The 57,109-nt window shown below is 42.2% G+C and carries 58 protein-coding genes (2 of these 58 only partly in view); 29 read left to right on the top strand and 29 right to left on the bottom strand.

Annotation, left to right across the window (positions count from 1 at the left end; all coding sequences use genetic code 11):
* Positions 1–646, top strand: partial view of a phytanoyl-CoA dioxygenase family protein gene (locus tag BLS59_RS07405; protein ID WP_091146980.1) — the 3' portion only. The gene continues 77 nt to the left of window position 1, outside the view; the window shows 646 of its 723 coding nt (coding positions 78–723); the start codon falls outside the window, past its left edge; its stop codon occupies positions 644–646.
* 400 nt (positions 647–1,046) lie between these two features.
* Here the strand turns inward: BLS59_RS07405 and BLS59_RS07410 are convergent, their stop codons facing one another.
* Positions 1,047–1,790, bottom strand: a complete 744-nt coding sequence (locus tag BLS59_RS07410; RefSeq protein WP_091146982.1) for a hypothetical protein — start codon at positions 1,788–1,790, stop codon at positions 1,047–1,049.
* Between the two features lie 20 nt (positions 1,791–1,810).
* A complete protein-coding gene (locus BLS59_RS07415) occupies positions 1,811–2,734 on the bottom strand; it encodes an alpha/beta fold hydrolase (protein WP_091146984.1) in 924 nt (307 codons plus the stop codon).
* An 81-nt stretch (positions 2,735–2,815) separates the two neighbouring features.
* On the opposite strand from BLS59_RS07415, the gene BLS59_RS07420 reads away from it, so the two are divergent.
* The 6 genes from BLS59_RS07420 (at position 2,816) to BLS59_RS07445 (ending at position 6,328) form a co-directional block, all read left to right on the top strand.
* Positions 2,816–3,598: a Rossmann-like and DUF2520 domain-containing protein gene (locus tag BLS59_RS07420; RefSeq protein WP_091146986.1), complete on the top strand. Its 783-nt coding sequence runs from the start codon at positions 2,816–2,818 to the stop codon at positions 3,596–3,598.
* 19 nt (positions 3,599–3,617) lie between these two features.
* Positions 3,618–3,950 (top strand): 2Fe-2S iron-sulfur cluster-binding protein, encoded by a 333-nt coding sequence (locus BLS59_RS07425; RefSeq protein WP_091146987.1) that lies wholly within the window; start codon positions 3,618–3,620, stop codon positions 3,948–3,950.
* Positions 3,951–4,054: 104 nt separating this feature from the next.
* Positions 4,055–4,297 carry a Fe-S cluster assembly protein IscX gene (gene iscX / locus BLS59_RS07430; protein WP_091146989.1) on the top strand — a complete coding sequence of 81 codons (243 nt, stop codon included), beginning with the start codon at positions 4,055–4,057 and terminating at the stop codon, positions 4,295–4,297.
* Positions 4,298–4,399: 102 nt separating this feature from the next.
* Positions 4,400–4,921 (top strand): KdsC family phosphatase, encoded by a 522-nt coding sequence (locus BLS59_RS07435; protein WP_205411206.1) that lies wholly within the window; start codon positions 4,400–4,402, stop codon positions 4,919–4,921.
* Between the two features lie 121 nt (positions 4,922–5,042).
* The gene (locus tag BLS59_RS07440; protein ID WP_091146993.1) at positions 5,043–5,609 is read left to right on the top strand and encodes a Maf family nucleotide pyrophosphatase; all 567 of its coding nucleotides are present in this window, start codon (positions 5,043–5,045) and stop codon (positions 5,607–5,609) included.
* A 68-nt stretch (positions 5,610–5,677) separates the two neighbouring features.
* Positions 5,678–6,328, top strand: a complete 651-nt coding sequence (locus BLS59_RS07445) for a DUF4136 domain-containing protein (RefSeq protein ID WP_091146995.1) — start codon at positions 5,678–5,680, stop codon at positions 6,326–6,328.
* Between the two features lie 163 nt (positions 6,329–6,491).
* Here BLS59_RS07445 and BLS59_RS07450 read toward each other — a convergent pair whose 3' ends face one another.
* From BLS59_RS07450 to BLS59_RS07460, 3 genes are all read right to left on the bottom strand, one after another.
* Positions 6,492–6,707, bottom strand: a complete 216-nt coding sequence (locus BLS59_RS07450) for a hypothetical protein (RefSeq protein ID WP_143014062.1) — start codon at positions 6,705–6,707, stop codon at positions 6,492–6,494.
* A gap of 27 nt (positions 6,708–6,734) precedes the next feature.
* Positions 6,735–11,192 carry a beta strand repeat-containing protein gene (locus BLS59_RS07455; RefSeq protein WP_143014063.1) on the bottom strand — a complete coding sequence of 1,486 codons (4,458 nt, stop codon included), beginning with the start codon at positions 11,190–11,192 and terminating at the stop codon, positions 6,735–6,737.
* Between the two features lie 608 nt (positions 11,193–11,800).
* Positions 11,801–13,303, bottom strand: a complete 1,503-nt coding sequence (locus BLS59_RS07460; protein ID WP_091147001.1) for an ATP-binding cassette domain-containing protein — start codon at positions 13,301–13,303, stop codon at positions 11,801–11,803.
* A 254-nt stretch (positions 13,304–13,557) separates the two neighbouring features.
* Between BLS59_RS07460 and BLS59_RS07465 the strand changes: the two genes are divergently transcribed.
* Together BLS59_RS07465 and BLS59_RS07470 are read left to right on the top strand one after the other, a co-directional pair.
* Positions 13,558–13,725, top strand: a complete 168-nt coding sequence (locus BLS59_RS07465) for a phosphatidate cytidylyltransferase (protein ID WP_091147498.1) — start codon at positions 13,558–13,560, stop codon at positions 13,723–13,725.
* Positions 13,726–13,818: 93 nt separating this feature from the next.
* On the top strand, positions 13,819–14,280 hold the full coding sequence (locus BLS59_RS07470) for a PA2169 family four-helix-bundle protein (RefSeq protein ID WP_091147004.1): 462 nt from the start codon (positions 13,819–13,821) through the stop codon (positions 14,278–14,280).
* A 70-nt stretch (positions 14,281–14,350) separates the two neighbouring features.
* Here BLS59_RS07470 and BLS59_RS07475 read toward each other — a convergent pair whose 3' ends face one another.
* The 3 genes from BLS59_RS07475 to BLS59_RS07485 all read right to left on the bottom strand — a co-directional run bounded on the left by BLS59_RS07475 (position 14,351) and on the right by BLS59_RS07485 (position 15,530).
* A complete protein-coding gene (locus BLS59_RS07475) occupies positions 14,351–14,797 on the bottom strand; it encodes a hypothetical protein (RefSeq protein ID WP_091147009.1) in 447 nt (148 codons plus the stop codon).
* Between the two features lie 119 nt (positions 14,798–14,916).
* Complete coding sequence (locus BLS59_RS07480; RefSeq protein WP_143014064.1) at positions 14,917–15,135, bottom strand: hypothetical protein; 219 nt, start codon at positions 15,133–15,135, stop codon at positions 14,917–14,919.
* A 176-nt stretch (positions 15,136–15,311) separates the two neighbouring features.
* Complete coding sequence (locus BLS59_RS07485; RefSeq protein ID WP_091147016.1) at positions 15,312–15,530, bottom strand: hypothetical protein; 219 nt, start codon at positions 15,528–15,530, stop codon at positions 15,312–15,314.
* Positions 15,531–15,874: 344 nt separating this feature from the next.
* Between BLS59_RS07485 and BLS59_RS07490 the strand changes: the two genes are divergently transcribed.
* Both BLS59_RS07490 and BLS59_RS07495 read left to right on the top strand, forming a co-directional pair.
* A complete protein-coding gene (locus BLS59_RS07490; protein ID WP_091147020.1) occupies positions 15,875–16,444 on the top strand; it encodes an RNA polymerase sigma factor in 570 nt (189 codons plus the stop codon).
* A gap of 11 nt (positions 16,445–16,455) precedes the next feature.
* A complete protein-coding gene (locus BLS59_RS07495; RefSeq protein ID WP_091147502.1) occupies positions 16,456–17,556 on the top strand; it encodes a S1C family serine protease in 1,101 nt (366 codons plus the stop codon).
* Between the two features lie 331 nt (positions 17,557–17,887).
* On the opposite strand, the gene BLS59_RS07500 is transcribed toward BLS59_RS07495, so the two are convergent.
* From BLS59_RS07500 to pdxH, 4 genes are all read right to left on the bottom strand, one after another.
* Positions 17,888–19,084, bottom strand: a complete 1,197-nt coding sequence (locus BLS59_RS07500) for an NADH-quinone oxidoreductase subunit D (protein WP_091147505.1) — start codon at positions 19,082–19,084, stop codon at positions 17,888–17,890.
* 123 nt (positions 19,085–19,207) lie between these two features.
* A complete protein-coding gene (locus BLS59_RS07505) occupies positions 19,208–20,056 on the bottom strand; it encodes a cupin-like domain-containing protein (protein ID WP_091147024.1) in 849 nt (282 codons plus the stop codon).
* A 160-nt stretch (positions 20,057–20,216) separates the two neighbouring features.
* Positions 20,217–20,714 carry an NADH-quinone oxidoreductase subunit C gene (locus BLS59_RS07510; protein WP_091147027.1) on the bottom strand — a complete coding sequence of 166 codons (498 nt, stop codon included), beginning with the start codon at positions 20,712–20,714 and terminating at the stop codon, positions 20,217–20,219.
* Entirely contained in the window at positions 20,711–21,358 is a 648-nt protein-coding gene (gene pdxH / locus BLS59_RS07515; RefSeq protein WP_091147031.1) for a pyridoxamine 5'-phosphate oxidase, read from the bottom strand. The genes BLS59_RS07510 and pdxH overlap by 4 nt, the downstream gene beginning before the upstream one ends.
* Before the next feature lie 106 nt (positions 21,359–21,464).
* On the opposite strand from pdxH, the gene BLS59_RS07520 reads away from it, so the two are divergent.
* Complete coding sequence (locus BLS59_RS07520; protein ID WP_091147034.1) at positions 21,465–22,028, top strand: YqgE/AlgH family protein; 564 nt, start codon at positions 21,465–21,467, stop codon at positions 22,026–22,028.
* Between the two features lie 90 nt (positions 22,029–22,118).
* On the opposite strand, the gene purE is transcribed toward BLS59_RS07520, so the two are convergent.
* From purE to BLS59_RS07540, 4 genes are all read right to left on the bottom strand, one after another.
* The gene (purE, locus tag BLS59_RS07525) at positions 22,119–22,619 is read right to left on the bottom strand and encodes a 5-(carboxyamino)imidazole ribonucleotide mutase (RefSeq protein ID WP_091147038.1); all 501 of its coding nucleotides are present in this window, start codon (positions 22,617–22,619) and stop codon (positions 22,119–22,121) included.
* The gene (locus BLS59_RS07530) at positions 22,616–23,191 is read right to left on the bottom strand and encodes an STM3941 family protein (RefSeq protein ID WP_091147041.1); all 576 of its coding nucleotides are present in this window, start codon (positions 23,189–23,191) and stop codon (positions 22,616–22,618) included. Before BLS59_RS07530 ends, purE begins: the two co-directional genes overlap by 4 nt.
* 30 nt (positions 23,192–23,221) lie before the next feature.
* Complete coding sequence (locus tag BLS59_RS07535) at positions 23,222–24,361, bottom strand: 5-(carboxyamino)imidazole ribonucleotide synthase (RefSeq protein ID WP_091147044.1); 1,140 nt, start codon at positions 24,359–24,361, stop codon at positions 23,222–23,224.
* 63 nt (positions 24,362–24,424) lie between these two features.
* A complete protein-coding gene (locus BLS59_RS07540) occupies positions 24,425–24,808 on the bottom strand; it encodes a hypothetical protein (RefSeq protein ID WP_091147047.1) in 384 nt (127 codons plus the stop codon).
* A 183-nt stretch (positions 24,809–24,991) separates the two neighbouring features.
* Between BLS59_RS07540 and BLS59_RS07545 the strand changes: the two genes are divergently transcribed.
* Positions 24,992–26,446 carry an NADP-dependent isocitrate dehydrogenase gene (locus BLS59_RS07545; protein WP_091147051.1) on the top strand — a complete coding sequence of 485 codons (1,455 nt, stop codon included), beginning with the start codon at positions 24,992–24,994 and terminating at the stop codon, positions 26,444–26,446.
* A gap of 173 nt (positions 26,447–26,619) precedes the next feature.
* On the opposite strand, the gene BLS59_RS07550 is transcribed toward BLS59_RS07545, so the two are convergent.
* The gene (locus BLS59_RS07550) at positions 26,620–27,453 is read right to left on the bottom strand and encodes an SDR family oxidoreductase (RefSeq protein WP_091147055.1); all 834 of its coding nucleotides are present in this window, start codon (positions 27,451–27,453) and stop codon (positions 26,620–26,622) included.
* Positions 27,454–27,551: 98 nt separating this feature from the next.
* Positions 27,552–28,223 carry a hypothetical protein gene (locus BLS59_RS31170; protein ID WP_143014065.1) on the bottom strand — a complete coding sequence of 224 codons (672 nt, stop codon included), beginning with the start codon at positions 28,221–28,223 and terminating at the stop codon, positions 27,552–27,554.
* Positions 28,224–28,295: 72 nt separating this feature from the next.
* On the opposite strand from BLS59_RS31170, the gene BLS59_RS07560 reads away from it, so the two are divergent.
* Positions 28,296–29,309 (top strand): threonine aldolase family protein, encoded by a 1,014-nt coding sequence (locus BLS59_RS07560; protein WP_091147059.1) that lies wholly within the window; start codon positions 28,296–28,298, stop codon positions 29,307–29,309.
* Between the two features lie 126 nt (positions 29,310–29,435).
* On the opposite strand, the gene BLS59_RS07565 is transcribed toward BLS59_RS07560, so the two are convergent.
* Positions 29,436–30,458 carry an aldo/keto reductase gene (locus BLS59_RS07565; RefSeq protein ID WP_091147063.1) on the bottom strand — a complete coding sequence of 341 codons (1,023 nt, stop codon included), beginning with the start codon at positions 30,456–30,458 and terminating at the stop codon, positions 29,436–29,438.
* A gap of 153 nt (positions 30,459–30,611) precedes the next feature.
* Here BLS59_RS07565 and BLS59_RS07570 point away from each other — a divergent pair, with 153 nt between their 5' ends.
* Positions 30,612–31,697 (top strand): DNA topoisomerase IB, encoded by a 1,086-nt coding sequence (locus BLS59_RS07570; protein ID WP_091147066.1) that lies wholly within the window; start codon positions 30,612–30,614, stop codon positions 31,695–31,697.
* Positions 31,698–31,821: 124 nt separating this feature from the next.
* Here the strand turns inward: BLS59_RS07570 and BLS59_RS07575 are convergent, their stop codons facing one another.
* The 4 genes from BLS59_RS07575 to BLS59_RS07590 all read right to left on the bottom strand — a co-directional run bounded on the left by BLS59_RS07575 (position 31,822) and on the right by BLS59_RS07590 (position 36,401).
* Complete coding sequence (locus BLS59_RS07575) at positions 31,822–33,609, bottom strand: M56 family metallopeptidase (protein ID WP_091147070.1); 1,788 nt, start codon at positions 33,607–33,609, stop codon at positions 31,822–31,824.
* Between the two features lie 12 nt (positions 33,610–33,621).
* Positions 33,622–33,978, bottom strand: coding sequence for a BlaI/MecI/CopY family transcriptional regulator (locus BLS59_RS07580; RefSeq protein ID WP_091147074.1), 357 nt, complete (start codon positions 33,976–33,978; stop codon positions 33,622–33,624).
* Positions 33,979–34,157: 179 nt separating this feature from the next.
* The gene (locus BLS59_RS07585) at positions 34,158–35,132 is read right to left on the bottom strand and encodes a glycosyl transferase family 90 (protein ID WP_091147077.1); all 975 of its coding nucleotides are present in this window, start codon (positions 35,130–35,132) and stop codon (positions 34,158–34,160) included.
* A 54-nt stretch (positions 35,133–35,186) separates the two neighbouring features.
* Positions 35,187–36,401, bottom strand: a complete 1,215-nt coding sequence (locus tag BLS59_RS07590) for a BaiN/RdsA family NAD(P)/FAD-dependent oxidoreductase (RefSeq protein ID WP_091147080.1) — start codon at positions 36,399–36,401, stop codon at positions 35,187–35,189.
* On the opposite strand from BLS59_RS07590, the gene BLS59_RS07595 reads away from it, so the two are divergent.
* The 3 genes from BLS59_RS07595 to BLS59_RS07605 all read left to right on the top strand — a co-directional run bounded on the left by BLS59_RS07595 (position 36,400) and on the right by BLS59_RS07605 (position 38,210).
* Positions 36,400–37,008, top strand: a complete 609-nt coding sequence (locus tag BLS59_RS07595; protein ID WP_091147082.1) for an NADH-quinone oxidoreductase subunit A — start codon at positions 36,400–36,402, stop codon at positions 37,006–37,008. The genes BLS59_RS07590 and BLS59_RS07595 overlap by 2 nt on opposite strands.
* Positions 37,001–37,483 carry an NADH-quinone oxidoreductase subunit B gene (locus BLS59_RS07600; RefSeq protein ID WP_091147085.1) on the top strand — a complete coding sequence of 161 codons (483 nt, stop codon included), beginning with the start codon at positions 37,001–37,003 and terminating at the stop codon, positions 37,481–37,483. Before BLS59_RS07595 ends, BLS59_RS07600 begins: the two co-directional genes overlap by 8 nt.
* Before the next feature lie 196 nt (positions 37,484–37,679).
* Positions 37,680–38,210, top strand: a complete 531-nt coding sequence (locus BLS59_RS07605) for a hypothetical protein (protein ID WP_091147088.1) — start codon at positions 37,680–37,682, stop codon at positions 38,208–38,210.
* A gap of 80 nt (positions 38,211–38,290) precedes the next feature.
* Here the strand turns inward: BLS59_RS07605 and BLS59_RS07610 are convergent, their stop codons facing one another.
* A complete protein-coding gene (locus BLS59_RS07610) occupies positions 38,291–38,887 on the bottom strand; it encodes a fasciclin domain-containing protein (protein WP_205411207.1) in 597 nt (198 codons plus the stop codon).
* Between the two features lie 336 nt (positions 38,888–39,223).
* On the opposite strand from BLS59_RS07610, the gene BLS59_RS07615 reads away from it, so the two are divergent.
* The 3 genes from BLS59_RS07615 (at position 39,224) to accC (ending at position 41,725) form a co-directional block, all read left to right on the top strand.
* On the top strand, positions 39,224–39,730 hold the full coding sequence (locus BLS59_RS07615) for a c-type cytochrome (RefSeq protein ID WP_091147509.1): 507 nt from the start codon (positions 39,224–39,226) through the stop codon (positions 39,728–39,730).
* 204 nt (positions 39,731–39,934) lie between these two features.
* Positions 39,935–40,150 carry a hypothetical protein gene (locus BLS59_RS31175; RefSeq protein WP_143014066.1) on the top strand — a complete coding sequence of 72 codons (216 nt, stop codon included), beginning with the start codon at positions 39,935–39,937 and terminating at the stop codon, positions 40,148–40,150.
* Positions 40,151–40,243: 93 nt separating this feature from the next.
* Positions 40,244–41,725: an acetyl-CoA carboxylase biotin carboxylase subunit gene (gene accC / locus BLS59_RS07620; protein ID WP_091147095.1), complete on the top strand. Its 1,482-nt coding sequence runs from the start codon at positions 40,244–40,246 to the stop codon at positions 41,723–41,725.
* A 3-nt stretch (positions 41,726–41,728) separates the two neighbouring features.
* Here accC and BLS59_RS07625 read toward each other — a convergent pair whose 3' ends face one another.
* The gene (locus BLS59_RS07625; RefSeq protein WP_091147099.1) at positions 41,729–42,373 is read right to left on the bottom strand and encodes an HAD family hydrolase; all 645 of its coding nucleotides are present in this window, start codon (positions 42,371–42,373) and stop codon (positions 41,729–41,731) included.
* Positions 42,374–42,654: 281 nt separating this feature from the next.
* Between BLS59_RS07625 and BLS59_RS07630 the strand changes: the two genes are divergently transcribed.
* Both BLS59_RS07630 and BLS59_RS07635 read left to right on the top strand, forming a co-directional pair.
* Positions 42,655–44,493: an ABC transporter ATP-binding protein gene (locus BLS59_RS07630; RefSeq protein ID WP_240315170.1), complete on the top strand. Its 1,839-nt coding sequence runs from the start codon at positions 42,655–42,657 to the stop codon at positions 44,491–44,493.
* 236 nt (positions 44,494–44,729) lie between these two features.
* Positions 44,730–45,059 carry a hypothetical protein gene (locus tag BLS59_RS07635; RefSeq protein ID WP_091147103.1) on the top strand — a complete coding sequence of 110 codons (330 nt, stop codon included), beginning with the start codon at positions 44,730–44,732 and terminating at the stop codon, positions 45,057–45,059.
* A 97-nt stretch (positions 45,060–45,156) separates the two neighbouring features.
* Here the strand turns inward: BLS59_RS07635 and BLS59_RS31525 are convergent, their stop codons facing one another.
* The 4 genes from BLS59_RS31525 to BLS59_RS07650 all read right to left on the bottom strand — a co-directional run bounded on the left by BLS59_RS31525 (position 45,157) and on the right by BLS59_RS07650 (position 47,885).
* The gene (locus BLS59_RS31525) at positions 45,157–45,309 is read right to left on the bottom strand and encodes a hypothetical protein (protein ID WP_162842579.1); all 153 of its coding nucleotides are present in this window, start codon (positions 45,307–45,309) and stop codon (positions 45,157–45,159) included.
* 177 nt (positions 45,310–45,486) lie between these two features.
* Positions 45,487–45,888 (bottom strand): DUF983 domain-containing protein, encoded by a 402-nt coding sequence (locus BLS59_RS07640; RefSeq protein ID WP_091147106.1) that lies wholly within the window; start codon positions 45,886–45,888, stop codon positions 45,487–45,489.
* Positions 45,889–45,899: 11 nt separating this feature from the next.
* Complete coding sequence (locus BLS59_RS07645) at positions 45,900–46,775, bottom strand: AraC family transcriptional regulator (protein ID WP_091147109.1); 876 nt, start codon at positions 46,773–46,775, stop codon at positions 45,900–45,902.
* Positions 46,776–46,934: 159 nt separating this feature from the next.
* A complete protein-coding gene (locus BLS59_RS07650; RefSeq protein ID WP_091147113.1) occupies positions 46,935–47,885 on the bottom strand; it encodes an aldo/keto reductase in 951 nt (316 codons plus the stop codon).
* A 186-nt stretch (positions 47,886–48,071) separates the two neighbouring features.
* On the opposite strand from BLS59_RS07650, the gene BLS59_RS07655 reads away from it, so the two are divergent.
* The 6 genes from BLS59_RS07655 to BLS59_RS07680 all read left to right on the top strand — a co-directional run.
* Positions 48,072–48,542 carry a hypothetical protein gene (locus tag BLS59_RS07655; RefSeq protein ID WP_091147116.1) on the top strand — a complete coding sequence of 157 codons (471 nt, stop codon included), beginning with the start codon at positions 48,072–48,074 and terminating at the stop codon, positions 48,540–48,542.
* Between the two features lie 187 nt (positions 48,543–48,729).
* Positions 48,730–51,684 (top strand): ligand-binding sensor domain-containing protein, encoded by a 2,955-nt coding sequence (locus tag BLS59_RS07660; protein ID WP_143014067.1) that lies wholly within the window; start codon positions 48,730–48,732, stop codon positions 51,682–51,684.
* Between the two features lie 12 nt (positions 51,685–51,696).
* Complete coding sequence (locus BLS59_RS07665) at positions 51,697–52,323, top strand: response regulator transcription factor (RefSeq protein WP_091147123.1); 627 nt, start codon at positions 51,697–51,699, stop codon at positions 52,321–52,323.
* Positions 52,324–52,759: 436 nt separating this feature from the next.
* Positions 52,760–53,128, top strand: a complete 369-nt coding sequence (locus BLS59_RS07670) for a VOC family protein (RefSeq protein ID WP_091147126.1) — start codon at positions 52,760–52,762, stop codon at positions 53,126–53,128.
* Positions 53,129–53,139: 11 nt separating this feature from the next.
* On the top strand, positions 53,140–54,006 hold the full coding sequence (locus BLS59_RS07675) for a helix-turn-helix transcriptional regulator (protein WP_091147129.1): 867 nt from the start codon (positions 53,140–53,142) through the stop codon (positions 54,004–54,006).
* Positions 54,007–54,420: 414 nt separating this feature from the next.
* On the top strand, positions 54,421–57,109 hold the 5' portion of the coding sequence (locus BLS59_RS07680) for a SusC/RagA family TonB-linked outer membrane protein (protein ID WP_162842580.1). The gene runs 362 nt beyond the window's last position; the window shows 2,689 of its 3,051 coding nt (coding positions 1–2,689); its start codon is at positions 54,421–54,423; its stop codon lies off the right edge, out of view.

Genomic DNA, 57,109 nt, shown 5'->3' on the forward strand with positions numbered 1-57,109 from the left:
TGCCGAATGTGAAGGCATCCTCGCTATAATAGCCGGGGCCGATCACTCGAACCCGGCTTTTCGCAAAACCGACGATCTGTTTGCCATACGGCAGTTTTTAAAGGAATTACCGCAGGTAGTTCCTTTAGTTTTTAACAGCAATTTAAAAACGCTTATCAGTACGTTGTTTGGCAGCAGCTACTTTGCCGTAAAATCCATTTACTTTGATAAGCCCGAACTTAGTAACTGGTTTGTAGCCTGGCACCAGGATTTAACTATCGCCGTGGACAAAAAGGCCGAACAACCCGGCTACGGCCCCTGGACGATAAAGCAAAACAGTTTTGGCGTACAGCCACCGCTTGCCATCCTGCAAAACAACTTTACCATCCGCATACACCTCGACGATACCGACCAGAATAACGGTGCCCTCAAAGTGATCCCCGAATCGCACAAAAAAGACATCTATCGCCCCGATACCATCGACTGGAATACCGAAACAGAAGCCACCTGCAACGTAAAAGCCGGCGGCATTATGATTATGCGCCCTCTGCTCATGCACGCCTCAAACCGCACCGTTAACAACAAAAAACGCCGCGTTATCCATATTGAATTTAGCAAGGATGATTTACCTGATGGATTGGGTTGGGCGGAGAAATTGGGAGTGTAGGGCGCAGATTACTCACCCGACCATCGCTGCGCTTGGTCCCCCTCTCTTCGCCTTCGGCGGAAAGAGGGGGATGTTTAAAGTTTTATGTTAGAAAAAAAGAAAGAAAATATCTTCATGCCTTTGCGCTCGTTTGTAACGAGTGCTTAAAGTGTTTTTGCGTCTGCGACGCTTCTTCGCGATACAATCGCGTGACTGTGTTAAGCACTCGTTACAAACGAGCGCAAGTACCGAGTTAAGAGGTATATATAGAGGTGAAAAAATGTCTTCACCCTCTTTCCAGCAAAGCTGAAGAGAGGGTAGGCCAGCGAAGCGTAGCCGGGGTGAGTCCACAAATAGGCAGAGCCGATTGTAATAGCTTAGAGATTGCTTCGTGCCTCGCAATGACTTGATTTCATCAAACTTATCGCTTAATACTATCCAATGGCGATTTCCATTTGGATTCATCTGCTGCTCCATAGGAAATGCCCACACTTACAAAAAAATTACTGAGCATATCGTATTTTTGCCTGCACTCAACGCCTACGTTTATCTTATATGATGGTGATTCAGAACGATGGCAGTTGAAGCAGATATCCAGGTGATCGATCACGTTGTCGTTTTTGTCAAGAAATATGATGGAATTACGCGGATCGAAACAAGCGGCATGGCCAATGATCGTGTAGTTCTTCATACCCGTATATTCATAGTTAAAAAGGATATTGGTGAGGTTGTTGATCTGGGTAGGGTTCAACGTTTTTACGCCGAAAAGAGTTGAATAATCAATCCGGCGGTTGTTAATTATAAGTCCTTTATAAAAATTATCTTCCCTCGCGCTGCGTATCGGTTGAGGTTTACCGTCTAATACAATATCAGGATTAGGCTCACCGCCGCCAAAGTATGATACCGCTAATATTTTTGCGGCTACAGCAAACGGGTACATTTTTAAACGCTGCGCCGCAGTGTATTGATTGGTAAAGTGGCAGTTGTCAAAATAAGGTTTATAACCCTTTAAGGAGCTTCTGGGGTAAACAGTATCATCATGAACAGTCTTCTTTTTTGCTTTATGCAGTTTAATTGTATCTTGTACAAGTGCGTGATCCCTGGTGTTTGCATAGCAACCAAGCTTAATCATAAAAAACAGGCATGAAAAAAGGATAGCTTTCATGGCGATAATTTAGGAAGATTTTACCCTTCCTTCAAAAACGAAAGAATCTTAGCGTTTACCGTGTCGGGTTTTTCGAGGTAGGGGAGATGACCTGCGTCGGCTACCGGGAAAAAGTCGACTTTTAGTACGCTGCGGATAGAATCGCTAAAGCGGATGGGAACGGTTTTATCATCCTTACCCCATATCAGCAAAACAGGTTTATTGGCGCTGTTCAGGCAGGCATTGCTTTGGCGGCCATTACTTTGATAATCATATAAGGTAGATACCAGCGCGTTGCGGAACCCTTTGTATTGCATTTGCGGTAAGTAGCGATCAACCCAACCGGCGTGTTGTTTAGGATATTTAAAATCATCAAGCTGTCCGTTTGCACGTGCGTTTGAGTTTACGGCTTCGTTATAAAGGGTAAAACATTTAGGGGCTACGGGTTTTTCATTGCCATATCCGGGGTCAATAAGTATCACCTTGTTTATGAGGTTGGGATGGGTGCAGGTAAAGTTGGTAATTATTTCGCCACCGAAGGATATGCCGGCCAGGTTTACCTTACCCTGCAACTTTAGCCGGGTAATAAGCTCCAGTAACTGATTGTTATAAAGTTCTTTATCGTAAACAACCTCCGGCCTGTCTGAATAACCGCGACCGTAGGTGTCATATCTTAATACCTGGTAACCCTGTTTAACAAGGTATTCATAAGTGCCATCCCATATATAATATGGCACGCTAAAGCCATGCACAAGTATCACCACCTCGCCATTTTTTGGACCACTAAGCTCATAATGGGTAACTCCCTGGCTTAATTTTATAAATTTGCCAGCTATGGTTGCCCTGTCGGCATCAGTTAATGTTTTTTTCTCTTTATTATTATATTTATAAAAACCATATAATATTAATGAGGCTGCTCCAGCAAGAAATATTATAATTATTATGCTTACTTTGAGTATTTTCATGGCGTATTAGATGATGCTTACTAAAATACAGAAATATGTAATCGGTAGTTTGTGGTAAATCACTTTAATTGTAAAAATCTTATGCACATAACAATAATAGGATCTGGCAATGTTGCAACCCACCTGGCGGCGGCATTTAAAAACGCCGGGCACCGCATAGTGCAGGTATATAGTCCTGATATACAGCACGCAAGCTTGCTGGCCTATCATGTTGGTGCCGAAGCGATAGATAACCTTGCCCATATCAACCCCGATACCGGCATGTTTATAATATCGGTAAAAGACGATGCCATAGCCCATGTAGCGAAAAACCTGGCTATATATCAAAAGTTAATAGTACATACATCTGGCGCTACCGGTTTAGATACGCTTTTGGCATATACCGGTAAAGCAGGGGTACTTTATCCGCTGCAAACATTCAGCAAAAGCCGCGAACTTGATTTTTTCACCGTTCCGCTTTGTATTGAGGCTGCTGATGAAGTTATATATACTGATATACAGCAGCTTGCAGCAACCGTTAGCAACAATGTTTACAGCATTAACTCGGCCGGACGAAAAATATTGCATCTTGCCGCCGTGTTTGCCTGTAATTTTCCAAATTATTTGTATTCGGCTGCACAACAGCTACTTGCGGGGCATAATATGGACTTTAATATGCTGCGTCCGCTTATCCTGGAAACGGCCCAAAAAGTACAGGAACACCTGCCTGCCGATGTGCAAACCGGCCCTGCCGTACGTAACGATCAGCAAACGATGAACAATCACCTGCAAATGTTGAATGATACTCCTCAATTAAAGGAGCTATATGAGCTGTTAAGTCAGGGTATTATCAAAAACAATGTTGATGGGCACGGGGCTAAGTAATTTTGTTACTTTTGCTTAAATGAATATTTTTAAATTAAAGATAAATTTTGAGGAAAAGGGGCACGAAACCATTGAGTTGCCTATAGCCGAGGGAGAATCTGTATTAGACGTTTGCCTGGAGAATGGCATTGAGTTACAGCATAATTGCGGCGGCGTTTGCGGATGCAGCACCTGCCATGTTTACGTAAACAAAGGGATGGATAACATCCAGGAAATAGCTGATAAAGAAGAAGATTTTATTGACAGGGCGGTTAATCCGCGTATAAACTCGCGTTTGGGCTGCCAGTGTGTAGTTATAGACGGGGATATTGAAGTTACCCTGCCCGATCAAAATCAGTTCCTGGGCCATTAAGCCGGTTTTACGCCCGGCGCTGCTGCGTTACGCGTAAAATTAGTGATGATATTAACCATACAATAAACGTACTGCGTAAAACATATTACGCGCAACCTGATAAAATGAGCGACAATAAATTTGCCCTGCCAATTCACTGGAATGATTACGAAGATATTGCCATTGAGCTTTACGAGAAGTTTGGTGCCGATTTCGACGAATCAAAAATATACCGCATCCGCTTTACCGAACTTTTGGAATGGGTGTTAACGCTGCCAAACTTTGCCGGTACCAAAGCCGAATCAAACGAAGGTCACTTGGAGCAGATCCAGTCGGCCTGGGTTTATGAGTGGCGGGATAATCAATAGCCAGCAGTTTTCAGTTGGCGGTTTGCATGATTTGCAAAGCCGTTATAATTGAAGCCGGGCTTACTGTAAATTCAATAATTCATTAATTCAACAACTACTCTGGTGGAATCGTTCCTGAATAAATTAAAAGATATTACCACGTTTATTTTTGATGTGGATGGCGTGCTTACCGATGGTTCTGTTTTTGTGACCGATAGCGGCGAGCAAAGCCGGGCCTTTAATATTAAGGATGGTTATGCCCTACAGCTGGCCGTTAAATGCGGTTATAATGTTTGCGCAATATCTGGCAGCAGATCAAAAAGTGCTATTTACAGGTTAAACAGTTTGGGGATTCAGGATGTATATATGGGTACACATACCAAATCGCAAAGGTTTAAGGTTTACCTGGAGGAGAAGGCCATTATTGCCACCAATGTGTTGTACATGGGCGATGATATTCCCGATCTGGAAGTGATGAAGCTGGCCGGCTTACCGGTTTGCCCTGCCGATGCCGTTGAAGAAATTAAGGCCGTAAGTGCCTACGTATCGCCCTATGGCGGTGGCAAAGGCTGCGCACGCGATATCATCGAAAAAGTACTCAAAGTGCAGGATAAGTGGATGAGCGAGCAGGCGTATAGCTGGTAGGTTTTTAAAGTCAAAAGTAAAAATTAAAAAGTCAAAAGGGTTTTGTGCTACCTTGAGATCTTTTATCCAATAGTCATTTGTCCTTAATCTAAAAATCCTTCGTCCTTTATCTAAAAGTCCCATGAATATTCCCAAGATCATCCTCGCATCAAAATCGCCACGCAGGCAGGAGTTGTTAAGGCTGATGGATCTGGATTTTGAAGTTGTGCTAAAGGAAGTTGATGAATCATATCCTGACGGACTTACCCCGCAGGAGGTTGCCGTTTACATTGCCCGCAAAAAGGCCGAAGCATTTGACCAGACTATCAATGATGAAGTAGTGCTCACTGCCGATACCATTGTTTGTATCGACGGGCTCATCCTCGGCAAACCCGAAACGCCCGCCCACGCCATTGAAATGCTGCAAATGCTGTCGGGCAAGGTACATTTGGTTGTTACGGGTGTTTGCCTGTTGCATAATGGTAAATACAATACATTTTTTGATGTATCCGAGGTGTTTTTTAGGCAGCTAAGCCTGGAGGAGATCACCAGTTACGTAACCGAGTATAGTCCGCTTGATAAGGCCGGCTCGTACGGTATTCAGGAGCGGATAGGCTTAATAGGTATTGTGCGCATAAATGGCTCATACACAAACGTTGTAGGGCTGCCCACCGAAAAATTATACGCGCAATTAATTAATTTAAAATAAATAATATTTAAATTAAACCTTTCGTTGTTTAGTAGTCTAACACTTAAATATAAGGGAGTTAAATCGTCATGAAAAGAACTATTAACCTTGGGCTGGTAATTTTGCTGGTATCGGCCCTATCTGCTTGCAGCAGCTACAATTATTATACCGCAGCACGTAATAAAACCGATCTTTCAGGATACCGTACTTTTGCCTGGTTACCTCCTAACCTGCAAAACGACCATGCCGGCGCAGTGCTTAAAAAAGAAGTGGCAGACGAGCGTGTTAAAGACGCCGCAATTACCGCGCTACAAACCAAAGGCCTTAAACTGCAGGAACGCGAGCCCGATTTGTTGGTGAGCTATTCAACAGTAACCGGTCGTGGTGTTAAAACAGAATTTTATCCTACCTACTACGGCGGCCTTTATGGTGGCTGGGGCGGCTGGGGTTGGGGCGGTGGCTACGGCGGCTGGGGTTACCGGTCGTTTTACGGCGGTGGCTATGGTGGCTGGGGTTTCCCTTACTACGGTGGCGGTACCTATGCCCGTGTACCCTATAAAGAAGGTACCCTTATCATTGATATAATTGACCGTAACACCCGTAAACTGGTATGGCGCGGCTTTGGCGTAGGCGAATTGCATAACCCCAAACAAACTATCAAAGAACTTCCTAAAGTTGTTGCCGGCGTGTTAGAGCAGTTTCAACTAAACCAAACAAGTACTAATTCAAAGAAAGTATAAGCTATTTTATACTGATAGCATAAATAAGAAAATCCCTTTGGGCCTAAAGCTCAAAGGGATTTTTATTTGGTAGTATACGGTTATGGCACTTGCAAGGCCAATGTTGTTAATAAATGATATAAGCAGCTTTATAGCTAATGTGTTATAGCTTAAGCCTGTAATGTTAAGCCTGCAATGCTTTTTGCTTGCGTTGTAAATGAATAACAGCAGCAATAAGGGCAGCGGCTACAAGTACAATAACCCAGGTATCCAACGGGCAATTCGGATCATCCGGATCGCAGGGCAGAGGATCGCTACCACCCGGATCGGCCATAACTGTTACAATATTTAATAGAACAACGCTTAAAGTAGCAAATAAATAAAGACTGATTTTTTTCATGTTAACCGTATATATCATCACCCACACTTACAATTTCGAGAACTTTTTAGTAGCATAATAACTGCCATCGGCATTGCTTACCTCAAGTACATATCCTCCACGTAAAAGGTTACTCACATCCTGGCTTATTGTGCCGCCGGCATTTGCCTTTGAGTTGCTTACTACACGGCCATCCACATTATAAATTTTTATGGATAGCTTTCCTTGTGTTACGTTGTTAAGTCTTAGCTTAATGATATCAACAGAAGGGTTAGGATACAAATCAAAGTTAGCAATTAAATTATCATTTCCGGGAGGCTGATAGCCAATGATCACAATTTTAGATAACGCGCTTGGATCAAGCCCTACGGTTTGTACCAAACGATATTGGTTTGTACCGTTTGCGGGTTTAATATCCGTCATGGTATAACTGCCAGATCCGTCGGATGCTAAAGAATCAATGGTGATGAAAGTTTTACCGCCGTCGGTGCTGCGCTGCAGGGCAAACATGGTGTAAGTACCCTCATGTTCGGTTTTCCAGTTAAGTACAACCGAACCTGTTTTTTTAGCGCCGTTAAAGCCAAGCAGGTTATATTGTACGCCGCTTTTATGTTTTACAAGTTCAAAACGGGTTGCGCCAAAGGTTTGCGCGTTGCCTCTTTGCAGGTTAAAGTTGTAGGTATCATTGGCCGATAGATCAAGCGAATCTTTCATGAAATGATCTACCAGGTATAAAACATAACGGCCGTCAATTGCCGATGCGCCGGTAAATTTCAACTTATACAAACCGTCGGTTTTTCCCTCTACATATAAAGGAATACTTTTAATGGTATCAATGGCCCCCATGGTATTAATGATACATGGTCTGCTATCGGCGGTGTAACTTGCTAAAAACGTTGTTTGCGAAAGCCCGCTGCGGTAAATAGCATCTTCCTGATCATTAAATTTATTGTTACCGGCATTGCTTTTATCGCCAAACTGAATTACCGTTTCATTCATGTTATCAGAATCAAGCGATAAAGTTATGTGTACAATTGATGGTTCGGCAACAGCTGGTGCAACTGCGGCATCTGTAGTTATTGCTGCCAGGGTTGGTACATCCATAGCACCCTTGTTGGCCATTGCAAGCACCTGCGGTGTATGCGCTTTAAAGGTAGTTGGTAACCCATTGCCGCCGGTACTGCCGTTAACGTTTATATTGGTCACTTTAGCGGCTTCTGTAAACTGCAGGGTGGTGGTATTATTGGATTTTCCCTGGATCATAAAACCCTGCCCGGCCAGCACATAGCGGCCTACACCGTTGTTTAATAAACTTGCCGACGTGTATTGAGTAGCCGCACCTCGCGAATAAACACCAAATACCCCGCTGTTATTCAGCATATAAACGAAATTGTTATTTGGATTCGTAACAGTAATTTTATCGAGATCGATGGTTGAGGCGTAGGGATTACCTACCAGGTGTAGCCCATCGTTAGCTGATGCAGGCGTAGAAGTGTTATATTTAAATACAGCATCAGTTGCAGTGGGCGTTACATATACAATATGGCCGCTTACGGTTTGCACCGAGCTTTCTGCAGGGAAATTAACGGTAATGTTGCCTTGGTTAGGTACGCCTGTCCAGTTTAAGGTAGTATTTTCGGGTACTGCCGTAGTGGTGGTTTTATTAATGCCGTTAACCCCTGTTGGGCTTCTGTTACCCCTGAAAAAGAATAAAAAGCCGTTTCCAACGGGTAAAAGCTCATTTATGGTAGATATACCTTTATAATCGCTATTTGCAATTACCTGGTTTATTGGGTCTGTAGCTTTTTCGAAGTAATACAAAACCGACGGATTTCCGGATAATGACATATCAAATCCATTGGTTGGAGGGGTAACGCTATTATATGCCGTACCAGATGCACCATAGCCGGTAATAGGTGTGGTTTTTTGCAGGTCGGTAAACCCGTATGCTTGTTGTGAGTTGATAGTTGCTGTTTGGTGTACCGGAGAGGAAAGTAAACGGTAGCCCCTGCGTGCGATAAGCCCACCCGTCATATAGCGGTTTACATTTACGTTGCCGGTTATTGTGCCTGCCGTAAGCTTATCTATAGAACCGGAGTAAGTAGCGTCGGAGAGAATAGTTAAATTTCCACCTGCTGCAAGGGTAGTGGATGCCGTTACCTGTAATAAGCCCGAACTTGATAAATTAAAAGTTCCGGCACTTAACGTCTTGGTACCGCCACCGGTAAATAAAACATTGTTAAAGGTAATAGGGTTTGCAACAGTAGTAAGTGTGGTGCCAAACACACCTGTGTAACCAAATGTTACCAAACCACTACCTGAAGTTATAGTGCCGGCATTATTAGTAAACTGATACCCGTTAAAGGTAAGGGGGCCGCTTCCGAGTGTCATGGTTCCGCCTGCATTATTAAATTGTGGGCCGTTAACGGTTATGTTTGAGGCTCCTTGTAATAATGTGCCACCAGCACCTTGCATACTGCCAGTAATTGTTACAGTTGGAGCATAGGTACTGAAGTTGATAATGGGAGATGTTGATGTTCCGGATGTTGTAAGATCACCTGCAACCGTTAATGTTCCGCCTGCCGCAAGCCCAATGGTTTTTGTTCCCGAGCCCGAAAAGGTTAAGTTTTGGTACATAGCGGGGGCTGTAGTAATAGATGAATTATATACGGTTTGGCTTGCGCCGTTATAATTAACAGTACTTATGCCGGTACCTGCCGAAACTACATTATAAAAATCGATGCTGGCGTAAGCGGCATTGGCGATATTTAAGGCGGTAGGGTTTGACAAGTTCAAAGTGGCTGAGGTACTGCCGGATAGATCAATTGAAAAAGTATCAGTGGGAGAGCCAAATAAAGCCACGTTTTGATTAGTAGTAACTATTTGACCATTAATATTCATGGTACCGCCAGCTAACGAAAAATACGGACTCGCATCTGCTACGCCAAAAATAAAAATACTAGCGCTTGTTGAATTTAAAATCAAATCGGAACCAAGTGTTAAATTTGCGACAGTTGAAATAACTTTTGTTACGAAATTGCCGCCGAAATTAGGAGTTGTATTGTCGCCAACTTGCAATGTGCCACACGAGATGTTACCAGTACCTGCAAGTGTGGTTGTGGTAGCGCCACCAGCTCTATGGTTTTGAGTAATGCTCGTTCCAACTGTTAAAGATACACCTGTACCAGTCACCGTTAAGGTTGTAGCCGAGGATGTTTTGGCAACGCCAAATATTATTGAGTTACATAACCTGTTATCGGTTACTGTTGGATTTGATATAAATGATGTGGCAGATTGGCCGTTATTACTTCCAGAACCGGTTATTGTTGATGTAGAAACGCCGATTCTAACCGCGTCGTATTGTCCGGGAACTACAGTTGGTGTATTACCGTTAACACGCCAGTTTTGAGTCACGTTCCATGTAGCACTCTGTTCACCTGTCCAATCGTAGGTTTGACTGCCATAAAAAGTTTGACTACAAGCGCCTCCTGATACTCCGTTTACATAGCTATTTGTAATAATACACCCGCTATGTGTTTTACATACATTGCTGTTTGGGTTTGGCGTGTCGTTGTAACAAATGTTAAAGGCTGTAGGTTTATGATCTTTAAAACTACTTACAAAGGTTACTACTACGTAGTAATTTTTAGCCGTGGAAATTTGATAGCCATTGGCAAAATCCAATACTATTTTTGTTCCTTGGTTTTGCACAGTGATATTTGCGGCAGCTGCATTTGTGCTGGCATCAAAAAGTTGTATAGTGCTTATGTAGCCAGCTGTGAAATTTTCGCCACCTAAAGGAAAGCTCACATCCAAAATCAGCTCGTGCATATCCGTAGGGCCTGTTGCTGACAAGGTAAAGCCAAATAAATTATACGCAGTATTAGCAGAAACTGTAGTGCCTGTATAAATCCCTGTATTATAATTGGCTATCGTTAAAATAGGTGACTGAAGATTTAAAGCCTGCCCTACAACGGAAGACGCTGTTCCTGTTATTACACTGCCACTGTTGGTTAAATCTGCATAGGTAAGTTGCTCTGTGGAGGGAAGGTCATTTACTATTGCGTTAAAATTAGCTACGATAAAGTAGTTAACGCTGCCGCCATTAGCTGCTATGGCTTGCGTAAAACCTGAGATAACTAAAGTATTTGATGAGGCATTATTGGTTGTGCTTACGGTTACCTTGCCAACGGGTGCAGCGTAATTGGAATTAGTAATTGAATAAAGTGTTAATCCTGTAAAATATTGATCCAGCGGCTTGCCGCCTGGCGAACCACCAACTGCAAACCTGAATGTTGTTATACTTGCTGCTGTAGTACCACTGTTGGTTACATTAAAGCCATACAATACAACCCCTGTAGTTCCATACGCGATATTGCCACTTGATACACCATTTGTTGATGCATTGTTAAGGCCTGTAATTGTTAATGATACGGCCGCTTTTGCATAGTTTGATGCAATTAATAAGCACGCAATCAAACAAAATTTATGTAGCAGTGTTTTCAAAATGAATAAGTTTAATAGGGGTTTACAATAATGGTGCTAATGAAATTTAAGCGCCTAAAAATACCCAAAATTCTAATAATCACCGCATTTACGTAATAATCTGCTAAAAAGTTGGCCTTTAGATTGAAAATTTTGTAAATAAAGTATTCCTTAAAGTTGTATGATTGTTACCCAATTTGGGGAAATATTTCCTTATGTGAAAGTTTGTAAACTGTTTGAAATTAATAGGAAAAAAAAGCCGTAGGTAGTAGCCTGGTATTAACTATTAGGCACGGCCAAATCTTTATTTATTTAAACAAACTTTGGCTGAAATTTTTTGAAATAAAGTGTCGTTTTCGGCTCTTATTTTACAAATTTTGCCAAATCGGGATGTATGAAAATTGATTATGCATGATTTTCGGCAATCGGAAATTTAAAGAATGACTTTTTCGACGTTAAAAAAATGAAAATCCAGCTCCCCAAAAACAAGGTTTCAAACCAAAATATTTCGGCACCGGATTTCAAAAATTGAGTTTCGGCGACTGACGACACCAGACGACGCACTGACGATTGCTGACGACACACTGACGGTTGCTGACGATGTACTGACGGCTACTGACGAAAGGTGACTAAACCACTTTTCCCTTGTCAAGCTGTAATACTTTATCAACACTGTCTGGAATTTCGTGCTGGTAATGGGTTACGTAAATAAGGGTAACGTTGCTTAGTTTGCAAAGGGTGTCAATCACGTTTTTAAAGTGCAGTTGCTGATGATCGTCCATCCCCTGGCAAGGTTCATCAAAGATTAATAGCGATGGGTTTTTTATTAAAGCCCTGGCCAACAGGCATAAACGTTGCGCACTGGCGGGTACATTTTTTAATAAGGTGCGGGAGTATTGGTCTATCTCGAATGTTTTCATCCAGCGCAGTGCTATAGCCGCGCGGTCGGCATTGCTCGGTCTGAATAGTCCCAATGTATCGTAATAGCCTGATTCTATGACCTGTAGACAACTATTGTCTGTAGGGAAGTACTGGTGCAGCTCGGGCGATACAAATCCTATCTTCTTTTTTATGTCCCAGATGCTTTCGCCGGTACCCCTTTTCTTGTCAAACAGCACAATATCGTTGGCATAAGCCTGCGGATTATCGCCATTAATTAAACTCAGCAGGGTAGATTTTCCCGCACCATTTGGGCCAAGTAATGCCCAGCGGTCGCCGGGTTTAACGTCCCAGTTTACATTGTCAAGAATTACTTTTTCGCCATACTGAATGTGTACATTATTCATCTTAACTATCTGATTATAAATAGCTGGTGATTTGTTTGTGTTCAGTAAAGCACTAAGTTCGGCGTTATCAATATGGTCGGTAATGTCTTGTTTAAAGAGGCTTGGGTTAAAGCTGGCTTTTGTTGATTGTTCAATAATATTGCCCTTGTCCAACACCGCAATATTGGTTATTGCATCCGGAATTTCATGCACCGATGTAGCCATAATAATACTGATGCCCGAGGCTGTGATCTGCGCTATAATGCCGTTAAATTCCTGCCTGGTTTTTACATCGAGCCCGGTAAGCGGGTTATCCAATAGTAGTAAAACGGGATTTTTGAGCAGGGCGGCAGCCAGCATTAAGCGTTTGGTTTCGCCGTTGGATAGTTTTATTAACTGCTTGTTGCGCAGTTGGTTAAGGTTCAATAAATCAAGAGTTTTGGTCAGGGTCCAGGATATATCAGTGCGCGGTATAGCTTTAATTTCACTCAGGTAATTATCAACCGTCAAGGCATCTTCTGAATCGGACGAGTTGTAACGCTGTTGATAATAAAAATCAGATGTATTGGATAGATTACGAAAATGGTGTTTCGGTTCAACCAAGGCAATCAGTTTATTGTTGATGCCGATGCTTTTATTATCTGATATTGAGTTGTTTATGTTTTGTCCGAAGTTGTAGGTAAGGCTTCCGCCCGTAATATTAAAACGCCCGGCTATGGTTTGCAGCAGCGCGCTTTTGCCCGATCCGCTTTGGCCTATCAAGGCCCAGTTTTGTCCATTGTTGATGGTAAATGTGAGGTTTTTAAGCAGTGTATTGTTCAGGTACCTCACTGTGGCATCATTTATTGAAAAAAGTATATCACTCATATTTGTTAGCACAGGCGGTAAAATTAATGATCTCTGCCTTAACCTGCATAGTTATTTTCTCTTTCGTTCGATATGCACTGTATAAAACGCTATACAATCTGCCTCCCCAAAAAAGCTCCATTTTGGTCAATCCGGCCCTAAAACAAGATAAAATTCTGTATAAAAGCCATTTTTTAAATAGGACTGATTATTGTATTTATTGGTTCGAAGGGAAAAATAACCCCCTTCCATACATCTACCATAAACACATAATTATGAAAAACGCACATTTGTTATTAATCGCTCTGGCCATGTTTGCTCTTAGTGGCTGTTCCGTTATCGGAGGTATTTTTAAGGCAGGGGCCGTAGTTGGGGTAATTGCCGTTGTTGTAGTTATTTTAGTCATTATCTGGCTGATATCGTTGTTCCGCGGGAAACAATAAGTTTTATATTGATTTACTATTTAGATAATTAATTATTTAAAAATTAAACAATTTAATTATTGATAGGTTGTATTGATATAATCTAACTGAAAAATGGAAAACACACAAGCAACAGCAGAAGTATTGAATGATCTGGTACAGATCAACAATGACCGTATTGAAGGCTATACCCGCGCCTTGCATGATTTAAAAGATGGTGAAACTGATTTAAGGGCACTGTTTTTAAGTTTAATTGACGATAGTCGCCGCTATAAAGCGGAATTGGGTAAAGAGGTAGAAGTGTTAGGTAAAGACATTGAAACAAGTACTACCGTAAGCGGTAAAATTCACCGTGCCTGGTTGGATGTTAAGGCCGCATTTACCTCACACAATACTCATGATATTTTGGAGGAGTGCGAATTTGGAGAAGATGCAACCGTAAAGGCCTACAAAATGGCACTCGACGAAAAAAGCTTACCCGCCTTTTTACGCGAGCTGATTACCAATGAGCAAAACGAGATACTTGATGCACATGATGAGATCAAAGCATTACGCGACAGTGTTCATCACGACTAATCTATTCAAATAGAGCTACATAAAAAAGGGAGCGGATACTTATCCACTCCCTTTTTTATGTTCATTTTTATTATTTATCTTCTGGATCCATCGTTATTGATTCAACCTGCCAGCTGGTTTTTTCAGACCAATCTCCCTTGATGTAATGCATCTTTATTATCCAATTTGATTTTATGGTTTTTCCGGATGTGGTTATAAACTTAATAACCGATTGCAGCTGATAGCTATTGGTTGCCGTATCAATAACCGGTTTATAACTATTTTCGGGGAAATTAGCAGTAGTTGGCTGTTTAAGTTTGTCTTTTACAAATACTTTGGCTGTTTCAAAAGCTTCACGAGCGGTAGGCTTGCGGTTAAGGTGTACCGTGCTGTTTTTACTGATACCCAGTATAACAACAATAAAGGCAATGGCAAATACAATAGCGTAAATTGTTGCCGTGCGGATGTGTGGGTGGCGGTGCCAGCCCAGTGTTTTTCGTTCTTCCTCGCTAAGGGCTTTCCAATCTGAGTGTTTCATGTGTAGTGTATAGCACATAAAACAATGAATAGTCGAATTGTTTTACCGGGTAAACTATATATAAACAAAAAACGCTCCCGGAAACCGGCAGCGTTCTTTGTTTTACTAAAAAAGTAAGATTACATTTTTTTAGTAGTAGTGTCTTTTTTAGCTGAATCAACTTTAGCTGAATCTTTAGCAGCGTTCATTTTAGCAGCAGTATCCATTTTAGCTGAGTCCATTTTAGCTGAATCCATTTTTGCTGAATCTGCAGCAGCTGAAGAACCAGCACCTTTACAAGCTGCAAATGAAGTAGCGATAGCTAAGGCAACTAAGCCTAATTTGAATGAATTTTTCATGTTTAATTTTTTAATAAGTGATTTAATAGTTTTTATGTTAATACCCAAAACAAAAAAAGGTAACCCATAATTTTAAAAGAAAAATTACAGATTACCTTTTTAATTAAAAAAAACTAAAAAATCAATAAGAAGAAGCTTAAGATTATACTTAAGCTGTCTTTTTATTAGTTTTAAAATTATTTCTTAGTTGAGTCTTTTTTTACTGAATCAACTTTAGCTGCGCCAACTTTTGCAGCTGAATCAACTGTAGTAGCAGAATCAGTTTTAGCTGAATCAACTTTAGCTGAATCAATTTTAGATGAATCACCACCTTCAGATTTTTTAGCACCACCACAAGCTGAGATAGAAACAGCGATAACTAAAGCTAATAAACCGGTTTTGAATGCATTTTTCATTTTAAGAGAGTTTTAAATGTTAATTTTTTGATCGTTTTCATAGCTTAATACCGTTTACTTAAAAAGGTAACCCACTAAATTTTAAAAAAAATTAATTCCCATAGATTTTATAGTTTTTATAGCTATCCGGAATGTTTTGACGGCAGTTGTTTTTATTGCAGTTTTGCCGCTTATTATTTAAAAGCGGGGTTACCTTGTTAAATTTGGCGTATTAACGGTAGTGTTATAATTTGGTGTATATTGGGTTCAAACATCAAAACCTTAGCCGGTATTTGACAATTTATTTAAGGCGAATGTTTTTTTTAATAAAAATGGGTTACATTTTCGCATAAACAGTATTAAGAGTGAATAAAGAGTTAAAGGCTTCGGCACCAACAGATAGCGAGATAGTTCTTGGTATACTTAATAATTCGGAAATAGTACTGAAAAGGTTATATACCACCTATTTTCCGATGATATTGCAGTTAATTATCAATAACAACGGAAATGAGGATGATGCCAAGGATATTTACCAGGAAGCGATAATTGTTCTTTATAACAAGATCAAATCTGGCGAGTTTGAATTAAGCAGTAAGCTTAAGACTTACATTTATTCGGTTTGCCGCAGGCTTTGGCTTAAAAGGCTGAGCCAGATGAACAGGTACGGAGGGGATATCAGAGATTTTGAAGACCACCTGCCCGTCGATGAGGAACTTGATACACATAATGACAGGGATATACAGTTTACTAAAATGGAAAGTGCGCTCCAGTTATTAGGCGAACCCTGCAAAACCATTATGGAAGATTTTTACATACATAACAGATCTATGCAGGATATCTGTGAACGTTTTGGTTATACCAATGCCGATAATGCCAAAACGCAAAAATATAAATGCCTGCAAAGGCTGAAAAAATTGTTTTTTCAGCAGAAATAACGAGTAAAGCGATGAGTGATAACCTGATTTTGGAATTAATTGAACAGTACCTTAACGGCGATATGATGCCAGAGGAACGTGTGCAATTTGAGTTGCTTCGTAAAAAAGATGCAAGTGTTGACAGTAAAGTGGTAGAGCATAAGTTGTTCATTGGTTTAATGAAGCAGTACGGTGAGCGCATAGAGCTTGAAAAACGCTTAAACGCCATTCATGACGAAATTGACGTACACACGCTTAAAGAGGAATTGATGATTCACCCTAACTGGATAGTTAGCATGTGGAGGCACCATCATTCAAAAATATCGGTTGCGGCTTCTATAGCCATATTCGCTATATTAAGCACATTGTTTTTTACAGGTAAGCTTAATAACCATGATTCGAGCCTTGTACAGTTACGCGATGAAGTAAGTCGCATCAAAACCAAAACAGATAATCTGGATAAAAAAACAAATAGTTTTATAAATCAAGCCCATGTAAAGCCTAAAATTACCAATCCTGGTAGTTTCAGGGGAACTGGTTTTGCTTTATCGTCAAACGGTTATATTGCAACTAACTATCATGTAATAAATAACGCCGATTCCATTTATGTTCAAAATGCAAACGGTGAATCGTTCCATGCGAAGGTTGTTTATACAGAGCCGCAATATGATCTGGCCATTTTGCAGATCAATGATGCATCCTTTAAAGATTTGGGTAATGTACCTTACAATTTTAAAAGATCATTCAGCGATTTAGGCGAGGGGGTTTACACATTTGGCTATCCTGGCGGCGAAGAAGTTTACGGACCCGGTTCGTTAACAGCATCCACCGGTTATTCTGGCGATACTACCGAATACCAGGTTTCTATTCCGGTTAATCCTGGTAATAGCGGCGGCCCGCTGATTGATGATAAAGGGAATATTATTGGCGTAATAAGTGCCAAACAAACCCAGGTGGCAGGTGCTGCTTTCGCAAAAAAATCTGCCTATCTATTAAAAACTATTCAAAATATCCCATCAGATTCTTTGAGTAAATCATTAACCTTAAGTACCAAAAACACACTGGCCGGTTTAAGCCGTCCGCAGCAGTTAAAAAAGCTGAAGAATTATGTGTTTATGGTTAAGGTTTATTAACCAAGCCAAACCAATAAAAATTAATAATTGAAAAGGAGATACCGTAAGGTGTCTCTTTTTTTGTTTGAATGGATTTGTTTTGTCTTGCTGAACGTAGTGAAGTATCTATTTTATATGAGCGTAGTCTGCAAATAGATCCTTCGTTCCTACCCATGACATATTATTAGGTAGGGAGCCTGTCACCCTGAGCTTGTCGAAGGGGCGCGCGTAGAGGCCTTTGCCCGCTATGCTTCGACAGGCTCAGCAGGACAGCCCTTTTCTGATAATTTCCCATGTCATTTCCCCCTTCAGAGACCGCCGGTTTTTAAAACTCAGGGTGACAATAGGAATATTACCTATCCACCTCTCCTAAAACAAAGTCAATAGAACCTACGATAGCAATTAAATCGGCTATCAGTACCCCTTTGGAAATCTCGGGTAATACAGAAAGGTTATTGAAACTCGGTCCGCGTGATTTTACACGTACGGGAATTTCAGATTTACCATCGGCAACAAAATAAAAGCCCAACTCGCCTTTGGCGCCTTCGCAGCGTACATAGTAATCCTGAGCTTTGGGAATAGTTTTACGGGGCATTTTAGCCCGCGGATCGAAATCGGCGGTGCGTTTAAGCTCTTTTTGCAGGCGGTCAAGGCATTGTTCAACCATGCGGATGGATTGTTCTATTTCATCAACCCTAACCTTGTAGCGGTCCCAGCAATCGCCAACAGCACCCATGAGGCCGGTACCCACCGGAATTTCAAAATCAAGCTCGGGGTATGCCGAGTAGTTATCTATCCGGCGGAGGTCCCACTTAAGACCCGATGCCCGCAACATAGGGCCCGATACACCGTAATTTATGGCCACATCAAGCGGCAGTACGCCTACATTGGCCGTACGCGATATAAATACCTGGTTGTCGGTAAGGAGTTGATTAAGCTCCACCATTTTGAGTTTAAAGTACTCCACAAAATCGCGGCAGCGTTCTTCAAAGCCTACGGGCAGGTCATAAAACAAACCGCCAACCCATATATAGTTGTACAGCATACGCGAGCCCGAAGCCCACTCCAGCATACCCATTATATGCTCACGATCTCTAAAACACCACAGGAAAGGGGTAAAGGCGCCAATATCAATACCATAAGTACCAATGGCTATCAGATGCGAGGCTATGCGGTTAAGCTCACAAACCAGCACCCTGATGTATTCAACACGTTTGGGGATGTCCTTATCAATGCCCATCATGCGTTCAACACCCATTACAAAGGCGTGGCTGTTGTTCATGGAGGCCAGGTAGTCCATCCTGTCGGTAAAGGGAATAGTTTGCTGATAGGTCAGCGATTCTGCATGTTTTTCAAAACAGCGGTGCAGGTAACCAATATGGGGGATAACTTCTTTTACTATCTCGCCATCGGTAATTAATTCCAAACGTAAAACGCCGTGGGTTGACGGATGCTGGGGGCCCATATTGAGCACCATATCTTCAACACTGGCATCAGCAATTTTTTTATTGTAATTAAGTAGGGCTTCTTCGTATTTAGGATTAGTGATCACCAATTTCGCTTTCAGTTTAATTTAATATCGCTTCCATCTTCATGAAAGCGAATACCAAAAATCAGCTTTTTTTTTCACTTATCAGACTAATTTTCTGTAAAATTAAAGGAGCGCGCAGCCTTATTTAACGCCCGAGGTATCGTTCATTTTACTGAGTTGCGTGGCCAGCCAGGCGTAGCCATACATGGCAACCGCCTTTAACTTGCTGTCGCGCTTTTTAAATGTCCATACATCCTTCATAAATTCCTTGTGGTTTTTACCGTTAAGGGTATCAAACGCAACCGAAATTGTAGGTGTAAGCGAATAAGCCGTATGCCAGGTACCAAAAGGAATAAACAAGGTTTCGCCGGGGCCAACTACAAAGTTTATGGGGGTAGCATCTTTAAATTTGGGGTGCTTTTCGTAATCGGGTTCAAAAACATTAAGTTCTGAGCGCCACGGATCATCCAGACGGGGATAAAGCAGGTCGTCCTGTCCGCGTGGGAAAACGGTGAACCGTTTTTGGCCATAAAGCTGGGTTATCCAGGCGTTAAGGTGATAATAGTCGATATGCATATACGGGAACTTGCCGCCCGGGCCACCAATAAACAACTCGGTGGCACCGCCCCATTTGCCAACGCTGAACATTTTATTTTTAAGCCAGTTTGGAGATGCATAGTTCAGATCCAGTGGATCTAAAAGGGGCATCAGTTCTGGAATGGTGGCCGGAATGTCAAATATAATGGGATAAACAGCCGGCTTTTCCTCGGTGCTTGCCTCTACCATGTCCATCGCCTGCTTCATGGTAATAGTTTGCCCCCGAACATCGGTTTCCCTCTCGGGATAATTTTCCCTGAACCAATCCGGACTGAACAAGCCATTTGCCTTCCAAACTTTAGCTGCATTGGTAAAAACCAGCGGTATTCCCGGTTTATAATGCTCTTCTATAAATTCTTCGTAGGTAATGTTATCTCTTCTTATAATGTCCATGACGAGCAAATTAGGTTCATACAATCTTAATAAAAAGATTTAATTATTTAGCTGTTAATTGCTGAATGCCGATTGTTTATTATCGGGCCTGTTGCATGGTTTTTTACGAGAAAAATAGGATGGAAGTTGTGCCGGAGTATAGCCAAAAAGCACCAAAAACCTAATCTATCTTAATGCCTTTATAATATTCGGCAGCCTGGTAATCTTTTCTTAATGGAAACCCTTCCCAGTCATCGGGCAGCAGGATGCGGCGCAAATCGGGATGGCCTTCAAAATAAATACCCAGCAGATCGTAAGTTTCGCGTTCGTGCCAGTCGGCAGTGCGATAAACGCTGGTGATACTTTTAAACTCGGGCAGGTCGGCGCTTTCGCGGTCATGAGGTTTGCTTACTTTAAGCGTAAGCTGGGTTTTGTAGGGGATAGAGGCCAGGTGATAAACCACGCCATACCTGTTATCCTCATCATTATAATGCACACCACTCAGGCTCGAAAGAAAATCGAAATATGTTTTTGGATTGTTCCTTAGTTCCAGGCATACAGCCGCAATATCATCCGGGTTGATAAGTAGGGCGGGTTGCAGCCCGCCGGTTTCTTCGCCGGTAATTACGGCCTCACCAAATTTTTCGGTAAGTAATAATTTGATATCGTTAAACATCATGGGGCTAAACGTACTTTTTTCCAGGTTTTTTTATCGGTTTTTTTAAACAGGATGCGATCATGCAGGCGGCTTGGTCTTCCCTGCCAAAACTCCACAAGTTGCGGATTTAAAATATAACCGCCCCAGAATGATGGTTTTGGTACATCCTTACCTTCGTATTCAGCTTCCAGTTCGTTCCATTTTTTTTCCAGCTCGTCGCGTCCTTCAATTTCCTGGCTCTGCGGCGATACCACGGCGCCAATCTGACTGCCTTTAGGGCGCGAATGAAAATATCTTTCAGAATCGTGCTTGCTCAGCTTTTCAATGGTGCCTTCAATGCGTACCTGGCGTTCCAGTTCGCCCCAAAAAAAAGTAATGGCCCCTTGTGGGTTTTTGGTTATCTCTTTGCCCTTGCGGCTTAAATAGTTGGTGTAAAATATAAACCCGCCCTGGTTAAAGCCTTTAAGCAACACAATACGTGCCGATGGCTTACCACTTGGCGATGCGGTGGCCAGCGTCATGGCGTTTGGCTCGTGCAATTTTGCGGCTAAAGCTTCGTTAAACCATTGTTCAAACTGGCTTATAGGGTCGGCTTTGGTGGTATTTTCTAATAGGGTGGCGGCAGAATAATCCTGCCTTAAATTTTGTAATTCCTGCTGATTCATTTCATGCAAACTTACTAATTAATTATACCGTATATAATGATACAAATCATTTTCATAAATGAACATATATTTGCTATGCTTGTTGTGCTAATTAAAATAAACCTATATGCTTAGTCCTATATCGGCTGCCGCGGGGCATTTGTTAATTTCAGAACCCTTTATGATGGATCCGAACTTTAAAAGATCGGTTATCATCCTTACAGAATATTCTGCCGATGGGGCTATGGGGTTTATTTTAAACCATCAGGGCGAATACCTACTGGGCGATGTACTGCCGGATGTTTCCTACTCTGAAATGCCCGTTTATGAAGGCGGACCGGTTGCCAAAAACACTTTGCATTTTATACACCGTTGTCCCGAAAAAATTGAAGGCGGCATCGAAATAGCCAATGGCGTATTTTGGGGCGGCGATTTTGAGCAGGTAAAACAATTGGTGAGCAATTACCAACTGGATGATACCGAAATAAAGTTTTTTGCCGGATACTCTGGCTGGACACCCAAACAGCTCGACGATGAAATAATTGCCGACAGCTGGATAGTGGCCGATAATTTTAAAGCCGAAACCCTTTTTACCAACGACGAACAAAACCTCTGGAAAGAGGTGGTCATCAGCCTCGGCCAGCGCTACGCGCATATTGCCAATTTCCCCGAGAACCCGGCTTTGAATTGAGTTTGCAGTTTGTGGTGGGCAGTTTGCAGTGAAAAACCTGCACTTGATAATCTTACTGCCAACTGGCCACAATCAACTGCAAACCGGAACTTACGATTCCATTTCAGCAGCTGATGATTCAACAGCTACTTTCAATCTTTCTTTAAAGTCGATAAGGTTTTGAACCAGGTACTCATCGGCGGTAGATAGGATTTGCGCCGCAAGTATCCCTGCATTTTTAGCGGCGTTTAATGCCACTGTGGCAACCGGTATACCGTTTGGCATTTGTAATATCGATAGGATAGAATCCCAGCCATCAATAGAGTTACTTGATTTTACGGGTACGCCAATAACTGGCAAGTGTGTTAATGAAGCCACCATGCCTGGTAAATGCGCGGCGCCGCCGGCGCCGGCAATAATAACCTTTATGCCACGATCGGCAGCGGCACGGGCATAGCTGAACATCCTGTCGGGTGTGCGATGCGCAGAAACTACCGTGATCTCAAAATCAACACCTAATTCTTTTAAAACATCGGCTGCATCCTGCATAACATGCAAATCAGATTTACTGCCCATGATGATGGCTACTTTTGGTTGGTTATTGGGGTTCATAGTTGTTTTTTAAATTCGTTTAACAATTGTTGTTTTTGCGAAAAATCACAAATAGACATGGTTTTTACTAACTCAATAAACTTTTGCTCGTCAAAGTTTTTAAGGTTCGCCAAGGGGATATTGTAATCTCCGAGTCCTAATTTTTTACTTAGTTTATTTGATCTGTCCCCCAAGTTATTAATAGCTTCTCTGTCAAGATTTAAACAAATAAATTTCTGTTTAGAGGTTGGTATACCTTGGGGGCTTCTGTTTTGGTAAGCGATCAAAAAAGCATCTTTTATTGACTCCCATGTCACAAAGCCTTTGTTTTTCTTGTCATTAAAGATGCCATAGGTTTGCCTATTAAATATCCCTTGTTCATTTAATATCATTTCGGCTCTTCTATCCAATAAATTAAATACGCCCATCAACATTGCCAATCCAAAAAAGCATATGGAAAACCAACTAAACCAAACAGACATTACATGATTTTTTTTCAGAAGATCAATTATGCTGAGCACTACAAATGGCGAAGATAATAGTAATAATCTTATGGCTTTCCACCAGGATTTATAAATCTTTATTTCAGGCATAAAACCATCATCTATGAACCATGAACTTCCCTAACTCACTACCTTCAGCGTTTTTTGCACAAACCTTGCCTTTTCTATTGCTTTTTCTCTGTCGGCATCCACAATAGTTACGTGTCCCATTTTGCGGAACGGTTTTGTTAAAGCCTTGCCATACAGATGAACGTAAACACCGGGTACTTTCAGCACTTTCTCTATGCCTTTATAAATAGCCGGGCCTTCGTAACCTGCTTCGCCTAAAACGTTTACCATAATGGCATTGTTAAGACAGGCGGTATCGCCCAAAGGTTGATTAAATATGGCCCTTAAATGCTGCTCAAACTGCGATACCACATTACCCTCAATAGTTTGGTGGCCGCTATTGTGCGGGCGCGGGGCAAGCTCGTTAACCAATATCTTTCCGTGTTTGTCCAAAAACATTTCTACAGCCAGTATGCCTACAATTTTAAGGCTTTCGGCTATCTTTTTGGCTATTTGCTCGGCTTGTTCGTGTATTTCAAATGGGAGGGTAGATGGCGAGATCAAAAACTCCACCAAATTAGCCTGCGGATTAAATTCCATTTCTACCATCGGGAAGGTAGTAACTTCGCCGTTTTCGTTGCGGGCAACAATAACGCCCAATTCCTTTTCAAAATCTATCCATTGTTCAATGAGGCTGGGCTCTTTAAAGGCACCTTTCAGATAGCTTTCATCAATAACCTTGTAAACGCCTTTGCCATCGTAACCATCCCTGCGTAGTTTTTGTATGTAGGGGAAGGGGATATAACTTTGTTGTAGTTGCTGCGGCGATGAAATGATCTGAAAATCGGCAGTTGGGATATCGTTTTCTTTAAAGAATTGCTTTTGCAAACCCTTATCCTGTATGAGCCTTATAATGCGCGATTGGGGGTAAACCAGCACGCCTTCTTTTTCAAGTTGTTCAAGGGCATCAACGTTTACCTTCTCAATTTCGATGGTAAGGAGGTCTACATTTTTACCGAAGTTGTAAACAGTTTCATAATCGCCCAGTGAGCCTACAGTAAACTCATCGCAGAGTTTGCGGCATGGTGCCTCACGATCCGGGTCAAGAACTTTAACCGTAACATTGTAATTTATAGCTTGTTGTATCAGCATGCGACCTAACTGACCGCCGCCAAGGATACCCAATTTCAAATCTCCGTAAAATGCTTTCATGTTGATGTTGCAAGTTTACCTGAAATCTTTGAAAAAGCCATGAACTGCTTGCACAATGACCAACTATGAGCGCTTTTTTACCAGCAAATAATAAAACACCGAGTGTACGATGATAAATATTGCCCCAGTAAGCAGGTAAACAACTTTTTCTACAGGTTGCAGTGGCATATTAAAAGACGTTACCATGAACGCTATCGACCCGGCAAAATACAGCGGAACCCTGATCACCAGGTTATTCCAATACAATGGGTTTGCCAGAAACAATACAGGCAGTGTCATTACAAATATGATGATGTTTAAAAATGCTATCCCCTCAAAAATTTTAGGCAGCGCGGTATTGTAATCCAGTCCTTTTTGAGTAACTGCATAATAGACACTGTTTGCAGCTATAGATAGTATAAGCGAGAACAGGAATGTTTTAAAAAGCTGTTTGGCGAGCGATTTCATTGTGTGATTTTTAATGTAAATGTGAACATGTTTACCGTATGTTGGTTAATAATGCAAATAAATAAATCAAATAGCGTAAAGCTTTAATATTAGTGTCACAATTGCAGCCATAAATGCTCTTCAGCAATTGGTGCGCTATAAAAACTTTACCTTTGCGCCGTTTTTTACATAATAATACACTACATGAAAACCAAAATAGCAGTTGCCAATGGCGATGGTATCGGCCCAGAAATAATGGCGGCGGTACTCCGTATTTTTGAAGCTAATGATGTACAGCTTGAATATGAATTTGTAGAAATGGGTAAATCGTATTTTGATGCGGGCCACTCTACCGGCATGACAGCGCAGGCTAAAGAAACCATCGAAACATTAGGCCTTCTGTTTAAAGGCCCTATGGAAACCCCAAAAGGCAAGGGTGTTAAAAGTATAAACGTTACCGCCCGCAAGGTGTGGAACACGTACGCCAACCAGCGCGATTTTCGTACCTTGAATGGTGTTGAAACTGTTTTTTCAAAGGCAGGCATCCCTATTAACCTTACTATTATCCGCGAAAACATTGAAGATACCTACGGCGGCATCGAGCATTTGCTTACTTATGATGTAGCGGTCGGCAGGCGTATTATCACCCGCCCGGGATCTGAACAGGTAATTCGTTATGCGTTTGAAATGGCTCGTAGGAAAGGTTTGAAAAAACTGGCCTGCGGTCATAAAGCCAACATCATGAAGCTTACCGATGGTTTGTTTTTAGAGGTTTTTCAGGAAGTAGCCAAAGAATACCCGGATATTGAAGCATCGGATATTATTGTTGATGACCTGTGTATGAAGCTGGTAACCCGTCCGCAAACTTTTGAGGCTATTGTGTTAACCAATCTGCAGGGCGATATCGTATCTGACCTGTGCGCAGGCTTAGTAGGCGGACTTGGCTTTGCACCATCGGCCAATATTGGCGATAATATTTCCATTTTTGAGGCTGTACACGGTACCGCCCCGGATATTGCGGGCAAAGGTATTGCCAATCCTACAGCATTATTGCTTTCGGGTATCTCCATGCTGCGTTTCCTCGGTTTCTCTAAAAATGCAGCTGATATTGAGAACGCGTTGCTGTATACCTTAGAGCAAGGCGTACACACCGGTGATTTCGGTGATAAAGCTATTCCATCATCAAATACAAATGCCTTTACTGATGCTATTATTGCCAATTTGGGCAGGGTTCCCGTTGGTGGAAGCGTATACGCAAACCCCGATTTTGAGGCGCAGGCCATTCGTATTCAGCCTTCAAAAAACAAGCTTACCGTTACCAAAAACATCAAGGAAGAAATGATTGGTGTGGATATTTTTGTGGAATCAAACGTACAGCCGAATGAGTTGGCTGCTATCGCAAAAAATAGTCTGACCGATAATTTCGACCTGGTAATGATCTCTAACCGTGGTACGCAGGTTTGGCCTACCGGCTCCATTTACACCGAACTGGTGAACGAATACCGTGTACGTTTTGAAAAGAAAGCAGGCAGGGACATCAGCCAAAAAGAACTCCTGCACATTGCAGCCGATTTTTCCGAACGTGTAAAAGTTTGCTCTGTTGAGTTCCTGATGAACTTCGACGGAAAAATAGGATATACTTTGGCGCAGGGGCAATAAGCCTAACCCAACCCTCTCCAAAGGAGAGGGCTTTAAACAAGAAAGGTTGCCTTTATGGGCAGCCTTTCTTGTTTAAAGCCTGTCATTCTGAACGATAGTGAAGAATCTATTATACGTAATGTAAGTCCACGAATAGATTCTTCGCTACGCTCAGAATGACAAAGGGTAACCTTTTATCTCGCCATTAACTTTTCACTTATAGCCCAAAGCCTGTCACGGCAATCGGCGTTTTGGGCTGTTGATGATGTTTTGGCTACCTTTTTCTTTTTAAAATAACTCCCATTATGCTTTTCAAGTCGTGCTGCGGTGGCCAGGAATATGGAGGTTTCGGCACCTTGCTCGGCGGTTATCATGAATGGTTGGGCCAGCCACATTATTATTTTTTCGATGCCTTTTAAACCCGTGCTAAAGCTGGTAGCAACCAAGCCGGGGTGTAATGAAAAGGCCAGTATCCCTTTATCACCATATTTTTGAGCAAGCGACTGGGCAAAATAAATGTTGAATAATTTATTCATGCCGTAAGCCTTAAACGGACTGTAGCCTTGTTCAAATTGCAAGTCATCAAATTTAGGTTTGCCCATCCGGTGCGCTTCGGAGCTTACGTTGATGATGCGCGCCTGCCCTTTAAGCAGGAGTGGCATAAGGCTTTCCGTAAGCAAAAAATGACCGAGGTGATTTGTGGTAAACGTCATTTCCAAACCGTTTTGCGTAGTTTGCCTTTCGGCGAAGATTCCCCCGGCGTTATTGATAAGTACCGTTATAGAAAAAAGCTTTGAGTTAAGTTCGGCAGCGGCATCACGCACGCTTTGCAGGTTGGTAAGGTCGCATTTTACAATAAAAATTTCCTTATTGCCGGTTGTGGTAATGATGTGCTCTTTAAGCCGGTCGCCTTTAATGGTATTGCGCACCAATAAATAAAGCGCGTGCCCTTGTTTGGCTAATGCTAAAGCGGTTTCCTGTCCGATGCCTGATGTAGCACCTGTAATAATAGTGGTTTTTACTGCCATAGCCGCCGTTTTCCTTTGAATGTAGGATTTGTGCGCCTAAGATAGGATTGTTTTATTAAACTTTGGGTTTAGCAGTTGAGGAGTAGTAAAGTGAGCTATTACTGCTTTGCCGGTTGATTATGAGCGTGTTGTACAGCATTAAAATAATCTATCAGCTTACCTATACTGCGTAAATTATATTTGTGCTCTTTTATTTTATCCACTACATCGGGTTCATCGCCCATTATCTCCACCATAATATCTTCAAAATTCTCATCGGTAATACGCTTCAGGTCTACGGCGTTTTCGCCGTAGTAAAACGTTGTTTTTGAGCTGCCGCCACCGCCGCCATTCCCGCCGCCTAATGAAATACCTAAGCCGCCGCCAAGTCCGCCGCCGTAGCCGCCGCTGCCATAACCGGCAGATACCCCGGGTGAAAAGCGCACACCCTTACCGCCGCCGCCCTTACCGCCTTTAGCCATATAAAGCTTTAAAGGCGCATCCAAAACCACGTTAACAAAGTCGGTTTCTTCTTTGGTCCATGTTTCGTTACGGGGTGGGTGGGCTACTACAAAGCTGTCTTTACCGGCCACAAATGAGGTGATGTCGCTGGCGCTTAATTTATACGGATTTGCTTTTTCGTCCTCTTTAAATTCAATAAAACCTTCATCTTTAATAGGGCCTTTGCCGCCCGGATAAACATTTATAAAACCGGTTGTGCGGTTACCTTTTACATCGGTAAAATTACCCGGTTGCCATTTTTGCGATTTTGCTGATACAAAACTCAGCATAAAAAATAAAATGATTAAAATTGAGCGCATAAGTGATTAAAATACAAAGAACGTAATTTTTATAAATTTAATATGACAACTGTTGATTTACGCAGCGATACCGTAACCAAACCAACACCCGCCATGCTGGAGGCCATGTGGAGCGCCAAAGTTGGCGATGATGTGTTTGGCGAGGATGAAACCATTAATCAGCTTGAACAAAAAACAGCCGCGATTTTTGGTATGGAAGCAGGTCTGTTTTGTCCGTCCGGCACCATGACCAATCAAATTGCCATTAAATGTTTTACCCAGCCGCTTGATGAACTTATTGCCGACCAAACCGCACACGTTTATCGTTACGAGGGCGGGGGCATAGCCTTCAATTCGGGCGTATCAACACGGTTGCTGAACGGTTACCGGGGCATCATTACTGCCGAAATGATTGAGCCGGAGATAAATGCCGAAAATATCCACTACCCGCATACCAGTTTGGTTGTGCTGGAAAATACTGTAAACAAAGGCGGCGGTAGCTGCTACACCCTAAACGACATTAAGCCTATTGCCCAACTATGCCAGGACAAAGGGCTGAAGCTGCACCTTGACGGTGCTCGGATATTTAATGCTCTTGCCCACACCGGTGATAAGGCTATTGACTATGGCACTTATTTCGATGGTATTTCGGTTTGTTTATCAAAGGGATTGGGTGCACCTGTTGGTTCGGTTTTATTGGCGGATAAAGAAACTATTAAATATGCACGCCGTATTCGTAAAGTGCTGGGTGGTGGTATGCGGCAGGCCGGTTTCCTGGCGGCGGCGGGGATTTACGCGCTTGACCATCATGTAGGCCGCTTAAAGATAGACCATGCCCATGCCCGCATCCTCGGCGAAGAATTGGGTAAACTACCATGGGTAAGCAATGTACTTCCTACAGAAACTAATATTGTGCTTTTTGATACTGTTGAGCCTGCAAACGCCGTACTTGCAAAGCTGGCCGAAAAAGGTATTAAAGCCCTTGACACCGGCAAACACCGCATCCGTTTTGTGCTGCATTTAGATGTGCATCCCGAGCAGGTGGAGTATGTGGTTGAGGTGTTGAAAGAGCTATAGTGTTAAATATAAGAGCTATAGTGTTAAATATAACAATGTCATCCTGAGCGTAGCGAAGGATTTATTCTTGAACTTTGCGGTGCGTATAACAAATCCTTCGTACCTCAGGATGACAAAGGTGTAATCCTACTTAGGCACCCTATCAGCAGATTGGCGTTCAACCATCCAGCCGGGATATTCTTTGGGGAGGTCGCTTACTTCATCTATTTTTTGGAGGTCATCGGTGCTTAGTTCCACGTCGATAGATTTTAGGTTGTCATTAAGTTGATCGATGTTTTTAGCGCCTATGATCGTGCTGGTAATCCCCTTTTGCAGCCTCACCCAAGCCAGTGCTATCTGCGCAGCCGATACATTTTTCTGCTTGCCAATTTCGCTTATTACATCAACTATATCGTAGGCTTTATCCTTATTTATCGGTGGAAAATCAAACGTATCCCTGCGTGATCCTTCCGACTTTTGATTATCACGGGTATACTTGCCCGAAATAAAACCACCTGCCAGCGGGCTCCAGGGCATAACGGCCAGGTTTTGGTCTTCGGCAACTGGTAACAGTTCGCGCTCAATATCCCTGCCTGCTAAAGAGTAAAAATATTGCAGACCAACAAATTTATTCCAGCCATTTTTTTCGGCAATGCCTGCGGCTTTCATTACCATCCACGCAGGCCAGTTACAGCAGGCAAGGTAACGCACCTTGCCGCTCAATACAATATCATTTAACGAGCGCATGATCTCTTCTACCGGGGTTTTAAGATCAACACCGTGAACATATAGCACATCTATATGATCTAACTGCAAACGCTTTAAACTATCATCTACCGAATTGAAAATATGATAGCGGGACAAGCCTGTATTATTTGGCCCATCCGCCATGCGGCCGCGTACCTTGGTGGCAATGATCAGTTCCTCGCGGTTAAGGCCCAGGTCAATAATTGATTGGCCCAGCAACGTTTCCGATTCACCAAAAGAGTATACATTGGCGGTATCAATAAAGTTAATACCCGAGTCAACCACCGTTTTCATCAGTTCATTAACGCCATCCTGTTTTATTTGTCCTATGGCCTCCCAGTAACCCTTGCCGCCAAAGGTCATGGTGCCAAAGCAAATTTCGGAAACCAGCAAGCCGGTATTTCCTAAAAAATTGTATTTCATAAGTTTGATGTTGTTTAGGTGAAGTTAGGGATAAGTAGCGGCGGCTGTCAACTCGTTAAAGTCAGGTTTGGGTAAAAGTATGGTTACAATGTTTGTTAAGTTTTATTGCCTTTTACAATTAAAACTTAATTAACCAGCCCTTGTTATTATGCCATGAATCGCCTCCTGAAAAAACTCGAAAAAATTGGCCGTGACCCTAAGATCACTGCTAAAGCTGTTGGTTTGCGTTATGTGTCTGATTCATCGTCGGGGTATACGCGCAAAAAATCGGGTAAGGGATGGAGTTATTATGATGCCGATGGTGTGCTGGTAAAGGATAAGGAATTGATAAGCAGGTTCAATGGCCTGGTGATTCCACCCGCTTATACCAATGTATGGATCTCGCCCTATGATAACGGGCACCTGCAATTTACCGGTACCGATGTTGCCGGGCGTAAGCAATACCGTTACCATGCACACTGGAACCAAATCCGCAACCAATCAAAATATCATCGCCTGCAAACATTTGCGGCATACTTGCCCGCTATACGTGCGCAAGTCGATAAAGACCTCACCCGCCATAATCTCGACCATGAAAAAGTTGTTGCCCTTGTGGTGAGGCTAATGGAGCTTACGAGTATTAGGGTAGGCAACGAATCGTACAAGAAACTTTACGGTTCCTTCGGTTTAACCACGTTGCAAAACAGACATATTAAAATAGAAGGCTCAAATATTAAGTTTGAATTTAAAGGCAAAAAGGGCGTATTTCATAAAGTGGCGCTGCAAAGCAGGCGGCTGGCCAAACTGGTGAAACAATGCCGCGATATCCCCGGGAAAGAACTTTTTCAATACTATAATGAGGCTGGCGAACGCTGCAGTATTGGCTCGGGCGATATCAATAATTACCTGAAAGAAATTACTGGTGAAGACTTTACTGCTAAAGACTTCCGTACTTGGAGCGGCAGTGTGAGCGCACTGTATGCTTTTAAGGAAGCTGGAGAATTTAACAGCGTTACAGAATGCCGCAAAAAGATAGTAAGCGTTTTAGATGAGGTTGCCGTTAACCTGGGTAATACCCGTACGGTTTGTAAAAAGTACTACGTGCATCCCTCGGTAATAAAAAGTTATGAGGAGGGTACGATATTCAAATACATCAGCAAGCTGGATGAGGACAGCGATGTAAAAGCGGCTGAACTTAACATAGCAGAAAAGGCCCTGATAAAACTCCTTGAAACAGAAAAACTGGCCGAAGCCAGTTAGTTTGGTTGTATTAATTAATTAAGCACTGATCACGTGAGTGGTTTGATTAAGTTCTTTACTATCTGGAATTTTGGATTAACAACAGAATTTAGTTTATCAGCCTAACCAACCACTCACGCAATGTTTACTGTTTTTTGGTGATTATATAGATAGAACCGGATCCTTTCCTTTTGCCGACTTTATTGGCTGTTGAATCTTTTTTCACAGAAACACTTTCTATCATATCCGGGTCTAAATTTTTAAACTCATCTCTGGTAGATGCTTTCCCGTTTATATAAACAGTCGGATCGGTTTGGAGGCTGTCGCGGGTTATGTAAATAAAATTTGACCCCTGGCCGTTAACTTTCGCAATTGGCGATCTTCTACCGTCAACAACTATAGCCTGCAAATTAGATCTTTTAATTGTTGTTACTCCTGTTACCCTGCCCTTTAAACCCGAAATAGCAACTGCAGAATCTGTTTTGTAGAGATAGGTAGCAGATGTCGTTGTCATTGGCCTGCCTGTTACCACAATTTGATTTAATGAACCCTTTAAAGGATGTCCTTTTATGGTTCTGAGTTGAGCAAACGCCAAGGGCCTATTATCTAATTTCTCTTTAAGCACTTTGCCCTCCGGAGAATCTTTAGTTATGATAATTGCCGCCCTTACATTATCTGCTAATTTTTCGTGGATAAATGGTTCCGCCTCATCACTATTCAAAATATACACATCAGATATATTGGTGGGTTTAATGTTTTTTGCGTCGTTCTTTTTACCATTAACATAAACTACTGTCGAATCTTTACTTACAAACATGAAAGGTATAGATAAAGCGTTGTCGGTAACAGTTACCTTGCTGATGGTATCAATTTTTAATTTAGCGGGAATGGACTTAGCAGCGGGCAGATCTTTCCCGGTTATAGTAATATTTTTAATTACCTTTCTTGGAACTATTCCAGCTTTCACCTCTGTTAAAATTTTAGTTACACCAACAGCTTTACTTACGTTATCTGAAATTATTGCAAGCGATTTATAAACCTTGCTCTTTTTAACAAAATCGGCTTTGGATACACTGAATATTAGCAGCATGCCAATAACTGCGGGTACCAAAAAAGCGTACCGGGTGAGATTTAATTTTGAAGATCTTTTAGCATTCATCATGATGATACGTTTTTTTATGGTTGAGATATTGAAATGATTAACTATGCTGGGTTGCGTATTACTAAAACTTACCGATACCAGGCTATATTGATAAGCTTTACTGTCCATGCCCTTATTCAGGATTTTTTGGTCGGTTATAAATTCAATGTTTTCGCGGATTGCCTTTTTCATGAGCCAAATACCGGGGTTAAACCAATAGAAGATACTGCTGAACTCAGCCAGTAAAATATCTGCCGTATGCCAGTCATTTACGTGTACCTGCTCGTGCAGCAAAATTGCTTTCAGGTCGGCAGGTTCATGGTTGGCGGGATTTACAAAAATGCTTTGCCAAAAAGAGAACGGCGCGGCATCCTTATTCATCACTCTTACTTTGTGATTGTTGATAGTAGCCGGTTGCGAGCCCTTGTACAGCCTGAACAGCGAAAACAGCTGTACCGCAAACCTGATGGCTAATAATAAGGCGCCTACCCAGAAAACCATTTCGGCCCAGCGCCAGTAATCGGGCTGGCTCAGCGGTTTTACAAGGTTTTGAACCGGGACTGATTGCCAGTTGAACGCTACATGCTGCACCGGTTTGGCAAGTGCCTCGTGCCGCTGCACAAAGGCCGAAAAATCAATCAAGGGATAAATACTGGCAAAAACAATGGCAACCAGCAGGTAAACCCTGTTAAGCGTGTAAAAGGTTAGGGGTCTTAATATGAGGTAGTAGCCCGCGCAAAATAACAGCAGGGCAATATTTACTTTAAGCAAAAAAACAAACAATGCTGGCATAATGGGTAAGGTTTATTGTTTTTCGATGAGTTTAATGATCTCCTGTAAATCGGTGGCGCTTATCTTTTTTTCGTTGGCAAAAAAAGTTACCAGGTCTTTATAGGAATTTTGAAAATAATCGCTTACAAAGCCGCTCATAAAGCGTTTTTTATATTCTTCTTCCTGTATAGCCGGAATGTAACGAAGCGAGTTGCCCATCTTTTCGCTCTTTAAAAAATCTTTACGTTCCAGGTTCTTTATCGTTGATGCCAGGGTAGTGTAGGGGGGCTTGGGTTCTTCCAGCTGATCTAAAAAATCCTTTATAAAACCCGAGCCGCATTGCCACACTGCCTGCATTGCTTCTTCTTCCTGTTTTGATAATTTTTCCATTGCGATTACGATTGTTTCGTAAATCTACGAATAGTTCGTAATAAACCAAATTTATTTTAACTATTTTTTTAGGTGATGGGATTTTATAGGGTGTTTACCCAGAAATTATATCGATGATTTTATCCTACACGCATGAAAATCAGATAATTCCTTAATCTGTTTAATCAAGGTTCAGGTAGCTAAATAGAAAACTGATCTGTTTGAGAAGTGTAATAGAAGTATTTTTGGAGTACCAGCAGCGAGATCAGATCTTCCTGCGGTTTGTTTTTAAACTGCTTTGCAAACGCATTGGCATTGTGCACAATGGTTTGCGCCGCTTGCGGGTGACTGATATAATAATCCAGTTTTTCAGCCAGATCTGAGTAGTCATCGGCAATCAAAATATAATGATGATCGGGGATGAGCCGGCCTTCCATAAACCAGGTTTCGTATTTTGGCCTGGGCATTACCGCTATGGAATTTGATGACATGATCCATTTTAAATTGGTGGCTACGTCGTTCCCTTCCAGGCTCAGGATAAATTTGTAAGTCAGGTGGTCGCTTATCTTTATCTTGGGTTTTAGCCACTTGGTATTGCCGCCTGTTTTGTTCACCTGACCCAGGTTGCATAGCGGGTTATCAAAATACATTTCCATAAACCGCATCCGGTGCGGCTGACTCATTACACCCCGGCCAATGAGCATATCTTTTTTATCCTCAAACTTTACCGGGTCATTAATGAATAAAAAGTGCCGCTTTTTATCCAGCTTTAGCAAAACAGCGTTGGCATTATCGCCCTCAATCGGTCTGCTTTTTTGCAGGGCAGGCGCATTGGCCACATGGGTTATATCGCCAAACAGGAAACTGGCCTTTAAGCTTTTTTTGAAATAGCGGATGTATTCAAAAGTATCAAAGTGATAGGCCTTGGGCTTTTTAAATACGGGCAGATCCTTCAGCATAATAGCATCCTGCCCCAGGGGCGATTGCTTCTTTAGCTTATTGTAATAATTTACCCGGTCGGCAATGTACGTCTTGTCGTATTTTTTTAGGGCAGCGAGTTTAGTGTTTAACAGCGCCTCATGCAGAAACGTGGGAATCAGCTGCCGCAAAAAGTTTTTGGCATAGTAAGGCAGCTTGTTCCTTTTAATTTCTATTCCTGTTTTGCTAAACATCATTAATTGCGCCGCGGTTTATTGGCAAAAGTATTAATTGGATACGATATAATGAGGTTATAAATTTTGCGCTATCACAAAACCACTTGCCCATGCCCATTGAAAATTATAACCACCCAGCCAGCCCGTAACATCAACACATTCGCCGCCAAAAAACAGGCCGGGGACTTTCTTAGCTTCAAGGGTTTTTGACGATAGCTCATTGGTAGATACGCCGCCCCGCATAACCTCGGCTTTGTCATAACCTTTATCGCCTGCCGGTTTTACCTTAAATTCGTGAATTAGGGTGCTGATGTCCTCCATCTCGGTTTTGGTGAGGGATGCCAGGTTTTTCTCTACGGGCAGTTTATCGCTCAAAGCCTCGGCAAATTTGCGGGTGTAAAGGCCTGCCAGGTAAGCCAGCAGCATTTTTTTACCATTAGTTTCCTTTTCCTGCTGAATAAGGTCGGCAATGTTTTGGTTGGGTAGTAGGTCGATATAAATAGATTCGCCCGGTTTCCAGTAACTCGAAATTTGCAGTATCGCCGGACCGCTCAAACCCCAATGGGTAAATAATATATTCTCTTCAAAGCTTATCCTGTCATTCCAAACGCGACAAAATATACTGTTACCGCTTAGTTGCTCGTACCAGGGCTGGTCTTTACCGGTAATGGTAAGCGGCACAAGGGCAGGGGCGGTGTCGGTAATTTTCATATCAAATTTACGTGCGGTACGCAAGCCGAAATCGGTAGCGCCCATCTTGGGGATAGGCAGACCACCCGCCGCAATCACCACGCTTTGTGCGCTTACGTACTCCTGTTTGCCGTCTATTTCAAACCTAACGGTAAAGCCATCGTCAATTTTTTCTACTGTTTTTACTTCGGCATTACACCAAATTTCCTGGCCCAGATCGGCACATAAGTTGGTAAAAACCTCCACTACATCCTTTGCTTTATCGCTCACAGGGAATAATTGTCCCAGCGTTTTTTCTTTTCCTTCGATGCCGTAAGTTTCAAAAAAGCTGATGGTATCGTCAACCGTCCACTGCGAAAAGGCTGATTTACAGAAGTGTTGATTTTGCGAAATGAATTGCTGGTCGGTTGCATACAGGTTGGTATAATTGCATCTGCCGCCACCGCTTATCAGTATTTTGGCACCAACTTTATCATTTTTTTCAAGGATTAGGGTACGCTTGCCTAAAAAGCCCGCTTGCACGGCACACATGAGTCCGCACGCTCCCCCGCCAATTATTATTGCATCAAAATCTGTTTGTTTTGTTAAATTTGTAGTCATGACCGAGGTTTCGCAAATATCAGAATTTGGAAAGATACTCATCTTTCTGCTCACCGGAATAATAATGGTGTGCGTGATATTTTTTTTCAACAGGCTGTTGGCCCCCAATAACCCCAATTACGAAAAGCTAACTTCCTATGAATGTGGCGAAGAACCTACGGGAAACGCCTGGCTGCCCTTTAATACCCGCTTTTACGTTATAGCACTCATTTTTTTACTGTTTGATGTAGAGATGGTATTTATTTTCCCTTGGGCAACGGTATTTGGCAATCATGAACTATTGGCGCAGGATGCCCGTTGGGGTTGGTTGTCGCTTACAGAAATGTTTGTGTTTTTAGGCGTCCTCATATTAGGCCTTGTTTACGTGTGGCGTAAAGGCGATCTGGAATGGATAAAAGGCAAGCCAACCGTACCAACTACCGATGTAAATATCCCGGCATCGTTTTATGAGCAGTTAAACCTGGAGCAGGGTAAATTTGTAGTAAAGCCGTTTAACATAGGCAATGAGCCAATTGCCCAACCGGTTGCTGCAGAAGCTCCGGCCGAGGCAGCCCCCATCAGGAAACCCATGTTTAAACCCACCTTTAAAAAGCCAGCGAATGAGTAGTGATATAACCAGCGAAAGCGGCGGCGTAGTAGTAACAAAAATGAACGATCTGATGAACTGGGCTCGCCTGTCGTCTTTATGGCCCTTAAGTTTTGGAATTGCCTGCTGTGCTATTGAAATGATGGGTTCCATGGCATCTACTTATGATCTCGACCGTTTTGGGGTGTTCCCAAGGCCATCTGCCCGTCAGGCCGATGTTATTATTATAGCTGGCACCGTAACCTTTAAAATGGCCGAACGCATTAAACGCCTTTACGAGCAAATGCCCGAGCCTAAATACGTTATTTCTATGGGATCATGCTCCAACTGCGGCGGCCCATACTGGCAGCATGGCTACCACGTAGTAAAGGGGGTAGACAGGGTGATTCCCGTTGATGTATACGTACAAGGCTGCCCCCCACGCCCAGAAGCACTGATAGGTGCGATTTTAGAACTGCAAAAGAAAATTGAAGGTGAGCATTTGATAAAGGGGTGAGCTTTTTGCTTTTGCCTTTCACAACTGGAAAAATAAGATTTGTCATGCTGAGCGTAGTGAAGCATCTATATTGAACTATGCAATTCTACGAATAGATCCTTCGTACCTCAGGATGACAAAGGGATAAATTTGCTTCACTTTACTCACTCCTCATCTTTCATAAAAATACTAAATTAGCCCCAATAACGCTACATCTATGCCAGTAAAAAATACCACTCCTCAAAAAAACAGTTTGCTGCTTAATGTACTTGGGCTGGGTTTGCTTACCGGCACGCTTGATGCCCTGGCGGCCCTCATCTGGAATTTGATACTCAACTATAAAAATCAAGCGGTTGATTATAAATTAGGGATGGAGATCATTTTCCGGTTTATTGCAAGCGGTGCTTTTGGCGGGCAGGCGGCATTTGCCGGTGGTAAAGAAATGATAATAGCCGGCGCGGTGTTTCATTACATCATCGCTTTTGTTTTTTCGGCCGTGTTTTACCTCGCTTATCCTTTTTGTAATAAATACCTTAACAGCAAATATCTTGTGGCAGTGGCGTATGGATTAACAGCCTGGATAATCATGAACCTGATGGTGATCCCGGTAAGTAAAATTGGTTTCCACCCCATTAAGCTCCAGGTAATTTTGATTGGTATCCTCATACTCATCATTTGTATAGGCTTACCAATAGCACTCATTACCAACAAGCAATTAAAAACCGGCAGATTTTCGGGCCTCAAATAAATTGCCTATAAAAAAGAAAGGCCCCGCATTTTAATGCAGCGCCTTTCTTTTGGGATTTAAGATTTAAACAGATTTTCTTATTACTGCGGCATCAACACGCCGTTAAGGCCATGAACAACCCCGTTGCTGGCCATGGTATCAAATGATATTACCTGTGCTGCGTTTCCTTTGGCATCTACTATCTGCAATTCACTTTTATCATTTACAGACAGGTTAAGCGTTTCGCCATCAACCGTTTTTAATGCTGCCTTGCCCTTACCAACGGTAAGCGCCTTTATAATGTCGGCCTTGGTGTATTTACCGGCTACCACATGATATTTTAAAAGCTTGGCCAGTTTGGCATGATCTTTCATTAAATCGTCCATTGCAGGTTTTGGCACCTTGCTAAAGGCCACATCATTTGGTGCAAATATGGTGTATGGGCCTGGGCCTTTTAAGGTAGCATCCAGCTCGGCAGATTTTACAGCCAAGGCAAGTGGTGCAAATGTTGTGCTTGAATTAAGCACGCCAACCAAATCACCAGATCCGCTCGGTGTTGTTGGCGTTGCGGCGGTACCGGTTGTAGTAGTTGTTTTGGTAGCGGTATCGCGTTTAGTAGTATCTGTTTGGGCTATCGCTTTGTTTGATAGAAACCCGATAGTTAATGTTGTTAGGGCAATTAAAACTGACTTTTTCATGTTCATCTTTCTTTTGATCTTATTCATAAATAAATGTAAATAAGTAGTAGTCTAATCTTATAGTATTTCCTTAAAAGTTAATTAATTACCTGTTTTGCTATGTTGTTATAACTAATAATTACAATTATGGTTTTTAAATAGTGAAAACAGGTAGTTAAACAATTAATAAACAGGAAGAAAGAAATGCCGAAAATCGTGTCGATGATGGTAATTTATCATGGAGATTATGCTTTTAGACAGGCCTATTGTATCCAAAAAATTACGCTATAAATTCCAAATTAACAGTTGGAACATTTAAAGTTAATACATATCTTAGATGACTTAAATATGACAATTATGTTTATTAACAAAAAAATATTAGTTACAGTTGGCCTGCTTTCGGTAGTAGTGTTTGGCGCCATGACCTCAATAACACCAAAACCTGCCGACGAAGGTTTTAAAAATCTGAAGGTATTACCCAAAAACATCACCGGCGATCAATTGCATGAGGTGATGGAGGAGTGGGAGCACTCGTTAGGCGTACACTGTAATTTTTGCCATGTTCGCGACGAAGCAGCCAAAAAAATGGATTGGGCAAGTGATGCAAAACCAGAAAAAGAAGCAGCCCGCGATATGTTTAAAATGATGAACAAAATTAACCAGAAGTATTTTCATGCCAAAAAAGACTCATTGGGTATGATCATGCATTCGGGGGTTAATTGCAATACCTGCCACCGTGGTACCGCTCATCCAGAAGTTGTTGTTCCTGAAGGAAAACGTCCGGGTGGTCCTGGTCAGGGCCCGGGCCCGGGTGCTGCACCTGGTCAGCCTGCTCCGGCTGGTGCGCCAGATAAAAAAGAGTAGTTTTAATAAAAGTAAAGTATAAAAACGCTGCTAATTAAAAATTAGTGGCGTTTTTTCGTTATAGGTTAAAAAATTAAGTGAAAAAGGGGTGTTGGTAAGGGTGAAAATAGCTTTTTTATTAATTAATAACTTAATGTTCATGATTAATTCATCAATTATGCCTACTTTTAATTGATTTAAGTCCCCTAATTAAATTTGCTTGCTATGACAGCTGAAATTGAAGCCCCTTCCGGCATAAGAAGTATAGATACAAGGAAAAGTGCAGCGAGAGCTGAATCTACCTGCCGTACTTGTAAAAATGATATGTCACGTGTAAAAAGAGGATATCTTGTAAAAACCTTTTTTTCTTGGTTACCTCTAAAAAGATACGCCTGCTACAACTGCCTCACCAAAACATATAAATGGAGCAGAACTAAATAATTTGCTGCTTATATCCGTTAATCGCGGTGTTTAATTGTTTTTCGTGGTGTAATATTTCCAAATCTTAATAGCTAAATCAGTTACATTTGTTTTATGCAAAAAATACTGGTAGCCAATCGCGGCGAAATAGCATTAAGGGTCATGCGCTCTGCGCGGGAAATGGGTATTAAAACCGTTGCGGTTTACTCCGATGCCGATCGTAATGCTTTGCACGTGCGTTATGCCGATGAGGCTGTACATATTGGTGCAGCGCCCTCAAATCAATCTTATCTCGTTGGCGAAAAAATTATAGCTGCCTGCCTTAAAACAGGCGCGCAGGGTATTCACCCGGGTTATGGTTTTTTAAGCGAAAATGCCGCCTTTGCAAGAATGGTTGCCGATGCCGGATTGATTCTTATTGGTCCATCGGCACAGGCTATGGAGGTGATGGGTAATAAGCTATCGGCCAAAGCCGCGGCCATGAAGTATAATATACCCATGGTTCCCGGTACCGAAGAAGCCATTACCGATATTGCAGAAGCTAAAAGACGTGCGGTAGAGGTTGGTTTTCCTATACTCATAAAAGCCGCTGCAGGCGGTGGTGGTAAGGGTATGCGTATAGTTGATGGCGAAGCTGATTTTGAAGAGCAAATGCAATTAGCCGTATCCGAAGCTACATCGGCCTTTGGTGATGGCTCTGTTTTTATTGAACGCTACGTATCATCGCCCCGCCACATCGAAATTCAGGTTCTGGGCGATACCCACGGCAATATAGTACACCTTTTTGAACGTGATTGCTCAGTACAGCGCCGCCATCAAAAGGTAATTGAAGAGGCACCCTCCAAGGTACTTACCCCGCAAATTCGTGAGCAAATGGGTAAATGTGCGGTGGATGTTGCGAGGTCTGTAAATTACACCGGTGCGGGTACAGTGGAGTTTATTATGGATGATAACCTCAATTTCTATTTTTTAGAGATGAATACCCGCCTGCAGGTAGAGCACCCGGTTACAGAACTGATCACCGGTATCGACCTGGTAAAAGAACAGATCCGTATTGCACGCGGCGAAGCGATCAGCTTTAAACAGGAAGACCTGCAAATTCGCGGTCATGCTATAGAGTTAAGGGTTTATGCAGAAGACCCTGCTAATAATTTCCTGCCGGATATTGGTACACTCCAAACCTATATAACCCCAAAAGGTGCAGGCGTAAGAGTTGATGATGGTTTTGAGCAAGGCATGGAGATCCCCATTTATTACGACCCCATGATTGCCAAGCTGATAACCTATGGTAAAGACAGAACCGAGGCCATTGAACGCATGGTACGCGCTATTGACGAGTATAAAATTACCGGTATTACCACCACCCTTGCTTTCGGCAGGTTTGTAATGGAGCACGAGGCCTTTACATCTGGCAATTTTGATACGCATTTTGTTAAAAAATATTTTACCCCCGACGTATTGCAAACCGGGAACGAGCAGGAGGCCGGTATCGCCGCCATATTAATGGAGCAACTGCTGGGCCAAAAAAATATCACGGCAACCTCAATTGCTGCTACAGAAACAAGTAATTGGGTAAAAAACAGGAGCAGGTTATAGAATCTATAATAGCTCAGTAAGCTCCTCAAAACTATCAATGGTGGCAACCATACCATCGGGCACAACGCCAAAACCATAGCTGGCAAAAATAAACGGAACGCCGGCTTTACTTGCAGCGCTGTAATCACCCATGGTATCGCCTATGTAAACCGGGTTTTTAAGCTGATGGTCGGCAACAATATCTTTTATATTATCGGCTTTCGGATTGCCTTTGGTACCGTAGCATTGGTGACCCAAAAAATAGCTGTGCATATTGTTTAGATCTAAAAATACTTCGATATAACCGCTTTGGCAGTTACTCACAATATATAGCTTGTATTTGGCTTGCAGGTATTTAAGTGTTTCTTCCAGTTTCGGATAAAGCTCACCACCTTTTTTATAAAGTATTTCCAGTTCGCTTATGGCACAAAGTGATTGTACTTCTTTCCGTTGAGCAGTATCAAGGTTGGGGAATAGCTTGTCGAAAATGGCATCATAGGTCATGCCGGTTATGGAACGTACACGTTCAACAGTCATTACCTCATCAATATAATCAACCTGGTTAAGGGCGGCCTGCCAGGCGAGGGCTACATTACCGGTACTATCCCAAAGAGTACCGTCGAGGTCAAAAATTATACTGTCGAATTTGTTTTTTAATGAGCTATCCATAGTGGCGGCAAAAGTAAGGGTTTATTTTTTTGCCGGGGATGTGAGACTGATTTATTTTATATTTGACTGTTATTCTGATCTTATATTAGATTGTCATCCTGAGGAACGAAGGATCTAATCGTCGATAAGCAGAGCGCATAACAGATCCTTCGTTCCTCAGGATGACAGTTCGGAAATTGACGGAGGTAATTTGTCACCCCTCCCTCACAAATTGCCTGTTTTAAATAAAAAGCTCAATTATTGGTTAAATTTGATGATACCAATCAGGAAAGAGATCTATATTGAATACCAACCGCCCGCCAAAAAATACCATCAGCACTAAAATAACATTAAAGGAGCGCTTTGATGCGCTGCGTAACCTGCCCGCATTTTTCAAACTGGTATGGCAAACCAACCGCTGGATGACGGTGGTAAGCGCCTTGCTGCGCATTGTGCGTTCGGCCATGCCGCTGGGTTTACTATATGTAGGTAAACTAATTATTGATAAGGTAGTTACCATAAGTCACGCGCCGGTTAAGGATCTGGAACCATTATGGCAACTAGTTGCAATTGAGTTTGCACTGGCCATATTTACAGATGCGCTAAGCCGTGCCATTACACTTATGGATAGCCTGCTTGGTGATCTGTTCAGCAACTATACATCGGTGAAAATAATGGCGCATGCCGCCACGCTTGATCTCGACCAGTTTGAGGATTCGGTATTTTATGATAAGCTGGAAAGGGCAAGGCAGCAAACCATAGGGCGTACCATACTGCTGTCGCAGGTAATGAGTCAGGTGCAGGATTTGATTACAATGGGTTTCCTGGCTGTTGGGCTAATGGCTTTTAATCCCTGGCTTATTGTGCTGCTGCTGATAGCCATAATCCCGGCTTTTTTGGGCGAATCGTACTTTAATGATAAAAGTTATGCGCTTACCCGTGGCCAAACGCCCGAGCGTCGCGAGCTTGATTATATCCGTTACCTGGGTGCCAGCGATGAAACCGCCAAAGAAGTAAAGATCTTCGACCTGTCGGGCTTTATTATCGATCGCTTTAAGGTTTTATCAAATAAATTTTATGCAGATAATAAACGGCTGGCTGTAAAACGATCATTATGGGGAACGTTTTTCGCTATGCTGGGCAGTATTGGCTATTACGCCGCATACGTGGTTATCATTGTGAGAACGGTTAATGGCAGCGTAACTATTGGCGAACTGGCTTTCCTTGCCGGTTCATTCAGGCAGTTGCGTACTTTACTGGAGGGGATACTGACGCGGTTTACCGCCGTATCACAAGGCGCCATTTATCTACGAGATTTTTTTGAGTTTTTTGAGATAGTACCTAAAATTAAACTGGCCGCCAACGCATTGCCATTCCCCAAGGTTATAAAAGAGGGCTTTACCTTTGAGGATGTTGGTTTCCGATACCTTAATTCCGAGCGGTGGGCTAATCGTCACCTGAGCTTTACCCTTTACCCCGGCGAAAAGCTGGCCTTGGTGGGAGAGAACGGTGCAGGCAAAACTACGCTGGTAAAGCTACTCTCGCGCTTATATGACCCCACCGAAGGACGCATATTGCTTGATGGCGTAGATTTGCGGGAATACGACCTGGCAAGTTTGCGCATGAATGTTGGTATTATATTTCAGGATTACCTGCGTTACCAGATGAGTTTTGCACAAAATATAGCCGTAGGGAAGATCAGCGAACAGGATAACAGGCCGTTGATTGAAAACTCGGCCAAACAAAGCCTGGCTGATGTGCTGGCTGCCAAACTTCCCGGTGCGTATGACCAGCAATTAGGTAAACGTTTTGCCGACGGTGTTGAACTATCGGGCGGCGAATGGCAAAAGGTGGCCCTTGCGCGTGCCTACATGCGCGATGCGCAACTGCTTATTCTTGACGAACCCACATCGGCATTAGATGCCCGGGCAGAGTATAATGTGTTTGAGCGCTTTGCCGAACTTACAAAAGGCCGTTCGGCGGTATTGATCTCGCACCGTTTTAGTACCGTGCGCATGGCCGATAGAATTTTGGTGCTTGAAAAAGGAGAGCTTATTGAAATAGGTAGCCACGAAGAGCTATTGCTGAAAGGCGGCCGTTACGCCGAGTTATTTGATTTGCAGGCAATGGGCTACCGGTAAATACCGCCACGATTTCAGTACGTTATTTGCCCATGCAAAGCCTTAATTTTCTTTAACGATATTGCATATTTATAGGGTGCTTTCCTTTAAAAATGGAAAATAAAAGACGATTTTCCTAAAAACTGCGTAAAAATACGTATGCTTTTCAGTGGTATCCCTTATTGCATTTATTATTTCATGGCTTATCTTTGTTTAACATTTTACTTAAACCAAACCTTATATAATACCCCAAGCCTATGAAACTTTTTTATCATTTTTTAATTTTCGTTTTTGTATCACTCGTTTTGCTGGCGTGTGCAAACGTTTTTAACTCAGATGGTAGAATGGATGATACCAATATTGAACCATCAACATCAGAAAACAGTAAGAATATTAAGCAACCCAATGATTCTGTAGCCGAGGCTGGCAAGAGCAGTCGGGCCATGCTTACCAGTTTCAAATACAACAATCTTTTTGATAATAGCCAAGTAGCCGAAAAGGATTGTAGCTGCAAAAAACATCGTAACCCTATAAATGATTTACAGATGGCCATCTTGCATTTTAATCAAAACCAACAACAGTTTTAATAAGATAGTTTTTAGTAGTTAGTTAATTTTTTAGTTAGGGAACAGTTGCAAGCAGTCGTTACAGAAATGTAACGGCTGTCTTGTTTTTTAATGGGTATTATCTATAGGGAAAATGACCGAAAGTAAACATTACGGTTAAAAAGGGAATAGTTAATAAAAAAAAGGCTTTCGCTAATTGCCTGTCGTCGGCATTGCCAATTATAAATACGTTATACAGGTCTTTTTTTAGGTTGTTAAATGCATTTTTCATATCTCAAAAAATAGATGTTCATTAATTGTGTTTCTTGTAAATATGACCTTGAAAAAAGCGCATGGTTTAACCCAAACATAAAAAGTACATTAACAAAATAGTTATGATGAGCCTTAAAAAACAAATGCCCGCAGCAAACCTGCGGGCATTTGTTTTGAAGAAAGATGCCTGATTTAATTAATGATCCTTACTCATTTCCGGCACGTAATGCAGGCCAGGGGTAAGCCAATGCAGCAACAATACCCTTGAATATCTGAAGTTAAAAGGGGCAAGTAATACCACAACACCCAGTATAATGCCACAATAAACCCAGGGGTTATGGCTGCCGGTTAATACGCTTATGGCTACGGCAAGGGTAACCATTTCGGCAACGTTAAAGGCATAGCTAACAAACATGGCTACATAAAAATAACCGGGTTCGCGCTCAAAACTTAGATTACAGTGTGAGCAGGTTTTATTCATTTCCTGCCCGTGAAAACCATACATGCTATTGGCAAACATATCGCCGCGGCGGCAACGCGGGCATTTGGCATGTACTATGGCGGGCCAGGCAGCTAATTTATAATTTGTATTTTCCATGATCGTTTTGGTTAGGAGTTTAATATTTTTTTACGGAAATCTTCGGGGTTCATTCCTGCCGATTTTTTAAAGAATTTGGTAAAGTAGGAGTTATCGCTAAAGTTGAGTTTAAAGGCAATATCTGTAATGCTAAGTTTGGGGTTGGTAAGTAAACGTTTAGCCTCAAGTAAAGTGCGGTTGCGGATAACTTCGCCGGCCGGCATCCCCAGCAGATCTTTACAAACCGCGTTAAGGTGATTGGGAGTGATGTATAACAAAGCCGCATAATCCTTGGGGAGTTTAATATCGGCATAGTGCTGTTCAATCAACACCTGGAAGTTTTTAATAAGCGTTTGGTTATAAGATAATTTACCCACCTGCTGCGGCGTTGCATTCAACCCATTTATACCGATGAATAATTGCAGCATCAGCAGCCTCACCATATCGCTGCCTTGTGGGGCTGGTTGGGTAATTTCGGTAAGTATGGCTTCAAATAATTGTTTGGCTGTCGCGAAGCTTTCGTTTGGCAAATTCACAACGGCATCATTCAGATTGCCGCTAAAAAACGAGAACCCATCCAGGTAACCCGGCTGCAGTACAAATGATTGTATAAAATTTGCCGAAAAGTTGATGATATAGCCATCGGTAAACCCATCAAAATGCCAGGAGTGTACCTGCCCGGGAATCATAAAATAAATTTGACCGGGGTTTACATCAAAGCTTTCAAAATCTATGGTATGGGTACCGGCTCCATGCGTAAACAACACCAGGTGGTAAAAGGAGTGCCGGTGCGGAAAGAAAAGGTTTTTATGCGCTTCCAGATAGGGAGCAAACCGGCTCACCAATAAGTCGTCCTGCCTAACGTCAGACAGGGAACAGATATCGTATACTGGAATGCTTTGTATCATACCACAAAACTACACACAATACCCCGCTTGTAATGGTACTATGTGTAGTTTGTATGGTACTATTTACTTATTTTTAATTTTTATGCTGATTATATTAAGCCAAATTTTGTGGCTGTCATGGTAAAAAATGCTTAGTTATTCATGAGTTTCTAAAGAACATTAATAGGCGCTTGCGGTATTCAATGTTTCAATTGCATAGGCGCTTAGTGATAGTGTTGCCGCTTTTGTAAATTCGGCAAGTTGTTTGGTATTGGTGGCGCTAACAATGGGTGCCGTAATGCTTGGCCTTGCAATAAGCCAGGCAAGTGAAACTGCAGCTGGCGTGCTGTTATATTCTGCAGCTACGCTATCAAGGGCTTTTAAAATGGCCTTGCCTCTGTCATTAAGGTATTTTTTTACCATTGGGCCACGACTACTGCCCGCAAGGTCGGCTTCGGAGCGGTATTTGCCGCTTAAAAAGCCACTTGCCAGCGAAAAGTAACTGATTACGCCCAGTTTTTGTTTACTTACAAAAGGCTCAAAGGTGGTTTCATATTTTTCCCTGTCGAACAAATTATACTCGGGCTGCAGCGTCTGGTAACTTGGAAAACCTTTTTCACTGCTCACTTTTAATGACTCATGAATACGCTCTACAGAAAAATTTGATGCACCTATCGCCCTCACTTTGCCTTCTTTTATCAATTGGGCGTAAGCACTCAGGGTTTCTTCAACCGGGGTTTCAGCGTCGTCATAATGAGATTGATAGAGGTCAACATAATCGGTCTGTAACCGCTGCAGTGAATCTTCCGCGGCTTTAATGATGTATTCTTTTTTCAGCCCTTTTTTATTGGCAGCCAGTTCGGCGCCAACTTTGGTGGCAATTAGTACCTTATCGCGTTTGCCGCTTTGTTTAAGCCATTTGCCAATCTCCGTTTCAGATTCGCCGCCTTTGTTGCCCGGCACCCATACAGAGTAGGCGTCGGCAGTATCAATGGCATTAAAACCGGCATCTAAAAATGCATCCAATAAAAGTGCTGTATCGGCTCCTTTAACTGTCCATCCGAAAACGTTGCCGCCAAAAAACAGTGGCGCTGTTTTTAAGCCGGAAGTACCTAATTCACGTTGTTCCATACTGTAAATAATTAAAACTATGTATAAATAAAAAGAGCCCAGGGCACTATTTGTTTGTCAGGATATTGAAATAATCGCCAATAAACTTAAAAAGGCCGGTAATGGTGTTATACGCATATTTTTAAGGTGCTATATGCACATTTTTATTTGCGTGGCGGCCCCACATTTGGTTAAAAATATATCACAATGAAAAACAAATTTTTAGTGGCCTGCATAATATGTTTATTATCGGCCAGCAGCATGTACGCATATACAGGTCCTGGCGATAATGCCGCTTATAACTCAGTTATCCGCGATTTTATAGAAAGCCACATGACCTCCAATTACAAAAAACTAAATAAGGTGCTTGATGAAAATTCAACCTATAAAATTCCGCACGGCCAGGAAGTGCTTGTCCAAAGCAAAGAGGAATTGGTTGGTCAGATGAAAAAAGATGGTGGTTTGGTGCAAAACTGCACGTCAAATTATGAGGTGCTTGCCAAAAGTGATGCTATGGTAATTGCCCGTGTTGATTTTAGGTACGATACCAACATTCAGCACAATTACCTGATACTTGAAAAGGATAAAAACCTGGAGTGGAAAATTACCCAGGTTTGCAAAATATTTGATGACGTTGCTATCCCTCAAAGTAAAGAACTGGCAACCGCGAAGAACTAAATTTTTTGACTGATTAATAAAGAATGATGTGTGACAGTCCTTTCTGCCGGCTGGCAGAGGGATTTTTTGCTAATACCCTTTACCGCTACTCTAATTAATCACCCTTTTAGGGTGATTTTTTTTGTTTTAAATAGCTTTATTTTGAATGTAAATTGCATTAGGCTGCAAAAAATTAATTTGATATTAATTGACTAAGACTTTTTTATTTCGGGTTGTTGCATTGGTGTGCGTGGTATACTTGGGTTTTATAGGTGCACGGCCGGCTTATGCACAAAAATATACGTTTGCCCATTATGATATCGAGGACGGGCTTATCCAGTCGCAGGTAAACAGGTTTTCTATGGATGCCGATCACCGGTTGTGGATGGGCACGTTTGGCGGTGCCTGCCGTTTTGATGGTAAGGAATTTATCGGCTATTCGCGCCAAAACGGACTACCCAATAACTTTGTAGGCGCCGTACTTAATGATAGGGAAGGCCGCAACTGGTTTGGTACGCTTGGCGGCCTGGCGATGCTGCAAAACGGAAAAATCACCCTTTATAACCCCGATATTACCTTAAAGCGAAATGTAGTAACCAATATAGTGCAGGATGCAGCCGGCACTGTTTGGGTGGTAATTGGCGAAACATTATTTAAGATCAATGGCCAAAAACTACAGCATGTGGTTATTGCCGATAATGCCATCGTTACTAATCTTACTTTAAACAGCGCCGGCAGGGTTTACGCTGCGGTTTTTAAACAAGGGATCTACTGCTTTAACGGCAGATCATGGAATGTTTGCATCCGCCTTAGCGGTAATTACCAGGAGTTGCCCATACGGCGCATGATGTTTGACAGAGTTGATAAACAGAAACTTTATCTGCTTACCTGGTTTGGTATGTTCACCGTTAAAGGCGATGTGGTAACGTCATTGCCCGAAGAGCAAGCCGCCCTCATAAAAGGGCAATTACTAAGCTTTGCGCAGGATGCCGATAATAATTTGTGGATAGGTACCGATAATGGCGCTTATTGTATTTGCAGCGATGGTGTTACGCATTATAGCTCCCAAAACGGGCTAACCGATAATTCCATAGCCGATATTTACCTGGATGCCGATAATAACCTTTGGCTGGGTAGCCTTGGCAATGGAGTTTTCAGGTTTGAGGGTAACAAGTTTTTAACTTTTGATGGTTCGCAGGGATTGCACGATGCCAAAATTGTGATGGGCATAACCCTTGATTGGAATAACGACGTTTTACTTGGTGCCGAAGGCGGCGGCCTTATCCGTTACGACGGTAAAAAACTGTTCGACGTTAAAACGCCGGTATCGCCTAAATACTTCAAGGGTATCCAATGCCTGTACACCGATAAAAATAAAACGGTTTGGATAGGCACCGCGCTAACCGGCCTTTGGCAGTATAACAGCAACGGCTTTAAGCAAATAAAAGGCAGTCCGTTTATTTCATTTAATGGTATTACCAGCGATAGTAAGGGCACACTTTGGATGGCAAGCTCCCAGGGTTGTTTTTATTACGAAAACGGCCTTTTGAAACAATTGGAGGGGGTACCCACATTTACCACATCCATTGTAATAACCGGGCACGATTCCTTATTTGTGGGTACGCAAAACGGCATTGTGCTGGTAGTTAATAAAAAGGTGATGAATACCTACAACCAAAAATTCCTGAAAAATACCACCATCCTTTGTATGATCAATTACAAAGGGATGATGCTGGTAGGTACCGACGACAGGGGCCTTTTTAGCTGGGACCTTAATACCGGTGCTTTAAAAAACTATACCATAAATGATGGCCTTAAATCCAACTCCATATACAGCCTTGTGGCCGATGATCGCGAAAAACTATGGATAGGCACCGGTCGCGGCGTTAATCGCATGAGTTATAAGACCAGCGGTAAAAAGTTTGAAATCATAGACAACATCGGTACCAAGGAACAGGTCATGGAATCGAATCAAAATGCTATTGTTTATAAAGACCATAAAGTTTGGGTAGGTACCACCAAGGCAGTAATGGTGTATAACACAAAGGTGCGGATGCAGCCATCTCCGCCGCCGCATATCATTATTGAAACGGTAAAGCTAATGCCGCAGATAAATAACAATGCTGATACAAATATTACCTATTTGAATAATGGCGTACAGCTTAACCATACCCAAAATCACCTGTCCATTTCATTTTTGGGAGTGTATTTAAAAAATCCGGATGGGGTGTCATACCGTTATAAACTGGTTGGGCTTGATAGTACTTTTTGCGCACCTGTAAAAAATAATGTGGTCGATTATCCGTCGTTGCCGCCGGGGAAATATACCTTCCAGGTAAAGGCCATCAGTCCCGATGGTAAGGTATCGGTAAATACGGCCAGTTTCGGGTTTTGCATTTCGTCGCCATTTTATAAAACCTTTATTTTCCAGGCATCGGTAATTTTATTTTTTATGCTGATAGGTTTTGGCGTGCAGCGCTTTTTGCATGCGCTTAAAATACAGCGGCAAAATGCCATTGAGGTTATGAAACAGGATGAAAAAATAAAGATCCGCCAGCAAACGGCCGAAGATTTTCATGACGACCTGGGCAATAAACTTACCCGCATTTCCATCCTGTCGGAAATTTTGAATGCCAAGATAGACAAGGATAAAGCAGATCAGCGCGGCCTTGTTGAGCAGATAAAACAAAACGCGGCTGCCCTATACAATGGCACCAAAGATATTTTGTGGGCGCTTGACCCCAAGAGCGATAACCTGTATGAAACGCTGGTACATATTAAGGAGATAGGTATTGAGCTTTTTCAGGATATGCCGGTTAACTTTAAGTTTGAAGGTATCGACCAAAACCTGCGGCAGATAAAGTTACCCATGGAGTACAGCCGTAACATCACCATGATATTTAAAGAGCTGCTGAATAACTCTCTTAAACATGCCGAAGCCGCCGAAGTGATCATCCAGTTAGTTTATACCGATAAAAATGAGATTAGCCTATATTTTACCGATAATGGCAAAGGTTTCGATGAGCAAAAACATGGTAGAGGGCATGGCATAAATAATATAAAGGCCAGGGCAAAACGCATTAACGCCGGTTTGGTAATTTTTTCGGAAGAGGGTAAGGGAACCAACGTTGAGCTTAAGTTTAAAAAGAATGGATTAGTTTAATTTAACAGGAGTATGAACCGTAATATAAGGATAACGATTATTGAAGACGATGAAACCATAAGAAATGGTTACGCATACCTTATAGATGCTACCGAAGGGTACGATGTTGTAAGTACTTATGTTTCATTTGATGAGGCCGCCAAAAAAATAGCTGCAGACCATCCTGATGTTATTTTGCTGGATATTGAGCTGCCGGGTGTTAACGGTATTGACGCCATTCCCAAACTTAAAAAGTTGCTGCCGCAATGCTTTGTACTTATCTTAACCGTATACGAATCAGAAAAGCTTATATTTAACGCGCTGGCCAACGGTGCATCCGGCTATCTAACCAAAAATACGCCCTCGGCAAAAATTGTAGAATCTATTAAGGAGGTTAAAGAGGGCGGTGGACCAATGAGCATCAATATTGCCAAGCTGGTTATAAAGTCGTTTCAAAAAAACCAGGAATCGCCGCTTTCCAAACGCGAAACGCAGATCCTGGAACTTATTGGCGAGGGAAAAAGCCGCAGCCAGATAGCCAGGGATCTTTTTATTGATCTTGAAACGGTACGCAGCCACATCAAAAACATCTACATAAAATTGGATGTAAATTCCCGGGCTGATGCTATAAAAATGGCCAAGCAAAACAAACTTATCTGATAAACTATCTAAAAGTGCAAGTTATTCATTGCAGTTGACTTTAGTCAACGGTTATGATAATATTATTGCGGGCTTTAGCCCAATTGTCCAAGTAAAATTTAGGCTAAAGCCCTCTTTTTCCAGTCTATATTCCGTTGACTGAAGTCAACGGCAATGAATTGTAGGATACTTAAATTAGCTAAATCAAATTTATGTAACTTCTGATAAACGGCTCATTATTGGCTTATCTGTAATATCTTACAGGTAATATTTATTTTACTAATAATTAATAAATCCCCCTATTTGGGGGATACGCCCGCCTTGCCAACAACCTACCTTTGAATTGTATAGCAGTTTTTGACTGACCGGCAGCTATATCCCCACGCTAAAACATCACGCCCTCATTTACATAAAGCGGGGCTGATCTTTTAAAACATTAGCATAATTTAAGCACACCATGAAATTGAAATATATCCCTGTTTTTACAGATGATATGGACGCGTTAATAAGTTTTTACAGCGAGAAATTGGGATTTACAGTGGCCGGCAAGATGGCATTTATAGAAGGCTGGGAAGGAACAGTGCTGGAAGCCGATAATTTACCCGATGCTGCAATTGTAGTAACAGCGGGCAATACCACCAACAATAAAGCCTGTATTATACTAAGTACCGATGATTGCCTGGCCGATTATCATTTATATAAATCAAAAGGGCTGTTTTTTTGCACCGCGCCCCGCTACCTGCCCGCAGGTATGCAGGCCGAGTTTTTAGATCCGGCGGGCAACCTGTTTGTTTTACTGGAAGAAAGAAATTATAACGAATTATAGATCTTGAAACGATGGACTATTCAAAAACCTTACGTAACAACAATAAAATATATAGCCGCACCGGCAGCCAGCGGCAAAGTCAGCAGCATGCGGCAGATTTTAGTATGCGTTTTGTTTTAAGCGGCAACGAGCGTTATGATATAGGTCACAGAAACCTGTCTATTTACCCCGATTCATTTTTGTTGCTCAATAGCGGCACCCAATACTCAAGCGATACAGATTCAAGCGAACCGGTTCAATCTTTCCATATCAATTTCGACAGGCAGTTTTTGCAGGATTTCAGGGATTGTATTACCATGAAGGATAGTAAGCTGCTGGCCCGGCAAGGCACAGCTGCAAAGCCCGACCAGGAATATAACGAAACCATTTACCCCTTTCGCGGCGATATAAGGTATAATGTGCATCACCTGAAACACCACCTTGATAATGGTATACAGGACGAGATGCTGATAAACGAATACCTGCACCATTGCCTTATTAACTATTACAGCATTTATAACGAAGAGGTTTTAACCAAGGTTGATAAGCTGGGCTTTTTAAACAAAGGTACCCGGCTTGAAATTTTACGCAGGCTTAATATGGCAAAGGAATACCTGTACAGCAACTTTAACCAAAACATAAGCCTGGATGACCTGGCCGACCATGCCTGCCTTTCGGTTAATCATTTACTGCGCACCTTTAAACAGGCATTTAACCAAACTCCGCACCAGTTTTTAATACAATTACGGCTGCAACGGGCACAACTGCTGTTAAAAAGTACAAAATACCCCATTAACGAGGTGGTTAACCTTATAGGCTTTGAATGCCCAAGCTCATTTATAAGGCTGTTTAAAACGCATTATAAAATTACACCTTTAAAATACCGCCAAACAGCCTGATGCGGCAATCCCTGCCGTTGTTTTATCATCCTTTGGTCAACTAAAATTTGTGCCGAAGCTGGGATATGTCAAAGTCATTAAAATGGTGATTATCGCACATCCGGCGAAAATAGCATGTGTTAATATTGTGTTACATATAAAATATTGCCTGTAAAGGGTATTTATTTAATTAACTATTAAAAACATGCACATGCCTATTACACCACCCACGTAGCCAATTGGCTCATTATTATCCGGGAGAAAACAAATACCTACAGATACAGCGTTGACTGCCACCCCTTATCATTTTGGCGCGTATCATACTTAGTTACAAAGTACTACCTGTACTCCATATCCCCCGGTAAATCAGAACCAAATCAATTTCATGGCGCAGCTGCCATGATCATCTTTTCAAAACAATTTATACACAACACAATGCAGAAAAAATTACTTATTCTTTTTCTCTTCGGGTTATTTGCCATTAGCAACGTATTTGCCCAGGACAGGAAAATTACCGGTAAAGTAACTGGTGCGAATGACGGGCAAACGCTTCCTGGCGTTAGCGTGAGGATTAAGGGAAGTACCGGCGGTACTCAAACAGATATTAACGGGATCTACACCATCAATATTCCGGCTAATGCTACAACACTGATATTCTCCTATATCGGTTTTATAAATAGTGAGGTTGTTATCGGCAGCAAAACACAAATAGATGTGGCGCTGACTCAGGATGACAAACAACTTACAGAAGTGGTGGTTACCGGTTATCAAACCAAAGTGAAAACATCGGTATCGTCATCACTATCGGTAGTTAGCGGTAAAGAAATAGCCGATAAGCCGGTACCCAGCATAGATAACCTTTTACAAGGTAAAGCGGCAGGCGTACAGGTAACTACAGAAAATGGCCGCCCCGGCGCCAACGCTTATATCCGCATCCGCGGTACAGGGTCGGTAAATGCCGGTCAGCAGCCATTATTGGTGGTAGATGGTGTGCAGGTACCCGATGATGTGGCTCCGCAGTTTTACACTACCCTAAACGCGAATGATATAAAGAACATTACCGTTTTAAAAGATGCGGCATCGGTATCATTATACGGTGCGCGTGGCTCAAATGGTGTGGTTTTAATAACCACAAAAAACGGTTCCGAATCTGAAAGCCGTGTTACTTACAGTTTTCAGTATGGTACCAATAAAAAACTGGCCGATAACTTTACGCTGATGTCGCCTGCTCAAAAGTTAAAGTACGAGTACGATCTTGGTTATGAAAACCCCGATTTTACACTTTACCTGAGCAATAATGGCCTGGGTGATAAAACCCTGTTTGACATTACCAGCGCCCAAAGGCAAGCCGGCTGGAATGCGCTCATCAAACAATCACACAATTGGATGGATGATATTTTGCGCAGCGGCCGTATTATGCAGCACCAGGTAACCATTAGCGGGCACGAAAAGAAAACCAACTATTATGTTTCGTTCCAGAAATATGATCAGGCAGGTATCACCATCGGGTCAGATCTTAACCGTTATACCGGTAAGATCAATTTAAGTACCGAAGTAAAACCCTGGTTCAGTATCAGCAATAATTTAAGCCTTGGCCAAAGAAGCACAAATGAGCTGCGCGATATTTATAATGCGCAAAACCCCTTTGTTGCCATGTATAGCTATAACCCATATGAGCCTATTTTTAACAAAGATGGTTCGTATAACATAACCAGCCAATCGTTAAACGTTATTGAGGCGCTTAAAAATAATCCCGAAAATCAGAAATATCTGGATGGTTACAATACCACCACGCTTGATCTGCATCCTATAAAGGGATTAAACGTATCCAGCCAGTTTGGTATGACCTATAATGATTACAAGCGCGATTACTTTGTAAAACCCGGATCAATACTTGACGGCTACATTGCCGACCCAACCGCACCCGGCGAAAAAACAGACAATGGATCGACAGAGTTTAGTTACGATTGGGTAAACAAAGCGATATATAAGTTTAGCGTTGGTGAAGATCATCACTTTAGCGCACTTGCTGTACAGGAGTTTCAAAAAGATCAGTTTAGCAGCTATAGCCTGAGTAAAAAGGGTTTTGCCTCCGGCGATCTGGGTACGCAGGATAATGGCGCGGCCAATGATGGTACCAATAGCACTTCAAAAGCTGTATGGACAATAGCATCGTTATTGGGCGAACTGGATTATAATTATAAGGAAAAGTATTACGTAACGGGCAGCTACCGCCGGGATGGTTCATCAAGGTTTGGGGCCGATAATAAATATGGTAATTTTTACTCGGCAAGTGCTTCGTGGCTGCTAAACCAGGAAGATTTTCTGAAAGGGATCAGCTGGATCAACGTATTGAAATTACGCGGATCAATAGGTAGCGCGGGTAACTTTAGTGGTATTGGTAACTACCAGTCGTTAGGCTTGTTCAGGTATGGTAAATATAATAACCAGCTTACGGCAGTGCCTTCGCAGGTACCCAATTCCGATCTGACCTGGGAAAAGAAGCTGAAGCGTGATATTGGTGTCGACTTTGAACTGTTTGACGGCAGAATCACCGGTGCTTTTGATTATTATAACGAAAATACCACCGCTTTACTGTTTAATGTTCCCCTATCGCAAACCACGGGCTTTACAAACGTAGTGCGGAATGTAGGCGCGATGACCAACAAGGGTATCGACATGGCTTTAAGCGTTGATGTAGTTAGGTATAAAGGCTTCAAATGGAATGTTTACGGTAACATCAACTACAACAAAAACAATGTTACCGAACTTTACAACGGCTCAACAGAAATTGACGATTTGAATGGCCTTGGCGTTGTAAAACCGGGTTATCCTATAAATACCTTTAAACTGGTAAGGTATGCAGGTGTAAATTCGGCTACAGGCGCAGCGCAGTACTATGATAAAACCGGCAAAATAACCGAGGAATATTCAAGTGATGATGCCGTAATACTTAAAGATAAAAGTCCTAATCCTAAATTCTTTGGTGGTTTTGGTACTAATTTAAGCTACAAGGGCATTGAGCTATCCGGCGATTTTACCTATACGCTGGGTAACTACGTGTTTAACTACAATAAAGAAACCTTAGTATCATGGGGCGGTGGTGTTTACACAGCGCAGGCGA

The sequence above is a fragment of the Mucilaginibacter pineti genome (assembly GCF_900101875.1).
Taxonomy (GTDB): domain Bacteria; phylum Bacteroidota; class Bacteroidia; order Sphingobacteriales; family Sphingobacteriaceae; genus Mucilaginibacter; species Mucilaginibacter pineti.

What these genes read in the sequence shown, in the direction of transcription:
- BLS59_RS07575 (WP_091147070.1), bottom strand. Translation starts at nt 33,609, where the DNA reads ATGCCAGCATTGTTTGTTTTTTTGCTTAAAGTAAATATTGCCCTGCTG.
- BLS59_RS07425 (WP_091146987.1), top strand. Translation starts at nt 3,618, where the DNA reads ATGAATATTTTTAAATTAAAGATAAATTTTGAGGAAAAGGGGCACGAA.
- BLS59_RS31525 (WP_162842579.1), bottom strand. Translation starts at nt 45,309, where the DNA reads ATGAAAAATGCATTTAACAACCTAAAAAAAGACCTGTATAACGTATTT.
- BLS59_RS07535 (WP_091147044.1), bottom strand. Translation starts at nt 24,361, where the DNA reads ATGAAAGCATTTTACGGAGATTTGAAATTGGGTATCCTTGGCGGCGGT.
- BLS59_RS07570 (WP_091147066.1), top strand. Translation starts at nt 30,612, where the DNA reads ATGAATCGCCTCCTGAAAAAACTCGAAAAAATTGGCCGTGACCCTAAG.
- BLS59_RS31175 (WP_143014066.1), top strand. Translation starts at nt 39,935, where the DNA reads ATGACAGCTGAAATTGAAGCCCCTTCCGGCATAAGAAGTATAGATACA.
- BLS59_RS07600 (WP_091147085.1), top strand. Translation starts at nt 37,001, where the DNA reads ATGAGTAGTGATATAACCAGCGAAAGCGGCGGCGTAGTAGTAACAAAA.
- BLS59_RS07495 (WP_091147502.1), top strand. Translation starts at nt 16,456, where the DNA reads ATGAGTGATAACCTGATTTTGGAATTAATTGAACAGTACCTTAACGGC.
- BLS59_RS07420 (WP_091146986.1), top strand. Translation starts at nt 2,816, where the DNA reads ATGCACATAACAATAATAGGATCTGGCAATGTTGCAACCCACCTGGCG.
- BLS59_RS07610 (WP_205411207.1), bottom strand. Translation starts at nt 38,887, where the DNA reads ATGAAAAAGTCAGTTTTAATTGCCCTAACAACATTAACTATCGGGTTT.
- BLS59_RS07650 (WP_091147113.1), bottom strand. Translation starts at nt 47,885, where the DNA reads ATGGAACAACGTGAATTAGGTACTTCCGGCTTAAAAACAGCGCCACTG.
- BLS59_RS07585 (WP_091147077.1), bottom strand. Translation starts at nt 35,132, where the DNA reads ATGATGTTTAGCAAAACAGGAATAGAAATTAAAAGGAACAAGCTGCCT.
- BLS59_RS07540 (WP_091147047.1), bottom strand. Translation starts at nt 24,808, where the DNA reads ATGAAATCGCTCGCCAAACAGCTTTTTAAAACATTCCTGTTCTCGCTT.
- BLS59_RS07550 (WP_091147055.1), bottom strand. Translation starts at nt 27,453, where the DNA reads ATGGCAGTAAAAACCACTATTATTACAGGTGCTACATCAGGCATCGGA.
- BLS59_RS07590 (WP_091147080.1), bottom strand. Translation starts at nt 36,401, where the DNA reads ATGACTACAAATTTAACAAAACAAACAGATTTTGATGCAATAATAATT.
- BLS59_RS07625 (WP_091147099.1), bottom strand. Translation starts at nt 42,373, where the DNA reads ATGGATAGCTCATTAAAAAACAAATTCGACAGTATAATTTTTGACCTC.
- BLS59_RS07470 (WP_091147004.1), top strand. Translation starts at nt 13,819, where the DNA reads ATGGAAAACACACAAGCAACAGCAGAAGTATTGAATGATCTGGTACAG.
- BLS59_RS07565 (WP_091147063.1), bottom strand. Translation starts at nt 30,458, where the DNA reads ATGAAATACAATTTTTTAGGAAATACCGGCTTGCTGGTTTCCGAAATT.
- BLS59_RS07450 (WP_143014062.1), bottom strand. Translation starts at nt 6,707, where the DNA reads ATGAAAAAAATCAGTCTTTATTTATTTGCTACTTTAAGCGTTGTTCTA.
- BLS59_RS07530 (WP_091147041.1), bottom strand. Translation starts at nt 23,191, where the DNA reads ATGCCTGAAATAAAGATTTATAAATCCTGGTGGAAAGCCATAAGATTA.
- BLS59_RS07440 (WP_091146993.1), top strand. Translation starts at nt 5,043, where the DNA reads ATGAATATTCCCAAGATCATCCTCGCATCAAAATCGCCACGCAGGCAG.
- BLS59_RS07655 (WP_091147116.1), top strand. Translation starts at nt 48,072, where the DNA reads ATGAAAAACAAATTTTTAGTGGCCTGCATAATATGTTTATTATCGGCC.
- BLS59_RS07545 (WP_091147051.1), top strand. Translation starts at nt 24,992, where the DNA reads ATGAAAACCAAAATAGCAGTTGCCAATGGCGATGGTATCGGCCCAGAA.
- purE (WP_091147038.1), bottom strand. Translation starts at nt 22,619, where the DNA reads ATGAACCCCAATAACCAACCAAAAGTAGCCATCATCATGGGCAGTAAA.
- BLS59_RS07480 (WP_143014064.1), bottom strand. Translation starts at nt 15,135, where the DNA reads ATGAAAAATTCATTCAAATTAGGCTTAGTTGCCTTAGCTATCGCTACT.
- BLS59_RS07605 (WP_091147088.1), top strand. Translation starts at nt 37,680, where the DNA reads ATGCCAGTAAAAAATACCACTCCTCAAAAAAACAGTTTGCTGCTTAAT.
- BLS59_RS07410 (WP_091146982.1), bottom strand. Translation starts at nt 1,790, where the DNA reads ATGAAAGCTATCCTTTTTTCATGCCTGTTTTTTATGATTAAGCTTGGT.
- BLS59_RS07670 (WP_091147126.1), top strand. Translation starts at nt 52,760, where the DNA reads ATGAAATTGAAATATATCCCTGTTTTTACAGATGATATGGACGCGTTA.
- BLS59_RS07485 (WP_091147016.1), bottom strand. Translation starts at nt 15,530, where the DNA reads ATGAAAAATGCATTCAAAACCGGTTTATTAGCTTTAGTTATCGCTGTT.
- accC (WP_091147095.1), top strand. Translation starts at nt 40,244, where the DNA reads ATGCAAAAAATACTGGTAGCCAATCGCGGCGAAATAGCATTAAGGGTC.
- BLS59_RS07645 (WP_091147109.1), bottom strand. Translation starts at nt 46,775, where the DNA reads ATGATACAAAGCATTCCAGTATACGATATCTGTTCCCTGTCTGACGTT.
- BLS59_RS07465 (WP_091147498.1), top strand. Translation starts at nt 13,558, where the DNA reads ATGAAAAACGCACATTTGTTATTAATCGCTCTGGCCATGTTTGCTCTT.
- BLS59_RS07445 (WP_091146995.1), top strand. Translation starts at nt 5,678, where the DNA reads ATGAAAAGAACTATTAACCTTGGGCTGGTAATTTTGCTGGTATCGGCC.
- BLS59_RS07510 (WP_091147027.1), bottom strand. Translation starts at nt 20,714, where the DNA reads ATGATGTTTAACGATATCAAATTATTACTTACCGAAAAATTTGGTGAG.
- BLS59_RS07580 (WP_091147074.1), bottom strand. Translation starts at nt 33,978, where the DNA reads ATGGAAAAATTATCAAAACAGGAAGAAGAAGCAATGCAGGCAGTGTGG.
- BLS59_RS07595 (WP_091147082.1), top strand. Translation starts at nt 36,400, where the DNA reads ATGACCGAGGTTTCGCAAATATCAGAATTTGGAAAGATACTCATCTTT.
- BLS59_RS07560 (WP_091147059.1), top strand. Translation starts at nt 28,296, where the DNA reads ATGACAACTGTTGATTTACGCAGCGATACCGTAACCAAACCAACACCC.
- BLS59_RS07415 (WP_091146984.1), bottom strand. Translation starts at nt 2,734, where the DNA reads ATGAAAATACTCAAAGTAAGCATAATAATTATAATATTTCTTGCTGGA.
- BLS59_RS07520 (WP_091147034.1), top strand. Translation starts at nt 21,465, where the DNA reads ATGCTTAGTCCTATATCGGCTGCCGCGGGGCATTTGTTAATTTCAGAA.
- BLS59_RS07615 (WP_091147509.1), top strand. Translation starts at nt 39,224, where the DNA reads ATGTTTATTAACAAAAAAATATTAGTTACAGTTGGCCTGCTTTCGGTA.
- BLS59_RS07665 (WP_091147123.1), top strand. Translation starts at nt 51,697, where the DNA reads ATGAACCGTAATATAAGGATAACGATTATTGAAGACGATGAAACCATA.
- BLS59_RS07460 (WP_091147001.1), bottom strand. Translation starts at nt 13,303, where the DNA reads ATGAGTGATATACTTTTTTCAATAAATGATGCCACAGTGAGGTACCTG.
- BLS59_RS07475 (WP_091147009.1), bottom strand. Translation starts at nt 14,797, where the DNA reads ATGAAACACTCAGATTGGAAAGCCCTTAGCGAGGAAGAACGAAAAACA.
- pdxH (WP_091147031.1), bottom strand. Translation starts at nt 21,358, where the DNA reads ATGAATCAGCAGGAATTACAAAATTTAAGGCAGGATTATTCTGCCGCC.
- BLS59_RS07640 (WP_091147106.1), bottom strand. Translation starts at nt 45,888, where the DNA reads ATGGAAAATACAAATTATAAATTAGCTGCCTGGCCCGCCATAGTACAT.
- BLS59_RS07505 (WP_091147024.1), bottom strand. Translation starts at nt 20,056, where the DNA reads ATGGACATTATAAGAAGAGATAACATTACCTACGAAGAATTTATAGAA.
- iscX (WP_091146989.1), top strand. Translation starts at nt 4,055, where the DNA reads ATGAGCGACAATAAATTTGCCCTGCCAATTCACTGGAATGATTACGAA.
- BLS59_RS31170 (WP_143014065.1), bottom strand. Translation starts at nt 28,223, where the DNA reads ATGCTGAGTTTTGTATCAGCAAAATCGCAAAAATGGCAACCGGGTAAT.
- BLS59_RS07635 (WP_091147103.1), top strand. Translation starts at nt 44,730, where the DNA reads ATGAAACTTTTTTATCATTTTTTAATTTTCGTTTTTGTATCACTCGTT.
- BLS59_RS07675 (WP_091147129.1), top strand. Translation starts at nt 53,140, where the DNA reads ATGGACTATTCAAAAACCTTACGTAACAACAATAAAATATATAGCCGC.